57 protein-coding genes (2 of these 57 running past the window's edge) are annotated in these 56,781 nt (G+C 68.0%); 10 read left to right on the forward strand and 47 right to left on the reverse strand.

From position 1 onward, the window contains the following. The 4 genes in view from BLW81_RS24620 to BLW81_RS24635 are tightly spaced (at most 45 nt apart) and all read right to left on the reverse strand, a layout consistent with a single transcriptional unit that may run on beyond the window. Positions 1 to 110, reverse strand: the 5' portion of a protein-coding gene (locus BLW81_RS24620) for a hypothetical protein (protein WP_083409459.1). It extends 556 nt beyond the left edge of the window; only the first 110 of its 666 coding nucleotides appear in the window; its start codon is at positions 108 to 110; the stop codon falls past the left edge of the window. Continuing rightward, a complete protein-coding gene (locus tag BLW81_RS24625) occupies positions 107 to 847 on the reverse strand; it encodes an HAD-IIA family hydrolase (protein WP_407662357.1) in 741 nt (246 codons plus the stop codon). Before BLW81_RS24625 ends, BLW81_RS24620 begins: the two co-directional genes overlap by 4 nt. A 45-nt stretch (positions 848 to 892) precedes the next feature. Beyond that, a complete protein-coding gene (locus BLW81_RS24630) occupies positions 893 to 1,237 on the reverse strand; it encodes a heme-binding protein (RefSeq protein WP_083409461.1) in 345 nt (114 codons plus the stop codon). Between the two features lie 42 nt (positions 1,238 to 1,279). Continuing rightward, positions 1,280 to 1,588: a hypothetical protein gene (locus tag BLW81_RS24635; protein WP_083409462.1), complete on the reverse strand. Its 309-nt coding sequence runs from the start codon at positions 1,586 to 1,588 to the stop codon at positions 1,280 to 1,282. A 374-nt stretch (positions 1,589 to 1,962) separates the two neighbouring features. On the opposite strand from BLW81_RS24635, the gene BLW81_RS24640 reads away from it, so the two are divergent. Genes BLW81_RS24640 through BLW81_RS24655 form a run of 4 tightly spaced genes read left to right on the forward strand, consistent with a single transcriptional unit; the run spans position 1,963 to position 5,946 of the window. Further along, positions 1,963 to 2,520, forward strand: coding sequence for a hypothetical protein (locus BLW81_RS24640; protein WP_173839673.1), 558 nt, complete (start codon positions 1,963 to 1,965; stop codon positions 2,518 to 2,520). 16 nt (positions 2,521 to 2,536) lie between these two features. After that, on the forward strand, positions 2,537 to 3,853 hold the full coding sequence (locus BLW81_RS24645; RefSeq protein ID WP_083410792.1) for a Dyp-type peroxidase: 1,317 nt from the start codon (positions 2,537 to 2,539) through the stop codon (positions 3,851 to 3,853). After that, on the forward strand, positions 3,850 to 4,854 hold the full coding sequence (locus BLW81_RS24650) for a hypothetical protein (protein ID WP_083409464.1): 1,005 nt from the start codon (positions 3,850 to 3,852) through the stop codon (positions 4,852 to 4,854). The genes BLW81_RS24645 and BLW81_RS24650 overlap by 4 nt, the downstream gene beginning before the upstream one ends. Before the next feature lie 9 nt (positions 4,855 to 4,863). Beyond that, positions 4,864 to 5,946 carry a hypothetical protein gene (locus BLW81_RS24655; RefSeq protein WP_157897826.1) on the forward strand — a complete coding sequence of 361 codons (1,083 nt, stop codon included), beginning with the start codon at positions 4,864 to 4,866 and terminating at the stop codon, positions 5,944 to 5,946. Here BLW81_RS24655 and BLW81_RS24660 read toward each other — a convergent pair whose 3' ends face one another. The 10 genes from BLW81_RS24660 to BLW81_RS24705 form a co-directional block, all read right to left on the reverse strand. After that, a complete protein-coding gene (locus BLW81_RS24660) occupies positions 5,947 to 6,825 on the reverse strand; it encodes a mycofactocin-coupled SDR family oxidoreductase (RefSeq protein ID WP_083409466.1) in 879 nt (292 codons plus the stop codon). A 62-nt stretch (positions 6,826 to 6,887) separates the two neighbouring features. Beyond that, a complete protein-coding gene (locus BLW81_RS24665) occupies positions 6,888 to 8,162 on the reverse strand; it encodes a cytochrome P450 (protein ID WP_083409467.1) in 1,275 nt (424 codons plus the stop codon). Further along, entirely contained in the window at positions 8,159 to 9,376 is a 1,218-nt protein-coding gene (locus tag BLW81_RS24670) for a cytochrome P450 (protein WP_083409468.1), read from the reverse strand. Before BLW81_RS24670 ends, BLW81_RS24665 begins: the two co-directional genes overlap by 4 nt. A gap of 10 nt (positions 9,377 to 9,386) precedes the next feature. Then, a complete protein-coding gene (locus tag BLW81_RS24675) occupies positions 9,387 to 10,871 on the reverse strand; it encodes an aldehyde dehydrogenase family protein (protein WP_083409469.1) in 1,485 nt (494 codons plus the stop codon). Continuing rightward, positions 10,864 to 11,748: an SDR family oxidoreductase gene (locus BLW81_RS24680; protein WP_083410793.1), complete on the reverse strand. Its 885-nt coding sequence runs from the start codon at positions 11,746 to 11,748 to the stop codon at positions 10,864 to 10,866. The genes BLW81_RS24675 and BLW81_RS24680 overlap by 8 nt, the downstream gene beginning before the upstream one ends. Beyond that, positions 11,741 to 12,871, reverse strand: a complete 1,131-nt coding sequence (locus tag BLW81_RS24685) for a spirocyclase AveC family protein (protein ID WP_083409470.1) — start codon at positions 12,869 to 12,871, stop codon at positions 11,741 to 11,743. Before BLW81_RS24685 ends, BLW81_RS24680 begins: the two co-directional genes overlap by 8 nt. A gap of 4 nt (positions 12,872 to 12,875) precedes the next feature. Continuing rightward, on the reverse strand, positions 12,876 to 13,988 hold the full coding sequence (locus tag BLW81_RS24690; RefSeq protein ID WP_083409471.1) for an ABC transporter substrate-binding protein: 1,113 nt from the start codon (positions 13,986 to 13,988) through the stop codon (positions 12,876 to 12,878). 102 nt (positions 13,989 to 14,090) lie between these two features. Beyond that, positions 14,091 to 14,885, reverse strand: coding sequence for a CbbQ/NirQ/NorQ/GpvN family protein (locus BLW81_RS24695; protein WP_083409472.1), 795 nt, complete (start codon positions 14,883 to 14,885; stop codon positions 14,091 to 14,093). Between the two features lie 73 nt (positions 14,886 to 14,958). Beyond that, complete coding sequence (locus BLW81_RS24700) at positions 14,959 to 16,566, reverse strand: nitric oxide reductase activation protein NorD (RefSeq protein WP_235632087.1); 1,608 nt, start codon at positions 16,564 to 16,566, stop codon at positions 14,959 to 14,961. 113 nt (positions 16,567 to 16,679) lie between these two features. Then, a complete protein-coding gene (locus BLW81_RS24705; RefSeq protein ID WP_083409474.1) occupies positions 16,680 to 17,903 on the reverse strand; it encodes a cytochrome P450 in 1,224 nt (407 codons plus the stop codon). A gap of 263 nt (positions 17,904 to 18,166) precedes the next feature. Here BLW81_RS24705 and BLW81_RS24710 point away from each other — a divergent pair, with 263 nt between their 5' ends. Then, positions 18,167 to 19,441, forward strand: coding sequence for a TetR/AcrR family transcriptional regulator (locus tag BLW81_RS24710; RefSeq protein ID WP_083409475.1), 1,275 nt, complete (start codon positions 18,167 to 18,169; stop codon positions 19,439 to 19,441). Positions 19,442 to 19,449: 8 nt separating this feature from the next. Here BLW81_RS24710 and BLW81_RS24715 read toward each other — a convergent pair whose 3' ends face one another. The 14 genes from BLW81_RS24715 to rplS form a co-directional block, all read right to left on the reverse strand. Continuing rightward, positions 19,450 to 20,646 carry a cytochrome P450 gene (locus BLW81_RS24715; RefSeq protein ID WP_083409476.1) on the reverse strand — a complete coding sequence of 399 codons (1,197 nt, stop codon included), beginning with the start codon at positions 20,644 to 20,646 and terminating at the stop codon, positions 19,450 to 19,452. A 15-nt stretch (positions 20,647 to 20,661) separates the two neighbouring features. Beyond that, positions 20,662 to 21,735 (reverse strand): NAD(P)H-dependent amine dehydrogenase family protein, encoded by a 1,074-nt coding sequence (locus BLW81_RS24720; RefSeq protein ID WP_083409477.1) that lies wholly within the window; start codon positions 21,733 to 21,735, stop codon positions 20,662 to 20,664. Next, on the reverse strand, positions 21,732 to 21,872 hold the full coding sequence (locus BLW81_RS29505; protein ID WP_157897827.1) for a hypothetical protein: 141 nt from the start codon (positions 21,870 to 21,872) through the stop codon (positions 21,732 to 21,734). The genes BLW81_RS24720 and BLW81_RS29505 overlap by 4 nt, the downstream gene beginning before the upstream one ends. A gap of 153 nt (positions 21,873 to 22,025) precedes the next feature. Beyond that, complete coding sequence (locus BLW81_RS24725; protein ID WP_235632088.1) at positions 22,026 to 22,508, reverse strand: Rv2253/PknI dimerization domain-containing protein; 483 nt, start codon at positions 22,506 to 22,508, stop codon at positions 22,026 to 22,028. Then, positions 22,505 to 23,977, reverse strand: a complete 1,473-nt coding sequence (locus tag BLW81_RS24730; RefSeq protein WP_083410794.1) for an MCE family protein — start codon at positions 23,975 to 23,977, stop codon at positions 22,505 to 22,507. The genes BLW81_RS24725 and BLW81_RS24730 overlap by 4 nt, the downstream gene beginning before the upstream one ends. Beyond that, positions 23,977 to 25,137: an MCE family protein gene (locus BLW81_RS24735; protein WP_157897828.1), complete on the reverse strand. Its 1,161-nt coding sequence runs from the start codon at positions 25,135 to 25,137 to the stop codon at positions 23,977 to 23,979. Before BLW81_RS24735 ends, BLW81_RS24730 begins: the two co-directional genes overlap by 1 nt. Continuing rightward, a complete protein-coding gene (locus BLW81_RS24740) occupies positions 25,134 to 26,447 on the reverse strand; it encodes an MCE family protein (RefSeq protein ID WP_083410795.1) in 1,314 nt (437 codons plus the stop codon). Before BLW81_RS24740 ends, BLW81_RS24735 begins: the two co-directional genes overlap by 4 nt. Further along, positions 26,444 to 27,544, reverse strand: coding sequence for an MCE family protein (locus BLW81_RS24745; protein WP_083409480.1), 1,101 nt, complete (start codon positions 27,542 to 27,544; stop codon positions 26,444 to 26,446). The genes BLW81_RS24740 and BLW81_RS24745 overlap by 4 nt, the downstream gene beginning before the upstream one ends. Further along, positions 27,544 to 28,569 (reverse strand): MCE family protein, encoded by a 1,026-nt coding sequence (locus tag BLW81_RS24750; protein ID WP_083409481.1) that lies wholly within the window; start codon positions 28,567 to 28,569, stop codon positions 27,544 to 27,546. The genes BLW81_RS24745 and BLW81_RS24750 overlap by 1 nt, the downstream gene beginning before the upstream one ends. Then, positions 28,566 to 29,759, reverse strand: coding sequence for an MCE family protein (locus tag BLW81_RS24755; RefSeq protein ID WP_083409482.1), 1,194 nt, complete (start codon positions 29,757 to 29,759; stop codon positions 28,566 to 28,568). The genes BLW81_RS24750 and BLW81_RS24755 overlap by 4 nt, the downstream gene beginning before the upstream one ends. Positions 29,760 to 30,264: 505 nt before the next feature. Further along, entirely contained in the window at positions 30,265 to 30,570 is a 306-nt protein-coding gene (locus BLW81_RS24760; RefSeq protein ID WP_069411668.1) for a DUF2469 domain-containing protein, read from the reverse strand. A gap of 53 nt (positions 30,571 to 30,623) precedes the next feature. Beyond that, positions 30,624 to 31,346, reverse strand: a complete 723-nt coding sequence (locus BLW81_RS24765) for a ribonuclease HII (RefSeq protein WP_083410796.1) — start codon at positions 31,344 to 31,346, stop codon at positions 30,624 to 30,626. A 24-nt stretch (positions 31,347 to 31,370) separates the two neighbouring features. Further along, on the reverse strand, positions 31,371 to 32,183 hold the full coding sequence (gene lepB / locus BLW81_RS24770) for a signal peptidase I (protein ID WP_083410797.1): 813 nt from the start codon (positions 32,181 to 32,183) through the stop codon (positions 31,371 to 31,373). A gap of 86 nt (positions 32,184 to 32,269) precedes the next feature. Further along, complete coding sequence (gene rplS, locus BLW81_RS24775) at positions 32,270 to 32,611, reverse strand: 50S ribosomal protein L19 (RefSeq protein ID WP_083410798.1); 342 nt, start codon at positions 32,609 to 32,611, stop codon at positions 32,270 to 32,272. A 313-nt stretch (positions 32,612 to 32,924) separates the two neighbouring features. On the opposite strand from rplS, the gene BLW81_RS24780 reads away from it, so the two are divergent. Then, positions 32,925 to 33,854: a hypothetical protein gene (locus BLW81_RS24780; RefSeq protein ID WP_083409483.1), complete on the forward strand. Its 930-nt coding sequence runs from the start codon at positions 32,925 to 32,927 to the stop codon at positions 33,852 to 33,854. Here BLW81_RS24780 and trmD read toward each other — a convergent pair. From trmD to rpsP, 4 genes are read right to left on the reverse strand one after another with little or no spacing between them, the layout of a single operon-like run. Beyond that, positions 33,851 to 34,534 (reverse strand): tRNA (guanosine(37)-N1)-methyltransferase TrmD, encoded by a 684-nt coding sequence (trmD, locus tag BLW81_RS24785; RefSeq protein WP_083409484.1) that lies wholly within the window; start codon positions 34,532 to 34,534, stop codon positions 33,851 to 33,853. The genes BLW81_RS24780 and trmD overlap by 4 nt on opposite strands. Positions 34,535 to 34,546: 12 nt before the next feature. Beyond that, the gene (rimM, locus tag BLW81_RS24790; protein ID WP_083409485.1) at positions 34,547 to 35,068 is read right to left on the reverse strand and encodes a ribosome maturation factor RimM; all 522 of its coding nucleotides are present in this window, start codon (positions 35,066 to 35,068) and stop codon (positions 34,547 to 34,549) included. 19 nt (positions 35,069 to 35,087) lie between these two features. Next, a complete protein-coding gene (locus tag BLW81_RS24795) occupies positions 35,088 to 35,330 on the reverse strand; it encodes an RNA-binding protein (protein WP_003928628.1) in 243 nt (80 codons plus the stop codon). An 8-nt stretch (positions 35,331 to 35,338) separates the two neighbouring features. Then, positions 35,339 to 35,872: a 30S ribosomal protein S16 gene (gene rpsP, locus BLW81_RS24800; protein WP_083409486.1), complete on the reverse strand. Its 534-nt coding sequence runs from the start codon at positions 35,870 to 35,872 to the stop codon at positions 35,339 to 35,341. Positions 35,873 to 36,106: 234 nt separating this feature from the next. Here rpsP and BLW81_RS24805 point away from each other — a divergent pair, with 234 nt between their 5' ends. Then, positions 36,107 to 36,751: a class I SAM-dependent methyltransferase gene (locus BLW81_RS24805; protein ID WP_083410799.1), complete on the forward strand. Its 645-nt coding sequence runs from the start codon at positions 36,107 to 36,109 to the stop codon at positions 36,749 to 36,751. On the opposite strand, the gene BLW81_RS24810 is transcribed toward BLW81_RS24805, so the two are convergent. Further along, positions 36,744 to 37,172: a nuclear transport factor 2 family protein gene (locus BLW81_RS24810; protein WP_083409487.1), complete on the reverse strand. Its 429-nt coding sequence runs from the start codon at positions 37,170 to 37,172 to the stop codon at positions 36,744 to 36,746. The two genes, BLW81_RS24805 and BLW81_RS24810, sit on opposite strands and share 8 nt — an antisense overlap. 63 nt (positions 37,173 to 37,235) lie before the next feature. Here BLW81_RS24810 and BLW81_RS24815 point away from each other — a divergent pair, with 63 nt between their 5' ends. Beyond that, entirely contained in the window at positions 37,236 to 38,120 is an 885-nt protein-coding gene (locus tag BLW81_RS24815; RefSeq protein ID WP_083409488.1) for a D-alanyl-D-alanine carboxypeptidase family protein, read from the forward strand. Between the two features lie 72 nt (positions 38,121 to 38,192). Beyond that, positions 38,193 to 39,026, forward strand: coding sequence for a D-alanyl-D-alanine carboxypeptidase family protein (locus BLW81_RS24820; protein WP_083409489.1), 834 nt, complete (start codon positions 38,193 to 38,195; stop codon positions 39,024 to 39,026). Between the two features lie 32 nt (positions 39,027 to 39,058). Here the strand turns inward: BLW81_RS24820 and BLW81_RS24825 are convergent, their stop codons facing one another. The 3 genes from BLW81_RS24825 to atzF form a co-directional block, all read right to left on the reverse strand. Continuing rightward, positions 39,059 to 40,132, reverse strand: a complete 1,074-nt coding sequence (locus BLW81_RS24825) for a metal-dependent hydrolase family protein (RefSeq protein WP_083409490.1) — start codon at positions 40,130 to 40,132, stop codon at positions 39,059 to 39,061. 2 nt (positions 40,133 to 40,134) lie between these two features. Then, positions 40,135 to 41,694: a signal recognition particle protein gene (gene ffh, locus BLW81_RS24830; RefSeq protein WP_083409491.1), complete on the reverse strand. Its 1,560-nt coding sequence runs from the start codon at positions 41,692 to 41,694 to the stop codon at positions 40,135 to 40,137. Positions 41,695 to 41,766: 72 nt separating this feature from the next. Then, positions 41,767 to 43,386, reverse strand: coding sequence for an allophanate hydrolase (gene atzF / locus BLW81_RS24835; RefSeq protein WP_083409492.1), 1,620 nt, complete (start codon positions 43,384 to 43,386; stop codon positions 41,767 to 41,769). Positions 43,387 to 43,486: 100 nt separating this feature from the next. On the opposite strand from atzF, the gene BLW81_RS24840 reads away from it, so the two are divergent. Beyond that, positions 43,487 to 44,176, forward strand: coding sequence for a GntR family transcriptional regulator (locus BLW81_RS24840; protein WP_083409493.1), 690 nt, complete (start codon positions 43,487 to 43,489; stop codon positions 44,174 to 44,176). Positions 44,177 to 44,193: 17 nt separating this feature from the next. Here the strand turns inward: BLW81_RS24840 and BLW81_RS24845 are convergent, their stop codons facing one another. The 11 genes from BLW81_RS24845 to sepIVA all read right to left on the reverse strand — a co-directional run. Beyond that, entirely contained in the window at positions 44,194 to 46,662 is a 2,469-nt protein-coding gene (locus tag BLW81_RS24845; protein WP_083409494.1) for a [protein-PII] uridylyltransferase, read from the reverse strand. Between the two features lie 78 nt (positions 46,663 to 46,740). Then, positions 46,741 to 47,079: a P-II family nitrogen regulator gene (locus BLW81_RS24850; RefSeq protein WP_069411682.1), complete on the reverse strand. Its 339-nt coding sequence runs from the start codon at positions 47,077 to 47,079 to the stop codon at positions 46,741 to 46,743. A 33-nt stretch (positions 47,080 to 47,112) separates the two neighbouring features. Then, complete coding sequence (locus BLW81_RS24855; RefSeq protein WP_083409495.1) at positions 47,113 to 48,477, reverse strand: ammonium transporter; 1,365 nt, start codon at positions 48,475 to 48,477, stop codon at positions 47,113 to 47,115. Positions 48,478 to 48,671: 194 nt separating this feature from the next. Further along, positions 48,672 to 50,021 carry a signal recognition particle-docking protein FtsY gene (ftsY, locus tag BLW81_RS24860; RefSeq protein ID WP_083409496.1) on the reverse strand — a complete coding sequence of 450 codons (1,350 nt, stop codon included), beginning with the start codon at positions 50,019 to 50,021 and terminating at the stop codon, positions 48,672 to 48,674. A 54-nt stretch (positions 50,022 to 50,075) separates the two neighbouring features. After that, entirely contained in the window at positions 50,076 to 53,663 is a 3,588-nt protein-coding gene (gene smc / locus BLW81_RS24865; RefSeq protein WP_173839674.1) for a chromosome segregation protein SMC, read from the reverse strand. A 26-nt stretch (positions 53,664 to 53,689) separates the two neighbouring features. After that, on the reverse strand, positions 53,690 to 53,974 hold the full coding sequence (locus BLW81_RS24870) for an acylphosphatase (protein WP_083409498.1): 285 nt from the start codon (positions 53,972 to 53,974) through the stop codon (positions 53,690 to 53,692). Then, the gene (locus BLW81_RS24875; RefSeq protein ID WP_083409499.1) at positions 53,958 to 54,374 is read right to left on the reverse strand and encodes an OsmC family protein; all 417 of its coding nucleotides are present in this window, start codon (positions 54,372 to 54,374) and stop codon (positions 53,958 to 53,960) included. Before BLW81_RS24875 ends, BLW81_RS24870 begins: the two co-directional genes overlap by 17 nt. A 57-nt stretch (positions 54,375 to 54,431) precedes the next feature. Beyond that, complete coding sequence (mutM, locus tag BLW81_RS24880; RefSeq protein ID WP_083409500.1) at positions 54,432 to 55,304, reverse strand: bifunctional DNA-formamidopyrimidine glycosylase/DNA-(apurinic or apyrimidinic site) lyase; 873 nt, start codon at positions 55,302 to 55,304, stop codon at positions 54,432 to 54,434. After that, entirely contained in the window at positions 55,297 to 55,998 is a 702-nt protein-coding gene (gene rnc, locus BLW81_RS24885; RefSeq protein ID WP_083409501.1) for a ribonuclease III, read from the reverse strand. Before rnc ends, mutM begins: the two co-directional genes overlap by 8 nt. Then, on the reverse strand, positions 55,991 to 56,623 hold the full coding sequence (locus BLW81_RS24890; protein ID WP_083409502.1) for a YceD family protein: 633 nt from the start codon (positions 56,621 to 56,623) through the stop codon (positions 55,991 to 55,993). Before BLW81_RS24890 ends, rnc begins: the two co-directional genes overlap by 8 nt. Positions 56,624 to 56,665: 42 nt before the next feature. Beyond that, a protein-coding gene (gene sepIVA / locus BLW81_RS24895; protein ID WP_083409503.1) for a cell division protein SepIVA crosses the window boundary here: on the reverse strand, positions 56,666 to 56,781 show its 3' end. 622 nt of this gene lie beyond the right edge of the window; only the last 116 of its 738 coding nucleotides appear in the window; its start codon lies off the right edge, out of view; it ends in the stop codon at positions 56,666 to 56,668.

Raw genomic sequence — 56,781 nt, forward strand, 5'->3', positions numbered from 1 at the left:
CTGATCGCCGCGCGGAGCACGCCCTTGCGGCAGCGGGGCGGCGGGTCACCGTGGTCGGCCATGGCGCGCAGCGCGTCGAGCACCTCGGGCGCCAGGTCGACGGTTGTCACACCAGTTCGATGGCCTCGGCGATGGACGGCAGCACCCGGCTGGGCCGGAACGGGTAGCGCTCTACGTCCTCGACGGTGGTCGATCCGGTCAGCACGAGGATCGTCTCGAGGCCGGCCTCGATGCCGGCCACGACGTCGGTGTCCATCCGGTCACCGACCATGACCGTGCTCTCGGAGTGGGCTTCGATGCGGTTGAGCGCGCTGCGGAACATCATCGGATTGGGCTTGCCGACGAAGTAGGGCTCGCGGCCGGTGGCCTTGGTGATCATCGCGGCCACCGATCCGGTCGCGGGCAGCGGCCCTTCCGCCGACGGCCCGGTCACATCGGGATTCGTCGCGATAAACCGCGCGCCGCCGAGGATGAGGCGGATCGCCTTGGTGATCGCCTCGAACGAGTACGTGCGGGTCTCGCCGAGCACGACGAAATCGGGGTCGATGTCGGTCATCGTGTAACCCGCCTCGTGCAGCGCGGTGGTCAGGCCGGCCTCGCCGATCACATAGGCCGATCCGCCGGGCAGCTGATCGCCCAGGAACGCCGCGGTCGCCAGCGCCGACGTCCAGATCGCCTCCTCGGGCACCGACAGGCCGGAGCGGCGCAGCCGAGCCGACAGGTCACGCGGCGTGAAGATCGAGTTGTTGGTCAGGACGAGGAAAGGGCGTTCACGCTCGACGAGGCGCTGCAGGAAGTCAGCGGCGCCAGGCAGTGCGTGTTCCTCGCGGACGAGCACGCCGTCCATGTCGGTGAGCCAGCACTTCGGTGTGTCGCGCACCGGACCAGTCTGTCAGTTCATCGGCATGTCCGGCATCTCGACGTTGCAACGCGCCCGGAAATCGGCGGCGGCCTGCCGAACCGCGCGCAGCTCGTCGCGGACCCGGGGGTTCGCGTCCATGTAGGCCTGAATCTCGGCGGTCATCTGATCACGCGGCTTGCCCTTCAGACCCGTGAAGAACGCGTTCACGTCCGGGTGCGTGAACAGATACGACGACGTGCCCGCCGACACGCCGGCCATCACACCGGCCAGATCGGCGGCCGTGCAGTTCGGCGGATCGGCCGCTGCGGTGCCCGCGGCGCCGAACAAGGCCGCGCCGGCCACTACTATCGCTCCAATTACTCTGCGCGAGAACATATCTGGACTCCTTGCTTCGATGTGACAGGGGACGCCGAAGAATCACCGGGGACCGATACCGCCACCGCCGGGACGGCCGGGCCTGCCGATGTCGATGCCGGGTGGCCCGGGGTCGATGATGATGTCGAGTCCCCAGTCGTCGCTGCAGTACCAAGGGTCGGGACAGTAGCCGGGATACGCGGGGCCCGCCTGAGGGGCGTCTGGCCCACCGCCGCGAACGGTGCCCTGCGCGCACACAGTCGCTGCGCCGGCGCCGGTGCAGTCCGCCGACGCGACGGGGGCGCCCACCGCGCCGACCGGCACCAGGATGATGGACAGGCCCGCCAACACGCAGCGATGTGACGTTCTCATCGCCGCCTCCCTCCTCGACAATGAGTGGCGTACGGCGGATCATCGATCGCCATTCGCCGGCCGATACTCGGTCAGCGTAAGCCCGCGAGCGAGAGGCCGTCGTGGATTCGCGGTTTCCGAGAAAAGCGCGTTCGCTGATATTCGCAGATTGGATAGCAGAACTACGTACCGCCGAGTTTGTTGAGTGCACAAATTGCGTGCGAAGAAATTGCGAAAAAGCTGGACAAGCGTCCGATTTCAGACCGGCCGGCCACGCGACAATTGCCGCCCGATCATTTGACGACGATCGATCGATATTCCGAAAACGAAATGGTGTTCGCGTCGCAGAAGGCGGTGTTACTGTCCGGATACAGCGGCCGAACGGGGGTTGTCCAATGGCGCCGAACGATCAGTGGACGAGCCCAGCGGCGATGGCCATTCCGAAGGAGGGCTATCTCGAATTCGAGCGGGGCCGTTACGGCCCAGTCTTTCCGAGGACGCCGGCGTGTTACGGATTCTCGATCATCGCCAAGGTGAAGGACGGTCGCGAGGAAGCGGTGCGGGCCTACGGCAAGCAAATCGAGGAGGCCATCGCCGGCAGTCCCGACGTGCTCGCCCCGCTTCGCCTGCACTACCTGCGCTGGGTGCTGTTCGACGTCGGCTCTGGATTGCACTTCCAGTACCAAGGCATCTTCGACACCGACTTCGACAAGTACACCGAGGACGCCGTGCGGCTCTTCAGCCAGACCGGTATCACCACGGTGTTCACCAACCTCGAGGGCTTCCCTGAGGACTGGCGGGAAAACCCGGAGGCGTTCGTGAAATTCGTTCGTGAACATCATGTCCCGAGTTTCCTGGAGTACGGCGAGTACCCGTACGTCACGGCGGACGAGATCAAGAAGGCGCTGCGGTTGAAGGCAGCCTTCTCGGACATGCTCGATCAGATGCAGTAGCTGTCGGCGGCGCGTGATGCTTGAACTCGATGACATTCAGCACATCCTGCTGACCCCCACACCCGCCATCACCGGTCGCTACGAATTCCTGTCATTCGACACGCCCGAGGGTGGGCGTGCCTGGCTGACCGCACTGCTGGACAAAGTGCAGTCGGCCGCCGAGGTCCGCGCGACGATGGACGAATCGGATCGCTGGGTGACTGTCGCATTCACCTGGCGGGGCCTGCGGGCTCTCGGCGTGCCCGACGAGTCATTGGCGACGTTCCCCGCTGAGTTCCGCGAAGGCATGGCGGCGCGCGCCGACATACTGGGCGACACCGGCGACTGCGCCCCCGAACGCTGGGTCGGCGGACTCGCCGGCGACGACCTGCACGCGATCGCCATCCTGTTCGCGCGAACCGACGAGCAATGCAGGCGTTCGATCGAGGAGCACGACAAGCTGCTCGGCCGCACCCACGGCGTGCGGAGCCTGTCACACCTCGACCTCAATGCGACGCCGCCGTTCAACTATGCCCACGACCACTTCGGGTTCCGCGACCGGCTGTCGCAACCGGTGATGGAAGGCTCCGGCGAGGAGCCCACCCCGGGATCGGGTGCGCCCCTGAAGCCGGGCGAGTTCATCCTGGGCTACCCGGACGAGGACGGTCCCGTACTCAACACACCGCAGCCGGCAACCCTGTCCCGCAACGGAAGCTACCTGGCCTATCGCCGGCTGCAGGAACACGTGGCGCGGTTCCGTGAGTTCCTGCGCGACAACTCCGACAGTCCCGACGACGAGGAACTGCTGGCCGCGAAGTTCATGGGCCGCTGGCGCAGCGGTGCCCCGCTGGTTCTGGCGCCGGACCGAGACGACCCGGAGCTCGGCGCAGACCCCCTGCGCAACAACGACTTCAACTACAAGGACATGGATCCGTTCGGCTACGCCTGCCCGCTCGGCTCCCATGCCCGGCGGCTCAACCCCCGGGATACCGCCCACAACATGAACCGACGCCGGATGATCCGCCGCGGCGCCACTTACGGCCCCGCACTCCCCGACGGCGCGCCTGACGATGGCATCGACCGGGGTATAGCGGCATTCATCATCTGTGCCAGCCTGGTCCGGCAGTTCGAGTTCGCACAGAACGTCTGGATCAACGACAAGACCTTCCACGAACTCGACAACGAGCACGACCCGATCTGCGGAATCCAGGACGGCACGCTGGAATTCACCATTCCCCGCCGCCCGATCCGAAAAGTGTTCACCGGGCTTCCCGCCTTCACGACGCTGAAAGGCGGTGCCTATTTCTTCCTGCCCGGCATCGCCGCGCTGCGCTACCTCGCGGACCCGCGATGACCGGTGCCAGGACCTACAACCAGGAGCACGCCGCGCGCCGCCACGACGGGCGCCGACGGATCAGCATCTACTGGACATGGAGTTATCCGTGGGAGGCGCAGCGCGATCCCGCCGAGATGTACAACCGGTTCTCCACGATGACCGAGGTGCGCAACGCGTTGTGGCCCGGGTATGAGCAGCCCGAGTACGACGCCGCTCACTTCCTGCAAGGCATCGCCGGGACGCTCGAACTCTTCCACCGTTCCACGCTGGCGTTTCAGCAACTGGCCGGAGAGACGACGGGGCATCCCGTCGCAGTGTTCCAGCGGATCGATCAAGCCGGTTATCGGCAACCCGTCGACGAACGGATACTGGCCGACACCGACACGCTGATGGTCTTCGGGCTCGACCACCTGCTGTCCGAACAGGAGGCCGAAGGCTCGGAGATAGAAGCGATCCGGCGGTGGCTCGACCGCGAGCACACCTGCCTGGTGTTGGCCCCCCATCACGACGTCGGCTTCAGCGACGACTTCGCACAACGACAGATGGAGTTCGAACACCACGGTGACCCGTTGGTGCCTCGCCAGCAGCGCTTCGGCCAGTACACCCGGTCGCTGATGAAAGCCCTCGATGTGCCTGTGCACAACATCTGGGGGCTTCGACCCGCCGTCGTCCCCCGCACCCGGGACATCGCTCCGCTGAACGGTATTCGCGACCTGGACGGAGCACGCTTGCTCGACGACGTCACCACCTTCAATTTTCACCCGCATCTTCCGCACTATGAACTGACCGGCCCGGAAAGCGACGCGGTCCGCGTCCTCGGCCGTCAACGGGTCGACCCGGACCGTCCGCATCCGTTCACCGCCGCAGGCAACACCGAGTTCAACGCGTTGATCTGGATGCCCCCGGCAGGTCGGCGGGCCGGTGACATCGTGCTGATCGATTCCACACACTTCACCACGCTTTTCGGCGGCACCGACAGCCTGCGCAGTCTCTGGCGCAACCTCGCAACCATGAAATAGGAGCCCACGATGCCCACGACCGCACGCCCGCTGTTTTCCACCGGTATGGCGCTGCTCAGTGCCAGTGCCATCGTCATCGCGCCGATCGCCCCCGTGCCGGAGACGGCCGTCGCAGCGCCGGTCCACGCTGCGGCACCGCTGGCTCCACCACTGCAGCTGACGGCGTCCATCGCCGACATCCTCACTTTTCCGGTGCTGCGCGAGTACATCATCAATCAGATCACCGACCTCGCGACCTGGGGCGTCGGCTTTGCCGAGGCCGGCGTGAACCTGACTCAGGCGATCGGGTTACTTCCCGAGACGTTGCGACTGCTGACGCAGCAACTGGTGTCGCTGGATCTTCAGGGTGCGCTCACGACCATCGAAACCGCCCTGGTGGGCACCGTGGCGGCCGTCGGACTGCCGGTCCTCGACGCGCTCATCACCGTCCGCGAACGCAATCTGGCCGTGCAACTGGCGCTGCAGTCGGCCGTACCGGAAGCGGTCATCGGTTTCGGCGCAGCGCTTTTCGGCGCCGTGGACGGCGTGCTGCGGGCCTCGATTTCCGGCGGTCAAGAAGTCGTCGATGCGATCCTGACATTCGATCTGGGCAACATCGTCACCGCGTTCGTGGACGCCACCCGCGACTTCCTCGGGTCGTTCGCCGAGGGCGGGCAGGACATCGTCGACGGAATTGTCTTCGTGCAGCAGACGATCGCCACCGCGCTCGCGACCCCTGCGCCGACGACGGGCATTGCCGAGACCGAGGAGCTGAGCTTCGCGCAGCGGTCCCCGGCAGAGTTCGACGACGGCGGGACGTTCACCGCGCTGTCGACCGGCGAGTCGATCGACGACTCCGAATCCGCTGACACCGACCGCATCGAGAAGCAGGATGTCGCGGAAGACGACGACGTCGACCCCATGGCCGACGAGTCCCTCGATCTCGGAAGTCCCGCAGAAGAAACCGAACTCGAAGAGGCGACTGAACTCGGAGAGCAGACCGACCCCGATACGCAGGGCATTCAGCCCACTGACGACGACGACTCGGACGAAGAGCCGGCCGAAGCCGACACCCAAACTCCCTCGCCGCAGGACGACGACGAGGCAGCCTGACTATCCGCCCGGCCCGTTCGGCCACTTGAGCAGCGACCCGGCGTCGACGCGGATGTGCTGGCCGGTGATGTAGCGGCTCTCGTCGCTGGCCAGAAAAACCCCGAGGTTGGCGATGTCCTCGGGTTCGACGTACGGGATGGGCATGGCCTGGAAGATCGTGAACAGCGGTTCGGCGTCCTCGCGCGCCGGCGTCTTTCCTTCGGCGGTCATGTCCGGCCGGAAGACGCTGTACATCCCGTCGTTCTGCAGCAGATGGGTGTTGCAGTTGGTCGGATGGATCGCGTTGACCCGGATCATCCGTGGGGCCAGGTGTAGACACATTTCGTCGACGTACTCGATCACGACGCGCTTGCTCCAGCCGTAACCGGCACCGCCCGGGCCCATCATCGGATTGTCCGTGGTGCCGCGCATCATTCCCGCGGTCGACCCGGTCACGATGATCGACGCGCCGTCCGGCAGATGCGGTATCGCGACCGCGACGGTGTTCATCACGCCGACAAGATCCACGTCGCTGGCGTCGACGAACTGCATCGGATCGGGCTTGCCCATCGCCATCGGCAGGATCCCGGCGTTGGCGACGACGATGTCGATCTTGCCGAGATCGGCGACGCCCGCCTCGACCGCGTCGCGCAGTTCGTGGCGCTCGCGGACGTCGGCGATCCGCGCGACCACGCGTCGGCCGACCTCTTTGACCGCACGTTCGGTTTCGGACAGATCATCCGGCGTGGCAAGCGGATACGGGTTGGACTCGATCTGTCGGCAGATGTCGACCGCGATGATGTCGGCGCCCTCTTTGGCCATCGCGATCGCATGCGCGCGACCCTGTCCACGCGCTGCGCCGGTGATGAACGCGACCTTGCCTTCGAGCCGTCCGGTCATTGGCTACCTCCTGTGATGTTGACTCTGCGGTGAGGGCGCACACCCCTCGCGAATATGCGCCCTCACCGCACCGTCGATGGGGTGAAGGTGAGGTGCAGTTCGTTGAGCCCGCGCATGATGAACGTCGGCTCGTAGGCGTACCGCCGGTCACCGGGCGGTCCGTGATGCTCCTCGGACACCGCGATGTCGGTCATCCGGTCGAGGATCCTATTCAGCGAGATCCGCCCTTCGGCCCGCGCCAACGGTGCACCGGGGCACGAGTGCACGCCGCGGATGAACGCGATCTGTTCGCGCACATTGGGCCGATCGGGGCGGAAGGTGTTCGGGTCGTCGAACTTTCGTCCGTCACGGTTGCAGGCGCCGGGGAGCAGCATCACCGTCGTGCCCGCCGCGACCTTGACGTCGCCGACGCTGGTGGTGGTGCGCGCCATCCGGAAGTGCGCCTTGACCGGGCTCTCCATCCGCAGCGTCTCCTCCAGAAACGCCGGGATCTTGCTGCGATCGTCGCGCAACGCGGTTTCGAACTCGGCATGCTCGGCGATGACGCGCATCGCGGAACTGACCAGCTTCGTGGTGGTCTCGGTGCCCGCGGCGAACAGGAACGTCGACAGGTTCATTACGTCCTCGATCTCGGGCGTGGAACCGTCCTCGTACTTGGCCTGGGCGAGTTCGGTCAGCACGTCCTGACGCGGCGCGCGCCGCCGGTCCTCGATGTAGCTGTAGAACTTGTCGTTGAGCCACTGCAGCGGGTTGTGTGACGTCGGGGTCTCCTTGCCCAACTCTCCGACCGTCTCCAGCGCGAACGCCGCCTTGAACTCGTCGTGGTCCTCGCCCGGTACGCCCAGCAGGTCGGCGATCACCAACAGCGAGAACGGTTTCGCGTAGTCGGCGAGGAATTCGCAGCTGCCGCGGTCGATGAAGGTGTCCAGTTGCTGATCGGCCAGGCGCCACATGAACTCCTCATTCTCCTTGAGGCGCTTGGGCGTGATCAGTTTGTTCATCAGACCGCGGGTGCGGGTGTGCAACGGCGGGTCCTGCGAGGTGATGTGCTCGGCCATCGGCACCGCGTGGCGGTGCTGCTCGATCAGTTCGCCGACGTCGTCGCGCCCGTCGGGGCCGAACGGCATCCCCGAGAACGGCCCGGCCACCGACACACACGACGAGAACGCGGGGTCCCGGTAGACCGCGAGCGCCTCGTCGTATCCGGTGACGGCCAGCACGTTAAACGGCGTCGCCTCGGCCACCGGGCATTTCGACCGCAGGAAGTCGAAGTACGGGTACGGGTCGGGTACCAACGACTCGTCGGTGAAGAAGTCGACGGTGTCGAAGTCGGTCATGACGCACTCCCGTCGAAGAAGACCGGCAGCGCGGTCGGCGACCGGAACACCTGCCCCCGGATGTAGGGATCCCCGGAGGTGTCCAGCCGCAGGTTCGGCAGCCGGTCGAGCAGCAGGTTGACCGCCACCCGCATCTCGAGGCGCGCCAGGTGCATGCCCAGGCACACGTGCACGCCGTGACCCCAGCCGATATTGGGTTTCGCGACGCGAAAGATGTCGAAGCGGTCGGGATCCAGGTATCGCTCGTCCTGATGGTTGGCCGCGCCCAGCACCGGCATCACTGAACAGCCCGCCGGGATGTGGACGCCGCCCAGTTCGGTGTCGCAGGTGGTGACCCGAGTGATCATGATCAACGGGGGTTCCCAGCGCACCGCTTCCTCGATGGCCTGCGGCAGCAACGACCGGTCCGCGCGCACCGCGTCGAGTTGATCGGGATTGGACAGCAACCCGAACAGCAGATTGCCCAGCGACCGGTAGGTGGTCTCCACCCCGGCGGGCAGCAGCAGCCGCAGGAACGAGAAGATCTCCTCGTCGGAGAGCTTCTCGCCGTCGATCTCGGCCGCGGCCAGGCCGCTGATCAGGTCGTCGCGCGGGTCCTGCCTGCGGGCCTCGAGGATCGGCCCGAGATACTCGGCCAGCGCCTGCGACGCCTGCCTGCCGCGTTCGGGGTTGACGGTGAACGACAGCAGCGAGATCGACCACTTCTGGAACTGCGCGTAGTCCTCCTGCGGCAACCCGAGCAGCCCGGCGATGATCAGCGTGGGGTACGGGAAGTTGAATTCCTTGACCAGGTCGGCGCTGCCGCGGTCGGCGAACCGGTCGATCAGCGCGGTGCCGATCGTGGTGACCAGATCGCCCTCCCACCGCGCCAACGCCTTCTGGGAGAACGCCTTCGAGATCAGCGCCCGGTGGCGCCCGTGCTGGGGCTCGTCCATTCCGAGGATGACGTACTTGCCGAACACGTCGCCGAAGGCCTGGATGATGATCGACGACGAGAACGTCTCGTTGTCGCGCAACATCTGCTGGGCCTCTTCATAGCGGTACACCATGAAGATCGGCTTGCCCTCTTCACCGGGGATGCCCGGAATCTCGATCTTCTGGACGGGCTCTTCGCGACGCAACCGGGCGAGTTCGGTGTACGGGTCCCGGACGTCACCGGAGACGAAGTCGTCGAACTCGCCGAAGTCCTCGAGGTCCTCAAACAGGTGCTGCATGGCGTCCTCTTCAGCCGGCCGGGTAGGCGACGGACTTGATCTCGGTGTACTGGTCGAAGCCGGCGGTGCCGTTCTGGCGTCCGATGCCGCTGGCCTTGTATCCGCCGAAGGGGGTGTCGGCGCCGTATCCGGCGGCGCCGTTGATGCCGAGGAAGCCGGCGCGCAGCCGACGGGCAACCGCCAGGCCGTGCTCGATCGAACCGGCCATCACGTTGCCCGCCAATCCATATGGGCTGTCGTTGGCGATGCGCACCGCGTCGTCCTCGTCGGTGTACGGGATGACCGCCAGCACGGGACCGAAGATCTCCTCCTGCGCGATCGTCATCTTGTTGTCGACGTCGGCGAACAGCGTCGGCTTGACGAAGAAGCCCCTGTCGAGCCCGGCGGGCTGCTCGGATCCGCCGACCACCAGCCGCGCGCCCTCCTCGACGCCCTTATCGATGTAGCCGCGGATCCGGCTGCGCTGTTTGTCCGAGATCACCGGACCGCACAGGGTCGCCGGGTCCTGCGGATCCCCTGGTGCGACGCCTTCGTAGATGCCCTTGAGCATCTCGATGCCTTCGTCGTAGCGCGACCGCGGCAGCAGCAGCCGGGTGGGGTTCGCACAGCCCTGCCCGGCGTGCATGCACGGCGCGATGCCCATCATGCAGCCCAGTGCGAAGTCGGCGTCCTCAAGCACGATCGTCGCGGACTTGCCACCGAGTTCGAGGAACAGCCGTTTCATGGTGGCCGCACCCTTCTCCATGATCCGCTGCCCGACAACGGTGGACCCGGTGAACGAGATGAGGTCGACCTTCGGGGACAGCGTCAGCTCTTCCCCGACGAAGTGGTCGGATGCGGTGACCACGTTCACCACTCCCGGTGGTATGTCGGTCTTCTCGGCGATCAGCCGGCCGAGGCGGGTGGCGTTGTAGGGCGTGTTGGGCGCCGGCTTCAACACGACCGTGCAACCGGTGCCCAGCGCCTGCCCGATCTTCTGGATGGTGACCTCGAACGGGAAGTTCCACGGCACGATCGCGCCGACGACACCGGCAGGTTCACGCCAGACTCTGCGGGTGGTGTTCATGCCGGTGACCGACACGAACGCGTCCCCCAGCGAGTTCTCCCAGGGGTATTCGTCGATCAGCTTGGCGGGATAGCGCAGACCGTCGGCGAGCGGCGCGTCGAGCTGCGGCCCGTGCGTGATGGCCCGCGGGCACCCGACCTCCAGTATGAGTTCCTCGCGCAGCTCCTCCTGCTCGGATTCCAGCGCTTCCTGCAGCTGGAGCAGACAGCGTTGCCGCAGTGCGTGATTCGTCGACCAGTCGGTCTCGTCGAAGGCGCGACGGGCGGCGTCGATCGCCCGGTGCATGTCGGCTTTCGACGCGTCGGCGACCTCGCCGAGGGTCTCCTCGGTGGCCGGATTGATGTTGGTGAAGGTGCCCGCCTGGCCGTCGACGAGTTTCCCGTCGATCAGCATCCTGGTCTCGAACCGGACCTGGACAGTGTCAGCCATTCCTGCGTCCTCCCAACGCGCCGAAGCGCGGAATGCCCATCATCAGCCGCGTCATCTGGTGCAGCCCCGCGGATGGCAGTAATCGGTTGGCGATCATCAGCATTCGTGCGTCCGGGCCGACCGGCTGCTTGACGAACGGTTTCGTGCTGTCGAGCGCCTTGGCCAAACCGGCGGCGAACTTTTCCGGCGAACGCGCCGCCATCCGCATCGCGGCTCTGCCCCGCTTGTCCATGGTGGCGTGATGAGGCGCGTACACCCCGGCCAGATCACGACAGTCGGTGGTCCCGGCGTCGGTGATGATCTCGGTGTCGTAGGTGCCGGTGACCAGAACCGTGACACCGATTCCGAACGGCGCGACCTCGCCGGCCATCGCCTCCCCCCAGCGTTCCAGCGCACCCTTGGCCGCCGAATACGGTGCGGTGGACGGCATCCCGCGCACTCCGCCTTGGCTGGACACCAGGACGATGCGTCCGCGGCCTGCCTCGCGCATCCCCGGCAGCAGCGCCTTGGTCAGCGCCACCGGTCCGAACACCGTCGTGGCGAACATCCGCTCCCACAGGCTGTCCGGTGTCTCCTCGACCATGCCGGCAGCCGAGATGCCTGCGTTGTGCACCAGCGCGTACGGTGCGCCGGATGCCGCTTCGATCGACTTCGCGGCGGCCTCGATCGATGCGGTGTCGGTGAGGTCGAGGGCCACGCCGGTCAACCGCGGGTCGTCGTCACCGGCCCCGGTGGCCGCTCGGAGCGCCTCGAGTCCGGTGTCGACCGAGCGCATCGCGGCCAGCACATGCCAGCCGCGGCGGTACAGGTGGCAGGCCGCCGCGAAGCCCAGTCCCCGTGAAGTGCCGGTGATCACGACGCTGCGTCGATCAGTCATAGTCACCCGCCGGCGCGCACCGGTCACTCTTGGCGCCGAGTTCGACGTCGGGTCGCCCGTCGGGCTGCATGCTCATCCACGTCGACCAGATCCCCGAGGAATACGGTCCGGGGTGACCATTCTCCTCGTAGAACCCCTGCGGGTCATACACTTTGGCCTCGGGATAGGGCCACGGGCAGGCCACCGAGGTGGAGATCCGCGTCCACTTGAGGATCGCGAAACCGGTGCCGTAGGCGAAGTAGGCGACGTTGATGATCACGAACATCACCACGAACATGCCCAGCGCCGGCTTGCGCGCGAACAGCCGCGCGCGCTGCGCGAGCTTCTCGGCCACCGTCCGGCCCGTGTCGTCGCGGTACAGCAGCACACCGGCCGGGATCATCACGAACGTGACCATCACCGTCTCCCAGATGAACGGGAACTGATAGGTCTCGCCAACGAACACCGAGCCGAACGGCACCACCTGCGCGTAGATGTAGAAACCGGTGCGCACCAATGTGATTTCGAGCATCGCGTCGATGAGAATGCCCAGCGGCAGGATCAGCAGCGCCAGGCTGATCAGCGGGTGGCGCCAGACGAATGAGTCGGGCGGCCGTTTGGCCTGCAGCTTGCGCAGGATCCAGATGGCGGGGAAGAACGGGCCCAGATAGAACATGATGTAGCCGATCACCAGGAACGGCTCCACCGTCGGCGAGATCGACACCAGCGGCCAGTCCTCGGGCCAGTGCCAGAGTTCGGGGTTGTAGACCGCGAACGGCGACCAGTTCATGATCGGGTCCTGCCACACGATCAGCGTGGTGACGATGCCCATCAGCAGCACCGGGTGCGCCCCCAACCGGCGCCAGGCGATCACGTACACGATCACGATGATCGACATCGAGATGATCGTGAAGATCTGGAACAGGGTCAGCCAGTGGTCGAAGCCGAACAGCGGCTCCACCGGACGCGGCGCACCGGTCACCTCGGGATTGCGGATGCGCGGCGAGACAGCGCCTTTCCGGGCGTTGACCGCGATCAGGACGAGCAGGACGATGGCGACGGCGATCCACACCGCGGCCCGCCATGATCCCTTCTTCGGTTCGGCGGCATGTTCGGCGGGTGGGGTCGCTTCTTGGGTCGCCATCGGCTCACTCCTCGCCGAACCGGTCGACGAGGTGCGAGTTGACCCCGTCCGCGTCGAGCTGCCTGGCCACCAGATAACCGGCGCCCATCCACGCGCGACGGGTCCAGTTGCCGAACGACACCCGCGTGCCGGGCGCCCCGGATGCGGCGGGCATCATCTTCACCCGCTCCAGGGCCTCCTTGATCCCGCGTGGGCTCAGCGGATGCGCGTCGGTACACGCCCTCAGCAGCGCCGACGCCACGTCGCAGTTGACGACCGGAACGCAGTACTGCGGGCGGCGACCGAACTTCGCCTCGTATTTGTCGAGGAACTGTTGTCCGACGGGGTTTCCCTCGTCGTACTGGTCGACACCGGTCCAGCCCATGAACGCGTTCCACATGACCGGATTCATCCACGCGTTCTGGAAGGCGGTGCTGGTGAACCGCGGCGGATCCCAGCCCAGTGACTCCAGCGCGGTGTTGAGGAAGACGATGCCGAACCCGAACCCGCAGTGCACCAGGGCATCCGGCTTCGCCTCGTGCATGGTGCGCACGGCCTCGGTGACGTCCTGCGCGGTCTGCGCCAACGACGCCTCGGCGACGATGCGAATGTTCTTGCGCCGGCACGCGCTGCGGAAGTTCCTCAGGTAGGTCTCGCCGACCAGCGACTGTTCGATCAGCACCCCCACCTGGGTGTGTCCACCTTTGGCGAGCAGGTCCGCCCAGAAGATCGGCTCGTCGGTCAGTGAGCCCTGCGGGAACGAAAACGTCCACTCACCGAGCCAGTCGTCGCTGCCCGAGACGCTGAGCGCCGGCACCTTGAAGCGTTCTTCGATCGCCTCCCGGGTGGGGATGCAGTTGTCGCTGATATGCGGTCCGAAGACCGCGAGACACCCCTCGTCGACCAACTCGCCGTATGCGTCGATGACCGCTTTGACCGATCCTTTGGGCAGGCCCTCGACCTCGCGGTAGGTGATCTCGATCGGCCGGTCGATCACCCCCTGCTGCATCGCTTCTTCGAAGATCAGCTCGAACGGGTTGGAGAGGTCTTCCTTCATCTCCTGCGGGTAGAACTCGGGCAGTTTGAAGTCCATCAGGTAGCCCAGTTTGATCGGCTCTGCAGTGCTCTCGTACGACATGCAACCTCCGTTGGCACACGCGGTTGGGCGAGATGGACGTGAAACCTAATATTTGTTCAGACACTAGCGAGGCGGTCCGCGAGCGTCAATCATCTGCTGCGCTCACTGGTCGGCCAGGTAGACCTCGATCATCTCCATCAGTCCGCGGGTGACCGATGGATCGTCGGTGAGGGGGCCGGCGATCGCGGCGCGCGCGGCATCGCGGGTGTCGAGGCCCTCGGCGATCAATCGCCCCGCCGCGATCAGCACGCGGGTGGAGGCGACCTCACGCAATCCCCCGGTCTCCAGCCGTCGGATCGCCTGACCGAGCCGCACCAGGTCGGCTGCGCGGTCGGGTGCCAGACCGGCTTCGGTGGCGACGATCTTCTCCTCGACGTCAGGCGTGGGGAAGGTGAACTCGATGGCGACCATGCGCTGGCGCGTCGAGTCCTTCAGGTCCTTCAGCACACTCTGATAACCCGGGTTGTAGGACATCACCAGGCCGAATCCCGGCGCGGCGTCGAGCGTGATGCCGAGCCGCTCGATCGGCAGCTGCCGGCGGTGGTCGGCCAACGGGTGCAGCACCACAGTGGTGTCCTGCCGCGCCTCGACCACTTCGTCGAGGTAGCAGATCGCGCCGTCACGCACGGCGCGTGTCAGCGGCCCGTCGACCCATTCGGTCTCGCCGCCCCGCAGCAGGAAGCGGCCCACCAGATCCGCCGTCGTCAGGTCGTCGTGGCACGCCACCGTGATCAAGGGACGGCCCAGGTCATGCGCCATCGCCTCGACGAAGCGCGTCTTCCCGCATCCGGTCGGACCCTTGAGCACGACCGAGAGGCCCTGGTGATAGGCGGCTTTGAAGACCTGCTCCTCGTTGCCGACAGGTACGTAGTACGGGCGGGCCGAAGTCACCGGTATCGGTTCCCCTCTGTGCGAAACGCTTTCGCTGCAGCGTACGCGGAACAGATATTTGGTTCAAGGACATCGGTCGTCAAGACACCCTCCGTCGCAGATCGGCCCCGCGCAGCGCCGCGCGGAACAGCGGCCCCACGACATCGGCGAGCTGGGTCGGTTTGGGGATCGATGCATGCGCGGTACTGCCGAAGACCTTGGCCAGCTCCCCGGCGTCGGTCGCCGCGCCGATCGTCAGACACAGACAGCCGATCCCCTGCCTGCGCGCCTCGGCCAGCGCGCGCCGCGCATCGGCGGCACCGTAGGCGCGTTCGTAGCCGTGGTCGTAGGCGAGGCCGTCGGACAGCACCACCAACAGCCGCCGCGTGGTGCCCCCCTTCTCATCGATCACTGCGGCGCCATGCCGGATCGCCGCGCCGAGCCGCGAGTAGGCGCCGGGAACCAGCCCGCCGAGTCGCCGCATGATCACCGCATCCATCCCGTCGTCGAACCGCTTGACCGGGATGAGATTCACCGTCGCGCGCCCTTGTGACCGGAACGCGTACAGCGCCACCCGGTCCCCGAGTTCGTGCAGCGCGATCGTCAACGCGGCGGCCGTTGCGCGCTGCTGCTCGTGGATGTTCTGCCCGAGACTGCCTGCCTCTGCGGCCGATCCCGACACATCGAGCAGCACGAGCACCGAAAGATCGCGGCGCCGGCGCAGGTTGTCCAGATAGACCGACTCGTCGGGTGCCGATCCCGCCAGCAGCTCGACGCGGGCCTCGACCGCGGCGTCGACGTCGATGTCGTCACCCTGCGACTGGCGGTGGCACCGGTCCAAGCCGATACCCAGGCGCGTGAGCGGGCGACGCAGCGCGTGGATGTCGGGCCGGTCCATCGGGTGCGCGCCGAGCTCCGGTTCGATCTCGTGCACCGTGCACCAATCGGGTCGGTAGCGCCTGCGGTGGACGTCCCACTCCGGATATCTGCGCCCTCCCGAGCCGTCGGGGTCGTCGTGCACCTCACCGGCGCCGGCCGCCACCGAGGTCACCGCGCCCGCCCCCGCGGTTCCCCGGCCGGACCGGTGCGTCGGGCTGTCCGCGCCCGGTGTGCCGCCCTCCCGCAGCTGGCGTACCGCACTGAGCATGCGCTGCAACAGTTTTCCGAGTGCACCTCCACCGCCGACCGGGCTCGAGAACAGGTCGACGACATCGGCGCCCTCGTCGGCGTCATCGTCGAGTTCTTCCAGTTCCCCGGTGCTGCCGTTGCGGGGCACGTGGGTGTCCCGGTGCGCTGCCGCGGCATGTGCGGCGAGGAGCTGGCGCGCCCTGATGACGCCGAAGCTGGCAGGCGGGTCGGCGGGCCGGTCCCTGGCGGCCAGTGCGAGGGAGTCGGCGGGTGAGTCGACCCGTGCGGCGATGTCGAGGTCGATGAGTGAGCGCACGCGCAACGGCAGCAGGTCCTCGTTGACCGCCAGCGCGCGATGCCCCTCGACGGCGAGGTATCTACGGGCCAGCGCGGGGCGGCGCCGCACCCTGCGGATCTGAGCGGGCTCGAGACCGCCCGCCGCCAACATCGACGCCTGCACCGCCACCGATTCGACTTGCGCGGCGGGACTCGCGGCGTCGTCGATGAACACCGTGACGCCGTCGGTCCACGCCGGGGACCCCGCCTCCCCCGGCGCCACCGCGACCGTGCGGCCGGCCAACGCCGATGCCAGCAGCGCCAGCGGGTGTGCCTCGCGACGGCCCTCACCGGTGGACTCCAGAACTCACCTCACCCGTCGACCAAACATCTGTTTCCCAGGGTCGCTGACTGCCCTCAGTCCCACACCACCGCCAGGTGCTGCGGGGACCGGAAGAACGTTCCTGCGACGTAGGGTGCGGGCGCGTCAGGGTCCAACCGCAGGCCCGGCAACCGGTCGAACAACGTATTGAAGATCTGCGTGCTCTCCAGCCGCGCGAGATGCATACCCAGGCACACGTGTGCGCCGTGCCCGAAGCCGATGTGGGGCTTGCGTTCCCGGATGATGTCGAACTCGTCGGGGCGGTCCCAGCGTGACTCGTCATGGTTGGCGCTGCCGAGGTTCACCGACATCGTCGAACCCGCCGGGATCGCGTGCCCGTAGAACTCGACGTCACGGGTGGTCTCGCGCATGAAGTTCAACAGCGGTGTCTCCCAGCGGATCCCCTCCTCGATCGCCTGTGGCAGCAAGCTGCGGTCGGCGATGACGGCGGCCAGCTGGTCCGGATGGGTCAGCAGACCCAGCGCCAGGCTGGCGGTGGATCGCGAGGTGGTCTCCGCGCCGGCGGGCAGCAGGTTGCGCATGAACCCGTAGATCTGCTCATCGGACATCTTGACGCCGTCGATGTCGGCTGCGGCCAAAACACTGACCATGTCGTCGCGCGGGCTGCGCCTGCGCTCGGCGAGGATCCCGACGAAGTACTCCTTGAGTTCGGCCGACGCGCGCAGCGCGCTGTCCATGTCGGAGTGGAAACCGAGCAGGTCGATCGCCAGCCGGTGAAATTCCGGCACATCGGCCTCGGGCAGACCGAGCAGCGCAGCGATCACCCGCACCGGGATCGGCATGAACACGCTCTCGACGAGGTCGGCGCGCTTGAGGTCGCGGACACGGTCGACGGTCCGTTCCACCAGCGGGCGAACCAGCTCTGCCTCCCACCGGCGCATCGACGCACGGGCGAACGCGAATTCGTGTAGGCGCCGGTACACGTGGTGTTCCGGTGCTTGCATCTCAAGGATGGTCGGGCCCTGCAACGGTCGCACGATGGCCTCGTAGCACCGCGTGCTGAAGGTGGCGTTGTCGGTGAACACCGCCTTCACGGCATCGAACGAATACGCCGTGAAGATCTGCTGGCCCGCAGCGGGATTCCCGACGATGCCCATCTCCGGCCACCCCGGATGCACGGGCGCCTCGCGCCGCAGCCGGTTGAGCATCGGGTATGGACTGGCGTCGCCGTCCGCGCCCATCCCCGCGTCGAATCTGGCCTGTGCGTCCTTGACGCCCTGCGAGAGATCTTCGGTCATCGGCTCGTTCCTCGGCGGCCCGATGCGGCCTCGCACCGACGACGTTTGCAATGCATGCATCTCCCGCGGGACAGGCGAACTCCAGCCGACCTAACTTTTGTTCAGACCCTAGCGACGGCGCGCCTGAGCGTCAATGATCGTGCCCGCGAACCAGGAGCAGCGGCGAAAACACGCGCTTCTGATACCTTTGAACAAACGTTGGGTCAGTCCGGCGAACCCATACAGGACGTGTGAGCGGTGGAGGTGTCGTGGGGCGCCCTCGGATGACCCCTAAGCGGTCCGATCGGTCCTCGGACGACGGCACGCGTCGCACCGAGATCTTACAGACGGCCGCGCTGCTCATCGCGACGTCGGGGTTGCGCACCTCGCTGCAGGAGATCGCGGATGCCGCAGGCATCCTGCCCGGCAGCCTGTATCACCACTTCGAATCCAAGGAAGCCATCCTCGTCGAGCTGCTCCGGCGTTATCACGACGACCTCGACCGCATCGCCGAGCAGGCGATGGACCGGCTCGACGACGCGAGCCCGGGGTCGGCATTCGACCGCATCGTCGACCTGGGCTCGGAAATCGCGCAGTGCGCGGTCACCCATCGCGCGGCGCTGCAGATGACGTTCTACGAGGCGCCCACCTCGAACCCGGAGCTGGCTGCGCTGGCCCAGAAGCGGCCGTCGTCGGTCCTGGAAGCGATGGTGCAGACGCTGCGGGCGGCGCGCTGGAGCGGTTACCTGCGTGCGGACGTGGACCTTCCGGTTCTGGCGGACCGCATCGTGCAGGCGATGCGCCAGGTCGGGCTCGACGTCATCCGGCACACCGCGGGCGCCGACAAGGTGGCCACGCTGATGTGCAGAATCCTGCTCGAGGGCCTGGCCACCGTTCCCCCGACCGACGCCGCGCTCGACCGCTCGGCGGCGTTCCTCGCGGCCGACGAGGTGGTGCGGTCGTGGAGCGAGGAGGCCGAGTCTGCGCCCGACGACAAGGGTGCCCACGTGCGCGCCGTGGCCCGCGCCGAATTCGGCCGCAAGGGCTATGAGGTCACCACGATCCGAGACATCGCGTCGGCGTCGGGCCTGGGCACCGGGACGGTGTACCGGCTGATCGGTTCGAAGGAAGAACTGCTCGCCTCGATCATGCAGTCGTTCAGCGAGAAGATCGCCGGCATCGGGTGGACCACCGTGTTGCGTTCGGATTCGACGCCCGTGGAGAAGCTCGATGCGCTGAGCTGGGTGCACACCAACGCGCTCGCCCAGTTCGGCGACGAGTTCCGCATCCAGCTGGCCTGGATGCGGCAGTCCCCGCCCGACACCCCGAACATCGCTTGGCTGTTCACCAAGCGGCTGCGCCAGATGAAGTCTGTTCTCGTGGAGGGCATCCGGGCCGGGGAGATCGCCATCGACAGCCCGTCGAACGAGGTCCTCGCACGCTGCGTGCTCGGGGTGTCGTGGATACCGGAGAACATCCTGCATGACATCGGCATCCGGCCGTCGCTGCTGCACGTACGGGACACGATGCTGCGCGGCGTGATTAACCGCGAGCAGTGAGCGCCGTGCTAGCCGACCCTGATCGGTAACTTTCCCCAGCCGCGCACACTGGCGGTGTGCGCCATCGCCGCACCGTCGTAGTCGACGTCCCATTCGGGCCAACGGCTGAGGATCTCCTCCAGCGCAACCCGGGCCTGCATCCGCGCCAGCGCCGAGCCCAGGCAGAAGTGCACGCCCTGGCCGAAAGACAGATGCGCGGCGTTGCGGTGGATGTCGAACCGCTCACCGTCGGGGTAGTGCCGCTCGTCGCGGTTGGCGGATCCGTTGAGCAGCAACATGGTCGAGCCTTCCGGGATGGTCCGGCCGCGACAATCGGAGTCGTGTGCGACGTAGCGTGCCTGCACCGGCGACGGCGCCTGGTACCTGAGCACCTCCTCGATCGCGCCTGGGATCAGCGAGAAGTCGGCGACCAGTTCATTGCGCTGGTCGGGATGTTCGGCCAGCACTTGCCCGATGAACCCGATCAGCCGCGTGGTGGTCTCGTTGCCCGCTCCGGCGATCATGCTGGTGTAGGTGAGCACCTCGGTCCGGGTCAGCGGACGTGTCGTACCGTTCTCCTCGATCCGCGCGTTGAGCAGTTGGGTCATCAGGTCGTCGGAGGGGTGGTCCGCGCGCCACTCGATGTAGTCGGCGAACAACTGATAACTGTTCTCGAACGTCTCGGCGGTGACCGCCTTGAACGTGCCTTCTACGAGCCCGATCGCCCCGCCGGTCGTGTCGCGGATCTGGGCCTGGTCCGTCTCGGGTATGCCGAGCAGATAACCGATGGTGCGCATGGGGATCTGGGCACCGAGATCCCCGATGAGGTCGAAGCTGTCGGCGCTCGCGAGCGGGTCGAGCACTCGCGCACAGAACTGCCGTGTCAGTGGTTCGATCGCGGCCATCCGCCGCGGGGTGAACACCTTCGACAACAGTCGCCGGTGCAGTTCGTGCAGCGGCGGATCCTCGAACAGGATGACCCCCGGGGGTACCTCGATACCGCTCTTGATGACGTCCATCGTGGTGCCGCGGCCCGATCGGTAGGTGTGCCAGTTGGGCAGTTCGCGCGCGACATCCTCGTAGCGGCTCAGCGCGTAGAAGTCGTATTTCTCGTTGTAGTAGAGCGGCGCTTCGTCGCGCATCCGCTTCCAGACCGGGTACGGGTCGTCGTCGATCGCGAAGTCGAACGGGTCATAGTACAGGTCAACGGTCTTCGTGCTCGCCACGCTGCTCCCCTTTCATCAGTCGAAGGCGTACCGCGGCAGCGTGTTCGGCATGTCCAGCGAGCTCAGCAGACCGGCCGGGGCCTCGACGACGTACGGGATGGCGTTGACCACGCGCATCGCGGTCGCCGCCATCGCCGCGTGCCCGGCGCCGTGGCCTTCGGCCTCACCGAGGTTCATCGCGCAGTGGATGTCGGGATCGCCCTCGATGTCGACGCGGTAGGTCGCGTCGAACTCCGACGCCAGCCAGTCGGGTGCCACGTCGCGCGCCATCCGGATGATGTGTTCGATCACGATGGCCTCGCGCCCGTTGACCACGCCGGCGGCCCGGGTGCACACCGCCCCGCAGGTGCCTGCCTTGATGGTGCCGAATGCGACCTCGATGTCGCGATCGGTGAGGCGCCGGTCGAGCGAACCGCGGACCTCGGACACCTCGACTCCCAGGCCCGCCGCCATCAGGTGAATCGGTGCCTTCCAGGCCATTTCGATGAAGCCAGGCGTCTTCAGCAGCGGTTCGAAGTCGAGCGGGTGACCGAAACCCATCCCGTTCATCATCACGTCGGCGACCGGGTAGTGGTCATTGAGCGCAACTTCGGTGACCTTGATGCAGTCGATCTTCTTCGATTGCGTCGCGAGCAGGAGCGCGAGTTGGTCGGAGCCGAACCCGGGGAAGATGCCCGACGCGTAGAACGACGCGTCGCCCGACTTGGCCGCCTGTGCCATCTGGTCGCGCCAGTCAGGCGAGTAGTACGCCGGCGGGTAGACCAAGGAGGTCGACGTGGTGGAAACGACGTTGATGCCCGCTTCGAGCAGGCGGAGATAATCCGGCACAGCACCCGCATCGCGTTCCGGGCCGCTCGCCGCATACACGACGCAGTCGGGTTGCAGTGCGATCAGCGCATCGGCGTCATTGGTGGCGGCGATCCCGAGCCGGTCCCCGCCGGCCAGTTCCCCGGCGTCCTTGCCGACCTTCTCCTCGGAGTGCACCCAGACGCCGACGAGTACCATGTCGGGCCTACGCCGGATCGCGTCGATGGCGATCGATCCGACGCCCCCCGTCGACCAAACCACTGTTCGCAGTGGTGATGTCACATCGCCTCCTGAGTTGTGTCGTGTGCTCGCTCGACCGCCATGGCCGCGCGTTCGAGGTAGGGCCAGGCGATGTCCGACGCCGAAGGCGCAGCAGACGCGCCCGCGGCGACGATGGCGAGCTGCCGGGGTGCGCGCATGTCGACCGCAGCGCGAACATCAGCGCGCCGCCAAGGGTCGTCACACCGACGACCTTAACCTAAATTTTGTTCAGCACGTGCCGGTTCCTGTCGCGGTTTCAGCCTACGGAGCAAACGTTAGGTTTTGAGGGGGCTGACATCCATACGACGCCTTCAGTTGATCCGGGTCACCGTCAGCGGCATCTCGACGTCGAGCACCTTGTTGAATCCGCATGCGCCACTCGGGCCTTCGGTCTTGTCCCATCCGACGTAGCGGCCTGGTTCGGGTGGGTAGACGGCCCAGAACATGAACGACTGCTTGCCCGGGTGGGCGGTGCCGTCGATACAGGGCTCCCAGTCCGGGACGGTGCGGGTGACCTTCCAGCGACCGCTCATGTAGACGAGGTCGCCGCTCCAGCCCTGGTCGCTGACCACGCGTCCGGCGCAGTCCTGATACGTGGTGCACGTCGAGGTGACCGTCCACGTCTGGGTGACGCTGTACTCGTCGTGGCGCGAGTCGTTGGTCTCGGCGAACCGACCGTCCGAGAACACCGTGAACGTGCCGTTGATCGCCACCTCGTCCTGCGCCCGCGCGGGCGTCGCGACGCCGACCGCGCATACCAGCGCCACCGCGGCCGTCGCCAGCGCGCGGATCACGGTGCGCCTCCGGGGAATAAGAGATCCTGCCATGTCCGCGGCGGCTCGACGAGGTCGGTTTGTCTGCCGACGTTCCCGTCCGGCGTCGCGTACTGGCCGCTCTGCGGGTCGTAGTGCGCGATGGCAACCGACGGATCGGGTGCTGCCCCCTCCGCCGGCGGAGGAAGCGCGGTTCCCTCCACGGGTGCGAACAGGTTCTCGTCGGCGGTGACTCGGCCGTCCGGCGGCACGCCCTGTGCGATCAGGTTGGGGTCGATCGGGTACGCGCCCAACGAATGCTGACGCATCGCCAGAGGCTTATAGGGCTGATCGCTGTAGCACTGTTCGACGGTCGGGGCGCGCTTGCCGGGAACCCCCATGCACGGCGCGTTGCGCGCGCCGCGCACCACGATCGGTGAGTCCTGCGGAAGTTTGCAGTAGACGCCGTCCGGGGTGTCGATGGTGGTGAGGTCTGCGGGACTGCGCCACGCCGAGGGCGGGAGGAAGCCGACCGTGCACGGGTTCGGATCGGTCATCTGAACTCTGAAGTCGCCGAGCGGAATTCCGGTCGGATTGTTCTCAGGCGCGTTGGACTGCACGTTGGCCACAAACGACGGCAGCAGCACGAGCACCTGTTCGAGCGACGGCCGGTAGGTCACCGCCACTTGACCGAAGGTGGTCATGTTCGCCAGCAGCACCGGCAGCGTCGGTTTGACCTGCTCGAACAGCGCAGCAGCCTCGTCAGCGGCCGGCGGCCCCTGGGTCAGCAGAGTGCGGATCTGCGGGTCGTCGGCCACCACCTGTCCGGTGATACCGGTGAGGCTGCGCGCCCACTGGCGCAGAGCATCGGTGGTCTGCGCCTGCGCATCGAGAAGGGGCACGGAGTCCTCGGCCAGCGTGGCGGAGCGGGCGGCATCACGGTTGAGGTCGCCCAAAAGCGTTGACGACGAGTCAATCAGGGATCCCATGTCATAACCGGCGCCGCCGAACGCCGTGTACGAGTCGTCGATCAGCGCGTTCAGCTGACCCGTGGGGATGCTCCCGATCAGTGTGTTCATCTGTTCGAGCATCGGGCTGACCGGTTGCGGGATCGTGGTGTCGGCCATCGGGATCACCGACCCGTCCTGAAGGTAAGGCGGCTGGTCGGTGCGCGGGAGCAGTTCGACGTATTGTTCGCCGACCGCCGAGACGCTACGCACCTCCGCAACCAGGTCGGCGGGGATCTTCGGTGAGGTGTCGAGCCGCAGCGTCGCGGTGGCCTTCGTGCGTGACACGTCCATGCCGGTCACCTTGCCGACCTGCACACCGCGGTAGGTGACGTTCGCGAACCGGTAGAGGCCGCCGGAGGCGGGCAGCTCGAGGGTCACGGTGATCTTTCCGACGCCCAGCAGTGTGGGCACCTGCATATAGGCGAACACCATCGCCAGCACACCGACGATCGACGCGATCGTGAAGATCACCAACTGGATCCGGATCAGCCTTGGCAACATCAGCCCCCACCCCCCGGCTCCCACGGCGCGGGCGCCGCGTTGGGAATCGGCCCGAACGGAGGCGAGGTACCCACGCCCAGCGGAAATTTCGTGTAGTACGCGTCGTATCCCGGGTCGCCCGGCGCGGGTACCAGCGACGCCCGGTCCTGGCCGAGCGCCGTGCCCAGCAGCAGTCCCCGTTTGATCCGGGCATTGGTCAGGTCGACCGTCACCCACAGATTCATGTAGTCGCCGCGGATGCCCCGGTCGATCAGGTTCTGCGACATCGGGAAGGTCGGCAACCAGGCCAGTGCGGTGTCGATCTCGGGTCCGACGTCGCCCAACGCACGCAGCGTCGGCGCCAGGTTCTGCAGGTTGGTCACCAGATCGGCCTGGGTGTCGTTGATGAGGCCGGTCAGCGTTCCGCTGAACTCCCCCAGCCGCTGCAGCGCGGTGCTGAACCTGGGCCGCTCCCTGACCAGCACGTCGAGCGCCGGCGGTATCTTGCGCAACGCCCGGGTCAGCACCTGTTGCTCGTCACCCAATCGCTGTGCGAACCGGTTGAGTTCGCCGATGGTGGCGATGATGTTGTCGCGCTGTTGATACAAGGTTCCCACAAAGGTGTCGAGGCGTGTGATCAGGTCGCGGACGTTGCCCTGCCGCCCCGACAGCGCGGCGTTGAAATTGGCGATGATGTCGCCGATCTGGCCCAGCCCCCCGCCGTTGACGACGGCCGCCAGTGAGGCCAGCGTCTGTTCGGTCGACGGATAGGTCGAGGTCCCCTCCAGCCCGACCGTCGCGCCCGGGCGCAACCGCCCGCGCGGCGCCTCCCCCGGCGGTGGGTCCAGCGCGACGTGCATGGATCCCAACAGGCTGGTCTGACCGACGGTCGCGACGGCGTTGGCGGGCACCGCGACGTCCGGTTCGACCGATACCTCGAGGTCGATGTGCCAGCCGTGCAACGTCATCGCACCGACACTGCCGACCACGACGTCGTCGATCATCACCGGCGAGTTCGACTCGAGTGTGCCGATGTTTGCGAGTTCGAGGTGGTAGACGGCCGCGTCGGAGCCGCGCCCGACCGCTCCGGGCAGCGGCAGCGAGTTCACACCCTGAAGCGAACACCCGGTGACCGTCAGCACCGCACTGAGGCTCATCGCCGCCATCCGTCTGCCGATCATGATGGTGTCCCTTCACCATGCGGTTGTTCGGCGGGCAACAGCATCCCGGGCAGCGTCGGCGGCGCCCACCCCGGCGGCGGCGGCACGTCACCCGCACCGGTGTAGGCCGAAACCGCGGGGGGCGGCTCCGGTTCCCGCGTGGGCCCGACCGCTCCCGGCATCAGTTCCGGTTCGGTGTAGCGCAGCATGTACGACGGCGGGTTCGACGACAGGAACAGGCTGAACGGGAACGGCAGATTGTTGAAGTTCGCCGTGCGCAGGCCCGGGCCGAGGTACTGCGCGCACAACTTGCCGGTGGTCGGGGCGGTGACGTTCTCCAGGGCCCCGATCATGCCGCAGATGAACCACACCGGATTCGACATGTTGTTGAGCACGAACACGCCACTGGCGGCACCGGTGCGGGGGTCGAACATGTTGACCGCGTTGGCAATCGAGTGCGGCGCGATGTGCAGCACGTTCTCCAGCGCCATGCGGTTCTCGGCGAGGGTCTGCGTGACATTGGTCAGCCGCTGGATCTGTTCGGCGGTCTTGTCGCGGGTGCCGCGGATGAACCGGGTGGTCTCGCCGACGACCTCGGACAGGTTCGTCAGCGCGGCGTCGAGGTCGGATCGGCTGTCGTCGACCACGCTGGTCAGGGTCGCAAACCGGTCCTGGAACTGGACGATCTGCGTGTTGCTGTCCCGCAGGGCGGTGACGAAGGTCTGCAGGTGGGCGATCGTATCGACGATGTTGCCGCTGCCGTCGGCGAGAATCCTGCCGACGCCGGACAATTGCGCCATCGTTTCGCGCAGCTTGCCACCGTTCCCGTCCAACGCGGTCGCCGCGCTGTCGATGAATCGGCCGACCGATCCGGTGGACATCCCGCCGGCCGGCCCGAGGTCGGTCGCCAGGCGCATCAACTGTTCCTTGACCTCGTTCCACTCGACCGGGATCGCGGTGCGGTCCAGCGGGATCACCGCCCCGTCGGCCATCACCGGACCCGACTCGTACGCGGGAGTGAGTTGCACATACCGGGCGGACACCAGGTTCTGCGCGACGATCACCGCCTTGGCGTCGGCGGGCACGCGGATGCCGCGCTGGACGGCCAACCTCATTTCCGCCTGTGTACCGACCGGACGGATCGACTCGATGGTGCCGACCTTGACCCCGGCGATGCGCACCTCGTCCCCGGGATATATCGCGGTGGCGGTGGCGAACTGCGCGGTGATCACGGTCGGCCGCAGCACCGTCTGCCGGACGAGCACCACGGCACCGCCGAGCAGGATGGCGACCAATGCGACGGCGAGAACCCGCTTTCCGATCGTGCTCATCGCGGCGGCCCCCACTGTTCGTGCGGCATCGGGATCCCGTTGTACGGGAACGGGAGTTCGGCGCGTGGCCCGGCATTGTCGGGCGGCTGTCCGGCGTTGACCCCGCGGCGGAACCCGAACGCGTAATCCAGCCACGGCTGCAGCAACTGTCCGAATGCGATGTTCGGGATGTAGGCCTGGTAATACGGGCCGTTGCCGATCGTCTCGCCGAGCGTGATCTGAAACTTCGCGAGCCCGGGAAGGGCCTTGGCGATGTTGTCGCGGTTCTTCTCCAGCACGGCGGTGACCGCGTTGAGTTTGTCCAGCGTGGGAGCCAGTTCCCGTTCGTTGTCTGCGATCAGACCCTTCAATTGCTGTGACAGCGCCGAGGTGTGGGCCAGCATCTCGACGATGGCGTAGCGCCGGGCGTTCAACACCGAGACGAGGTCGTTGGCGTTGAGGAGCAGAGTGTTCACCTGCTCGCTGCGGTCGGACAGGATGCGGGTGACATCGGCGCCGCCGGCGAGCAGGTCGCCCAGGGTGTCGTCGCGGTCGTTGATCGCGCGGGACAGGTTCGTCAGCCCGTCGAAGGTGGGGCCGAGCTGCGGGGCCACCTCGTCGAGGGTGGCCGACAGGGTGTCCAGGGATTGGTTCAGCGAGGCGGTGTCGGTGCCCGCGGTGTTGGTCGTGAGGTCACTGACCGCCTCGGTCAACGAGTACGGAGACGCCGTGCGCGACACCGGGATCACATCCATGGGCCGGAGCGCACCCTCGCCCTTGGACTCCAGGGTCACGACGCGCTCCCCGAGAAGGGTGCCGGTCCGCACGTGGGCGGTGGTGTCCGAGCCGAGCGTGACCGTTCCGTCGACGGTCAGCGTCACCACGGCATTGCGGCCTTCCAACGCGACGGCGGACACGCTGCCGACCTTGATGCCGGAGATCGTCACGTCGTTGCCGGGCGCGAGTCCCCCGGCGTCGGCGAACTGCGCCTGGTACCGCACCGCCGTCGCCCAGGAGATCAGACGTTCGGGGGCGAGCCCGACGGCGATCACCAGCACGACCAGCACCACGCCGATGATCCCGGCCCGGATGAGGTGTCTGCCACGGTATTTCAGCATCAGGGCTCGCTGCACCTGCCGTTCTCTTGCCGGACCCAGGGGAAGACCGCGGTGCGGCCCTGAAGGTCGGTGACCCGCCACTTGAGTTCGCAGATGTAGTAGTTGAAGAAGCTGCCGTAGGCTCCGGTGCGGATCAACTTGCGGTAGTTCTCCGGCGCCTTCTGCAGGCCGGTGTCGATCCGGTCCTTCTGCAGGTCGAGGTTGGGCGCCAGCCGGTTCAGCTCGTCCACGGTGTCCGCCAGCGGTGAGCGCGCGTCGCTGAGCAGGTCGGCGACCGAGGCGGTGCCGTCGTTGAGCGCGTCGATCGCCGTGCCGATCGGATCCCGTTCGGCCGCAAGCTCGGTGACGAGCGTCTCGAGCTTGTCGATGGTGCCGGAGAACTTCTCCCCTTCGCGGTTGAGTGTCGCCAGCAGGGTGCGCAGATTGTCGATCAGTGCCTGGATCGTCTGGTTGTGCTCGGCGAGCGCGGAGGTGAATCCGGAGGTGTTCGTCAGCAGTGAGCGCAGCGTTCCCCCTTGCCCTTGGAAGATCTGGATCAGCGACGCCGACAGCGCGTTGACGTCCTCCGGATTGAGGCCTCGGATAACGGGTTTGAGCCCGCCGAGCAGCAGATCCAGGTCGAGTGCCGACTGGGTGCGGTCGCGTGGGATCTGGCCGCCGGCCGGCATCGGCGTACCGCCGGGGCCTTCCATCAGTTCCAGGTAGCGGTCGCCCACCAGATTGAGATAGCGCACCGCGGCCCTGGTGCCCGTCGTCATCTGCACGGTGGGATCGGCATCGAAGTGCACGACCACGGTCTTGTCGGGCTGCAGTTTGACGCTGTCGACGGTGCCCACCCGCATACCGCCCACCCGTACCGACTGCCCCGCCTCGAGCCGGGACACGTCGGCGAACACCGCTGAGTAGCCCTTCGTGCTGCCGGTCTGATACTGCCCGAAGATGAAGAACAGCGATGCCGTCAACATGGTCATCACCGCGGCGAAGACACCGAATTTCACCAGCGTCGGGCGCAGCGAGCGCCTCATCCGGGTTGTCCGATCTGCGCGGTGTTGCGGGGCGGCCCGGCAGTTTCGGTGTCGGGGAACATGATCTGCTTGATGATGTCGGCGTTGAGGATGATGCCCGGATAGGTGCGCCGCCACGGGTTGGTGCCGGTGTCGGCGACGACGTAGGGCGCGACGCCTTCGAAGGGCATCTTCGGCAGACCGGTGCACTGGGGGCCGCCTGTCGCACCGGCTTTCGGCAGATCCAGCGGATAGCGGTACCGCTCCTGTGCCCACAGGAAGCCGGCCAGCACCGTGACGCCGGGTTCCTTCAACGGCGGTCGGTGCGACAGTTCCACCATGCCCGAGAGCGCGCACCAGAGCGCCTGGTTGTACTGGTCGGTCAACTCGGTGGTGGGCACCAGCAGATGGAGAACGTCAGTGAGCGGTTGACGATTCGTGCCGATGACGTCGTTGCCCACGTCGGCCAGGCCGATGACACTGACCAGTGCGGCGTCGAGGTTCTGCTCCTGATCGACCACGGTGTCGCTGATACGTGCTGCATTGTCGGCGACAGCCACGAAATCAGTTGCCGCATCGGCATATCCCCGCAGCACGTCCGGTGCGGCGTGCAGATCTGCCGACAGCGCGGGCAGGCTCGGTTCCAACGTCGCCAGGTAGGCGTCGAGATCGGTGAGCATCTGACCGAACTTGTGACCGCGCCCCGACATCGCCGACGCGATGGCACCGAGCGTGGCGTTGAGCTTCGCCGGCTCGACGCTGGAGAGCACCGACGTCAATTGTTCGAAGACCGTGTTCACCTCGACCATGACGTGCTGGGCTTCGATCACCTGGCCGGCACGCAGCGATTCCGTCGCGGGGTCGTCGGGGAACACGAATTGCACTTGTTTGGCACCGAATACCGTCGGCGACGCGATGTCGACCAGCGCGTTGGCGGGGACGGCGTCGAGCATGGCGGGATCGATGGCCAAGTGGATGGCCGCCTCGCCGGTGGGCAGCGCCTCGATGTCCGAGACACGCCCGACCTGGACTCCGCGGATCTGGACCTTCGCGTCGGCGTTCATCACCAACCCCGCGCGCTGCGAGATGACGGTGACCGGGACGGTTTTCGCGAAGCCGCCGCGGAACAGGTTCGCGGACAACACAAACAACGCCACGACCGACACGATGGCGAACAAGCCGACGAGCGGGCGCAGCAGATGCCGTGTCACAGACGGACCCCCACGGTGCACCGAAGGTGTTCAGCTGCGCACACCGCCGATCGGTATGACAAGGCCGATTCACCCCCAGCACGCGTCGGGAACCGATGCAGGACTTTACGCCGGAACATATCTTTGGGTCAATCACTTCGGGTATGGCCTGGCAGGCAACTGGCAGTCCGTCGCTCCTCTCCATCGATCAGGCCGTGGACCGGGCCCGAAGCGTTTGCTGAATAAGCCTGACACACAAGTCTGCGCTGTTCAAGGCTAAAAATGAGACACTGAAGACTTATCTGTCTCGGCCGGTGGTGCGCTGGCAGTTCACAAGACGAGTTAGAAGGCCAGCCGGACCAACGGAACAATTATTTGGCCCGCAAACCAACGGGGAGCCCAGTGAGGGTCCCGACTTCGGCGAAAGGTGATCCTGCCGCGTGGCCCGTGGCCGCGCAGCCTAAATGACAATTTTTATGAGAATAGAGACTGAGAGTCTCGTGGGCTCGCACCCGCGCGGGCCGAATTACTCGGGCAGGCGCAGTTCGGGCTTTTCGACCTCTTCGATGTTCACGTCCTTGAACGTGATCACGCGCACCTGCTTGACGAAGCGAGCGGGCCGGTACATGTCCCACACCCAGGCGTCGCCCAGTCGCAGTTCGAAGTAGACCTCGCCATCGGAGTTGCGCGGCACCACCTCGACGCTGTTGGCGAGATAGAACCGTCGTTCGGTCTCCACCACGTAGCTGAACTGCCCGACGATGTCCTTGTATTCGCGGTAGAGCGAGAGCTCCATCTCGGTTTCGTACTTCTCGAGATCTTCGGCACTCATCGCTCAGCTGTCCTTCATCTTGGTCGCCGCCCCCTCATGGGCTTCATTGTCTCCTACCCCACTTCACCGCGCTGCTCCGGTACACCGTCGTCGACCAGTTCGGTCACCACCTTGATGCCGCCGGCGGTCGCGACCCGTCGCACGTTGATGAACGAGTAGCGGTGCTGGGCGCAGGGCCCCAACTCGGCCAGCGCCGCGCTGTGCGCGGGCGTGCTGTAACCCTTGTGATCAGCAAATCCGTAACCCGGATGTTCGGCCTCCATCTTGACCATCAGCCGGTCGCGGCTCACCTTGGCCAGCACGCTCGCCGCCGCAATGCACGCCGCAGCGGCGTCGCCGCCCACCACTGGGAGCGAGGGTACCGCCAATCCGGGTACCCGAAATCCATCGGAGAGCACATAGCCGGGCCGCACCGACAGCCCGGCCACCGCGCGGCGCATGCCCTCGATGTTGGCGACGTGCACCCCGCGCCGGTCGACCTCAGTCGACGGGATGAACACCACGTGGTAGGCCAGGGCATACCGCCGGATCAGCGGGAACAGCCGCTCGCGTTCCTTCTCGTTGAGCCGTTTGGAGTCGTCGAGGGCGCTCAGGCTCTCGAGCCGGTTGGGGCCCAGCACGCACGCGGCCACGACGAGCGGTCCCGCGCACGCGCCGCGACCCACCTCGTCGACTCCGGCGACCGGTCCGAGTCCGCTGCGGTACAGCGCAGACTCCAGCGTGCGTAGCCCCGAGGATTTTCGGATCACCGTGCGTGGCGGCCATGTCGCCGGCAACACCAACTCCTACTGATCAGCGAGTCACGTCTGCGGGTTCACGCTGCCGACTCCGCCCCAGCGCGCCGGCGGCCAGGCGATGAACCGCGCCTTTCCGATCACATTGTCCACCGGCACCGTGCCCGCCATCGGGTCCCCCGTACAGATCAACCCCTTCTGGGCATCGGCGGGCGTGTTCGTGCAGTGTGCGCGCGAGTCGGCCGAGTGTGTCCGGTTGTCACCCATCACCCAGACCCTGCCCTCGGGGACCTTCACCGGCCCGAATTCATTACCCAGGCACGGGTAGATCGCGGGGTCGGCGCGCATGGTGTTCGGGTCGAGGTAGGGCTCGTCGAGGCGTTTCCCGTCCACGGTGAGTCCGGTGGTCGCGCGGCACTCCACGGTCTGGCCGCCGACGGCGATGATGCGTTTGACGAGATCGTTCTCGTCGGGCGGGATGAAACCGACGAACGACAGCGCGTTCTGCACCCATCGGATGGCGGTGTTGTCCGAGCGGATCGACCGGTAGTTGAGGTTCCAGTTGGGCGGGCCCTTGAACACGACGACGTCGCCGGGTTCCGGCGAGGTGAACCGGTAGGTGAGCTTGTCGACCATGATGCGGTCGCCCGTGCAGCCCGCGCAGCCGTGCAGCGTGGGCTCCATCGACTCCGACGGAATGAGATAGGGCCGCGCGACGAACGTCAGCATGACGTAGTACAGGACCAACGCGATCGAGATGAGGATCGCGAACTCCCGCAGTGCACCACCCTTTTTCTCGGGTTTGTCGGCGGGACTCGCGTCGCCGTCCTCGACTGCGGGTTGGGCTGATGACTCGTCGGGCTCGCTGGGACCGGTCACCGCATCAGGGTAGCCAGCGCGGTTGTCGTCGCCGCGCTGCTCGCGCTCCAAGGATCAGACTCCGGTGCGGATGTGCCGACGGAACGTCAGCGCTTCTCCTTGATCTTGGCCTTCTTGCCGCGCAGCTCGCGCAGGTAGTAAAGCTTGGCGCGACGGACGTCACCGCGGGTGACGACGTCGATATGGTCGATGTTCGGCGAGTGCACCGGGAAGGTGCGCTCGACACCGACGCCGTAGCTCTCCTTGCGCACGGTGAAGGTCTCGCGGACGCCGCCGCCCTGGCGACGCAGCACGACACCCTTGAAGACCTGGATGCGCTCCTTGGAGCCTTCGATGACCTTCACGTGCACGTTGATCGTGTCGCCGGGGCCGAATTCGGGAATGTCGTCGCGCAGCGACGTCTGATCGACGAAGTCCAGCGTGTTCATCGGTGACACTTCCTTGCGGTTGGCGGCTGCGGGCGCTGCTGTCACGGTGGACGCGTGCCGAGCCGATCTGATCGGGCGTATCGGGGTGTATCTCGCAGCGGGCGGAGCTAGCCGTTCCCGGGTCCTGCACAGACAACTGCTCAATTGTGCCAGATGGGGCATGGTGGAGTGAAATCGCTCCCGTCCGTGCTCGGTGAGCGCGACCCCGCTGCGCGCCGCGCGCCTGACCCCGCAACACTCTGCCATACCGTCTAGGCTGAAAATCGGGCCGGATCCGCGCCCGCTACGCGAACTTCCGCACGTAGGGAGGGCCATGCGACGTCAGCCGTCGAGGCTGGTGAGGGCGACCGCAGTGCTCGCCGTCGTGATACCTATCGTCGCTGGTTGCGAAGCCAAAGTGAACGGGATGGCGCCGGACGTCGCGCCGCCGCACCTGACCGTCGTGGTCCCTCAAGGCAGCATGGCGCCGCTGCCCGAGGCCGCCCTCGACGAGCCGCCCGCCTCGTTCGCCGGCCTGCAGGAGCGCACCCAACAAGCCACCGCCGACGCCCAGGCCGTCGGCGCGGACATCACGGCGACGGTGCTGGACCGCTCGACGGGGCAGTTGGTGTCCAACGGCAACAATCGCGGCGTCGCCATCGCCTCGGTGGTGAAACTGTTCATCGCCGACGACCTGCTGTTCCGCGACGAACCGCTGAGCCCCGAGGACCGCGAATCGTTCGACACGATGCTGCGCGTCTCCGACGACAGCCCCGCCGAGGTGTTCTGGAACCGGGGCGGCGGCAGCGCGATCATCACCCGCGTCGCGGCGCGCTACGGGTTGTCCGGCACCCGTCCGCCGAGCAACGGACGCTGGTTCAACACGATCAGCACCACGGCCGACCTGGTCCGCTACTACGACATGCTGCTGTCCGGCGCCGGCGGGCTGCCCGCGGCGAAAGCCGAGATCATCCTGCGCGACCTCGCGGCGTCCGCGCCCGTCGGCATCGACGGGATGATGCCGGGCGGGGTGTACCCGCAGCGGTTCGGGATTCCCGACGGCCTCTACGCCGAACCGGTGGCGGTCAAGCAGGGCTGGATGTGCTGTGTCGGAGCCGACTGGATGCACCTGTCGACCGGCGTCATCGGGCACGACCGACGCTTCGTGATGGCGATCGCGTCCGATCAGCCCGCCGATGCCGCGGAGGCGCGCGACACGATCACCGAGGCGGTCAAGACGATGTTCCCGGACGGGAAGATCTAACCCTCGTCGAGCAGATCGGGTCGACGTTCACGGGTGCGCTGCAGACCCTGTTCGTGTCGCCAGGCCGCCACTTTCGCATGGTTGCCCGACAGCAGCACCTCGGGCACGTCGAGGCCGCGCCAGCTCGGCGGGCGGGTGTAGCTCGGCGCTTCCAGGATCCCGTGCGAGTGCGAATCATCCTGATGCGACGCGGGATTGCCGAGCACCCCGGGTATGAGCCGGACGATCGCCTCGATCATCACCAGCGCAGCCGACTCGCCGCCGGGCAGCACATAGTCACCGATCGACACCTCGGCGACCCGCATCCGACGGGCGGCGTCCTCGGCGACCCGCTGATCGATGCCTTCGTAGCGGCCGCAGGCGAACACGAGGTGCTGCTCGGCCGCCCACGCCTGCGCGTCGGCCTGGGTGAAGAGCCGGCCCGCGGGCGTCGGCACCACGAGAAGTGTTTCAGGTGAACAGATCTCGTCGAGCGCCTCACCCCAGACGGGCGCTTTCATCACCATGCCGGGACCACCCCCGTACGGCGCGTCGTCGACGGAGCGATGTACGTCGTGCGTCCATCGGCGCAGATCGTGCACGGCGAGTTCGACGATACCGGCCTCGATCGCCTTGCCCGGCAACGACTGTCGCAGCGGATCCAGGTAGTCCGGGAAGATCGTCACCACGTCAATGAGCACCGGCGCGCATCCTCACTGGGTCTCCAGCAGGCCCTCGGGCGGGTCGATCTCGACGGTCTGGTCCGCCAGTGAGACCGAGGTGACGATCGCGGAGACGAACGGCACCAGCACCTCGGCGCCGGTCTCGGTGGTCACCGACAGCAACTCCCCCGCCGGCGTATGCAGCACCTCGGCCACAGTGCCGACGAACCCGCCGTCCGTCGTGACGACGCGCAGCCCCTCGAGCTGGTGGTCGTAGAACTCGTCCGGGTCGTCGATCGGGGGCAGCTCGCCGGAGTCGACGAGGAACAACGTGCCGCGCAGCGCGTCGGCGGCGTTGCGGTCGGCCACCCCGTCGAGACGAACCAGCAGCCGACCGCCGTGGGCCCGCGCGGATTCGATGACGAACTCGCGCTCGACGCCACCCCTACCGGGCCGGCCGCGCAGCACGGCGCCCGGCGCGAACCGGGCGTCCGGGTCGTCGGTGCGGACGTCGACGACCACCTCACCGGTGACGCCGTGCGCCTTGATGACCCGCCCGACCACCAGGTCCATGGCTGACTGACCGTCCGGTCTACTGGTCGGTGTCCACCACGTCGACGCGGATGCCGCGGCCGCCGATACCGGCGACCAGGGTGCGCAGCGCGGTCGCGGTGCGGCCGCCGCGGCCGATCACCTTGCCGAGGTCATCGGGATGCACGTGCACCTCGACGGTGCGCCCGCGCCGGTTGGTCACCATGTCGACGCGGACGTCGTCGGGGTTGTCGACGATTCCGCGCACCAGGTGTTCCACCGCGTCAACGACGACAGAACTCACGGCCGCGCTCAGCTCTCGGCCGGCGCGGAGTCGTCCGCTGCGCCTTCGGTGGCACCGGCGACGGTGGCGTCCGCGCCCTCAGCGGGCGGCTCGGACTGGTCCTTGCTCGGCGCCGGGTCGGCGGAGGCTTCGGTTTCGGCGGCCTTCTTGGCCGGCGCCTTCTTCTTCTTGGGCTGGGTGGCCTCGGTGCTCGGGCCGCCCTCGGCCTCGGCCAGCGCGGCGTTGAACAGGTCCAGCTTGCTGGGCTTGGGCTCCTTGACCTTCAGCGTGCCCTCGGCACCGGGCAGGCCCTTGAACTTCTGCCAGTCACCGGTGATCTTCAGCAGCTGCAGGACGGGCTCGGTGGGCTGCGCGCCGACGCCGAGCCAGTACTGCGCGCGCTCCGAGTCGAGCTCGATCAGGCTCGGCTCTTCCTTCGGGTGATAGCGGCCGATGACCTCGATGGCACGCCCGTCGCGGCGGGTGCGCGCGTCGGCGACGATGATGCGGTACTGGGGATTGCGGATCTTGCCAAGCCGGGTGAGCTTGATCTTGACAGCCATAGTGAAGCACTTCTCCTGTGATTGCCACGCTGCAATTCGGCGGTCGAGGCGGGATGCCTGGACCCGGTTTTGCCTTACGTGTGTGACCGCCGCGGGAGCGCCCAGCGAGAAGCCGGAGGCGGGATCGCTCAGAACGGGTCCCGGGGCAGACAGCCGCCTATTGTGCCAGAACAGCGTCGACCGGCAAAAATCCGTCTTGCGAACCGGATGCCACGGTGCGACGTTGAACGCGACATGAACCCACTACGACAGCGCCTGCTGGCCGCCACGGCCGCGCAGCTGGGCCGCCCGCACGGCCCCCTCGGACTCCTGGTGGCCAGGAAACTCAACCAGTCCAACGAGCGGGCGATCGCCGCGGCGGTCGACGCGACCGGCGCCGGGCCGGGTTCGGTGGTCGCCGACGTCGGGTTCGGTGGCGGAGCCGGGTTGCGCATGCTGCTCGACCGGGTCGGCGACGCGGGCACCGTGCACGGTGTCGAGATCGCCGACACGATGCTGCGCCGCGCCCGCCGACGGTTCGCTCGCGACATCGCCGCGGGCCGATTGGTGGTGCACCGCGGATCGTTGACGTCGCTGCCGTTCGGCGATGCCGAGCTCGACGCCGTCGCGACCGTGAACACCGTCTACTTCGTCGCCGACCTCGAGGCCGCCTGCGCCGAGCTGGCCCGGGTCGTGCGTCCCGGCGGCCGGGTGGTGATCGGTATCGGCGATCCGGACGTGATGCGTCACGCGCCGTTCACCGACCACGGGTTCACCCTGCGCCCGGTCGACGAGATCCGCGCGGCGCTGGCCGGCACCGGGCTGACCGTCGAGCACCGGCCGCTGGACGACACACCGATCCCCCGGCACACGCTGGTCGGGCACTCACCGGTCAAATGAGCTTGTCGAAGCACTTCTCCTCGACGCGCTTGCTCATCCGCCAGCCCCGCGCAGTGCGGACGAACTCGTCGACATACCAGATGCCGACGAAATAGATTGCGCTGCTTTCCTTGTCGGCCCCACCCATCACCATCGGGTTGAAGCAGATGGCTCGCGACGTGGCGGTGTCGCCGGAGATGCGGATGTCGACGTTGCCGAGCATGTGGTAGTACGCCGGGAAGTTCGGCAACACATCCTTGAGCCAGGCCTTGACGTCGGGGAAGCGGCCGTCGATGCCTCCGGTGACGCGGTAGTCGATGTAGGCGTCGTCGGTGAAGACCCGGTCGAGGTCGTCGAATCGCTTCTGGTCGATCGCCGTCGAATAGTCGATCAGCAGCTGCTGGATCTCCAACCGGTCCGAGATCTCCTCCAGGCTCAACATGGGTCGATTCAACACGGTCGACCCGCGCCGCGGCGGTGATGGGCGGGGTTAGGCTCGTGACCCATGCGAAAGTCTGTGGCCGCGGTGACCGTGTTGGTCGTCGGCATCCTCCTGGCCGCGCTGTCCCCTGTCGCGGCCGCCGCGCCGGTGGGCGTGGTGCAGCCGGTCGGTTCGGTGCCCGTTCCCGACGGACCCGCGCAGGCGTGGATCGTCGCCGACATGGACAGCGGCGCCGTGCTCGCCGCGCGCGACGAGTTCGGCCAGTACGCGCCGGCGAGCACCATCAAGGTGCTGTTGGCGCTGACGGTGCTCGACGAACTCCCGCTGGACGTGACGGTCGTCGCCAACGAGGCCGACACCAAGGTCGAGTGCAACTGCGCGGGCGTCACCCCCGGCATGGTGTACACCACGCGTCAGCTGCTCGAGGCGCTGCTGCTGGTGTCGGGCAACGACGCCGCGAACACGTTGGCGACCATGCTCGGCGGGCACGACGTCGCGGTCACGAAGATGAACGCCAAGGCCGCGCTGCTCGGCGCGTACGGCACCAATGTCGGGTCGCCGTCGGGTCTGGACGGCCCGGGCATCGACATGTGGTCGTCGCCGCACGATCTGGCGGTCATCTTCCGCGCCGCGATGGCCAATCCAGTGTTCGCCGCGATCACCGCCCAACCGACCGCGGTCTTTCCCACCAAGACCGGCGACCGGGTGCTGGTCAACCAGGACGAGCTGCTCAAGCGGTACCCCGGCACGCTGGGCGGTAAGACCGGTTTCACCGATCGGGCGCAGAAGACGTTCGTCGGCGCTGCCCAGCGTGACGGCCGCCGACTGGTGATCGCGCTGATGTTCGGGATGGACAAGCCGGGCCAGCCGACCTACTGGGATCAGGCGGCCAGCCTGCTCGACTGGGGCTTCGCGCTGCCGCCGTCGACCGGTATCGGCGCGTTGTAGCTTCGGCGAAGTTGCTGATTCGCAACGCTTCCGAGACCGGACCGGCCTGCGGGGCGGATACGCTCGGCGGCCATGCGAGGCTTGCTGGCTGCGTTGGCCATCGCGCTGTCAGCGGCTATCGGCGTCGCAGCGCCCACCTCCGCCCAGCCGGGCGGTGAACCGTCGGGCGCGCTCGCGTTACCCGAAGGGCCGGCGCAGTCGTGGCTGCTCGCCGATCTGGATTCCGGCCGGATCCTGGCCTCCCGCAACCCGCATGAACCGCACGCCCCGGCGAGCACGATCAAGGCGCTACTGGCGATCGTCGTACTGGACCAGCTGCCGCTCAACGGGGTGATCGCGGCCCGGCCGGCCGCAGCCGACGTCGAATGTTCCTGTGCCGGAGTCAAAGCCGGCCGCGCGTACACGGTGCGTCAGTTGCTCGACGGGCTGATGCTGGTATCCGGCAACGACGCGGCGAACGTCCTCGCCGACGGTCTCGGCGGCTACCGGGTGGCCGTCGCCAAGATGAACGCGAAGGCGGCCGCGCTCGGTGCCCGCAGTACGCGGGTGTCGTCGCCGTCGGGGCTCGACGGTCCGGGGATGGAATCGGTCACCACCGCCAACGATCTCGCGGTGATCTATCGACATGCGTTGCGCTATCCCGCGTTCGCGGCGATCGTGCGCCAGCCGTCGTCGCTGTTCCCCACCGACAGCGGACCCAAGACGATCACGAACCAGAACCAGCTGCTGAAGCGGTATCCGGGCACGCTCGTCGGCAAGACCGGTTACACGAACCTCGCCCGCGACACTTATGTAGCTGCCGCGCAACGCAATGGGCGACGGCTGGTGGTCGCGCAGCTGTACGGCAACGGGGACCTCTACGGCCAGGCGATCAAGCTGTTCGACTGGGGCTTCGGCCAACCCTGAAAAAGACGTCTCGTGCGAGCGGGAAGAGGAGCTCAGGCGAAGACGCGGCCGCGCAGGATCACCACGTCGGGGCGGGTGAGCACGGCCGCGCCCTTGCGCGGATCCTCCGAGTAGCACACCAGATCGGCGGGCGCACCGTGCTCGATGCCGGGGCGGCCCAACCACTCGCGGGCACTCCAACAGGCCGCGCCCAGCGCCTCGGTGGGCGTCATCCCGATTCCGGTCAGCGCGTCGATCTCGTCGGCGATGCGGCCGTGGGCGACCATGCTGCCCGCGTCGGTGCCCGCGTAGATCGGCACACCCGCCTCGCGCGCGGCGGCGATGCGCGGATAGCACTTCTCGTGCAGGTCGCGCATGTGCCGCGCGTACGCCGGATACTTCGCCGCCCCGTCCGCGATGCCCGGGAAGTTCGCGATGTTGATCAGCGTCGGCACCAGCGCGGTGCCGTGCGCGACCATCAGGTCGATCGTGTCGTCGGTCAGGCCGGTGCCGTGTTCGATGCAGTCGATGCCGGCCTTGATCAACCCCGGCAGCGCGTCCTCGCTGAACACGTGGGCGGTGACGCGGGCGCCGTTGTCGTGGGCGGCGTCGATCGCCGCTTTGAGCACGTCGTCGGACCACAGCGGCGCCAGGTCGCCGACCTCGCGGTCGATCCAGTCGCCGACGAGCTTGACCCATCCGTCGCCGAAGCGCGCCTGCTCGGCGACGGCGGCCGGCAGCGCGGACTCGTCGGCGAGTTCGATCGCGAAGTCGCGCTGGTATCGCTTCGGCCGCGCGAGATGGCGCCCGGCGCGGATGATCTCGGGCAGGTCGTCGCGGTCGGCGAGGCTGCGCGTGTCGATCGGCGAACCGGCGTCGCGCAGCAGCAACGCCCCGGCGTCCCGCTCCACCTCGGCCTGCGCGACGCAGTCGTCGAGGTTGTCGAGCGGCCCGTGTTCGCCGAGCCCGACATGACAATGCGCATCGACCAGGCCGGGCAGGATCCACCCGCCGTCGAAGACGGTCTCCGCGCCGCTGACCGGTTCGGCGCTGAGCACACCGCGGTCGACCCACCACTCCACCGGCTCCTCGTCGGGCAGACCCCGACCGCGAACGTGGAGTTTCACGCCTACTTCTGACCCGGGAACTTCAGCTTCGACAGGTCGATGTCGGCCAGCCCGGGCGGCAGTTCGTCGAGGCCCTTGGGCATGTCGGACAGGTCGGGGAAACCGGCGGGCAGGCCGGGCATCCCGGCGCCGAGCGGATTGCGCACCTTCGGCGGCGTCGGGCCCTTGCCGCCCTTCTTGCCCTTCTTCTTGTTCTTGGCGTTCTTGCGGTTGTTCTTGCGGCCGAACGGCATTCCCATCTGACCGGCCATGCTCGACATCATCTTGCGGGCCTCGAAGAACCGCTCGACAAGCTGATTGACCTCGCCGACCGTGACGCCGGAGCCGTTGGCGATGCGCAGCCGCCGCGAGCCGTTGATGATCTTGGGGTCGGCGCGCTCCTCCGGGGTCATCCCGCGGATGATCGCCTGCAGCCGGTCGAGCTGTTTGTCGTCGACGGCGGCCAGCGCGTCCTTCATCTGGCCTGCGCCGGGCAGCATGCCGAGCAGGTTGCCGATCGGGCCCATCTTGCGGATCGCCAGCATCTGCTCGAGGAAGTCCTCCAGCGTCAGCTCGCCGCTGCCGATCTTGGCCGCCGCCTCCTCGGCCTTCTGCGCGTCGAAGACCTGTTCGGCCTGCTCGATGAGCGTCAGCACATCGCCCATGCCCAGGATGCGGCTGGCCATGCGGTCGGGGTGGAAGACGTCGAAGTCCTCGAGCTTCTCGCCCGCCGACGCGAACAGGATCGGCACGCCGGTGATCTCGCGCACCGACAGCGCGGCGCCGCCGCGGGCGTCGCCGTCGAGCTTGGTCAGCACGACGCCGGTGAAACCGACGCCTTCGCGGAACGCCTCGGCGGTGGTCACCGCGTCCTGGCCGATCATCGCGTCGAGCACGAAGATCACTTCGTCGGGGTTGACCGCCTGGCGGATCGCGGCGGCCTGGCTCATCAACTCGTCGTCGATGCCGAGCCGGCCGGCGGTGTCGACGATGACGACGTCGTAGTGCTTGGCCCTGGCCTCGGCCAGACCTGCCGACGCGACCGCGACGGGGTCACCGGGCGCCGCGTCCGCGGCCCCGTCCGCCGAGACCCCCGGATGTGGGGCGAACACCGCGACGTCGGCGCGCTGGCCGACGATCTGCAGCTGGTTCACCGCGCCGGGACGCTGCAGGTCGCACGCCACCAGAAGCGGGGTGTGTCCTTGTCCGCGAAGCCATTTCGCGAGCTTGCCGGCCAGGGTGGTCTTACCGGAGCCTTGTAGGCCCGCCAGCATGATGACCGTCGGCGGGTTCTTGGCGAACGCCAGCGTGCGGGTCTCGCCGCCGAGGATCCCGATGAGTTCCTCGTTGACGATCTTGACGACCTGCTGGGCGGGGTTGAGCGCACCGGACACCTCGGCGCCGCGGGCCCGCTCCTTGATGCGGTTGACGAACGCGCGCACGACGGGCAGCGACACGTCGGCTTCCAGCAACGCCAGCCGGATCTCCCGGGTGGTCGCGTCGATGTCGGCGTCGGTCAGCCGCCCCTTACCGCGCAGCCCCTGCAGGGCGCCGGTCAACCGATCGGACAGGGATTCAAACACGCCGTCCAGCCTAAACGTCGTGGGGCGGCGACCGCCCGTGCAGGGCGGTCACCGGCACGGCCCGGGCCCGGGTCAGCCCGCGGCGCCCGCCGCGACCGCCGAGGTCCAGCTGCCGTAGCCGCTGATGTCCGCACCCGCTGCGGCGGCCTGGCCGTCGCAGCCGAAGCCGGTGCGCCAGGTGCCGTCGGCCAACTCCACCTTGCCGAGCTGCATCGGCGCCGGCAGCGCCGCCAGGAAGGACCCGAGCGCACCGGGCGACAGCCGCCAGCGGTGTCCCACCAGGGCGGAGCCGGCCGCGCCGTCGGCCACCCGGGTGATGGCCGGCTTGGCCGGCGAGCTGTCGAGCATCGTCATCCGGTACCGCGGCGCGGTGGTGATCTCCCCCGCGAACCGTGCGCCGCGGTCGGTGAGCTGGTGCGCCAGCGGACCACCGCGCAGGTGCGCGCCGAACACCAGCAGCTCCGCTGAGTCTGCGGCCGCCATCGGCCAGGCGTCGTGCGGGGTGTCTTGTCCGGTCAGCAGTGTCGCGACGTCGAGCGCCACCGCGTCCTCGAACGCCCGCGCCAGGACCGTCACCCCGAACTGGGCGTCGCCTGCGGTGCCCGCGGGCACGGCCACCCCGCACATGTCGAACAGGTTGCAGAAGTGCGTGTAGGTACCCATCCGGGCGTTCGTCCCGAGCGGGTCGGCGGCGACGTCGACGATCCGCGGGTGCATCGGCGCGGTCGGCACGACGAGCGCGTCGATGCCCTCGAGCGCCGCCAGCGCGCTGCGCTTCAGCGCCTCGACTGCGACGCGGTCGCTGACCAGCCGGTGCGCGGGGATGTCGCGGCCGCGGGTGATGATCCCGGCCACGGCGGGGTCCACGGCGGCTTCGGGGTGCGCATCGATGAATTCGCCGACGGCGGAGTACCTTTCGCTGACCAGGGCGCCGTCGTAGAGGAACGCGCCCGCGGCCAGGAACGCGGTGAAGTCGATCGTGACGACGGTCGCGCCGGCTTGCGACAGCGCCGCGACGGCACGGTCGAACGCCGCGCGCCAGGTGGCGTCGAGCAGCGGCAGCCGGTCGGGCACCGCGACGACGGGGTTCGGCGGCGCGGCCAGCCGGGTGTCGGCGGGCCACGGCCGGTCGGCGGCGCCGGCGGCCATCGCCGTCATCGCCCGGTTGGCCAGCCCGACGTCGGCGGCGAAGATCGTCACGCAGTCGTAGGACACGCAGGCGGGCACGACGCCGTCGGTGCTGATCACCCCGACGGTCGGTTTGATCCCGACGACACCCTGCAACGCTGCCGGGACGCGGCCGGAGCCGGCGGTGTCGGTGCCGATCGCGATGTCGGCCTCACCGGTGGCGACCGCCACTGCCGACCCGGAACTCGAACCGCCGCTGATGAATTCGGGGCGACGCGCGTCGCGCACCACCCCGTACGGCGAGCGGGTGCCCACCAGGCCGGTGGCGAACTGGTCCAGGTTGGTCTTGCCGACGACGACGGCTCCCGCCGCGCGCAGTGCGGCCACCGCTGCGGCGTCGCGGTCGGGAACGCGGGCGAACTGCGGGCACGCCGCGGTGGTCGGCACGCCGGCGACGTCGACGTTGTCCTTGACCGCCAACCGCAGACCGGCCAGCGCGCCGCGCCCGGTGGCCAGTTCGTCGGCCACCTCGCGGTCGGGGCGTCGGCTGATCCACACCGTCATGTCGAACCTCTCTGTGTCACGTCCGGCCGCGTGACGGGCCGGTGGATACAGCTTCGTATACGATCCCGGATACCGATACCCGAGCGCGCGAGAGGCGGGCATGAGCGACGCATCTTCCCTGGCGGACCGCGTCTTCGTCGCGTTGCGCGACGACCTGATGTCCGGGCAGCTCGCGCCGACCGAGCGGCTGGCGGAAAGCTCGCTCGCCGAGCGCTACGAGGTGTCGCGCACCCCGGTGCGCGAGGCGCTGGCGCGGTTGCTCGCCGACGGGCTGATCGAACGCCGCGAACGCGGCCTGTATCCGTATCGCCCGAGCATCGAGGACCTCGACCATCTCTACGAGTTGCGCACCACGGTCGAGCTGCGCGGCATCGCGCGCATCGAGGAGGACGACTCGCGCCGCCACGATCGCGACATCCTCGGCCCGGAACTCGATCACTGGAAGCGGTTGCGGCGCAACGTCCCCCGCCCCGACGCGGGTTTCGTCAGCGAGGACGAACGGTTTCACGTCGCCTTGCTGTCCGCGGCCGGCAACCAGGCGTTGGTGGCCGCGCTGGAACTGGTGAACGTCCGCATCCGGCCGGTGCGGATGTTCGACTACCTCACCGAGGACCGGATGTTGGCGACGATCGACGAGCACATCGCGGTCGCCGAACGGGTGGTCGACGGGGATCTGGCGGCCGCCCGCGACGCGTTGTCGACGCACATCGAGGCGTCGCGGCGGGTCGCCATCCGCCGGGCCACCGAGGCGTTGTCGATGGCGGGCATGATCAGGGCGCTGCGCTCGTGACACGCCGGGCGGTTGCGCTAACTGGCTTCCGACACCGGCTTGGCGGGCGGCGGTGTCGGCAGCACCGCGTAGAGGTCGCGTTCGAGTTCCTCGCGCAGCGCGGCACCGGCGGTGATGCCGAACAGGTCGACCACCGAGGACCCCAGCGTGGTGACCTTGGCCCAGGCGATGTCGACGCCGTCGCGCTCGAAGACGGCGGTCAGCTTGGCCAACAGCCCGGCGCGGTCCGTGCTGCGGATCTGCGCGACCAGCTCACCCGGTTTGGCGCCGTCGGACCACAGGATGCGCGGCGGCGCGGTGACATGGTTGATCGGGACCGCGGCGGGCACCTCCCCGGCCCGGCCGGACCCGTGCTGGGCGGACTCCCGCTCGCGGCGGTCCAACGCCTCGAGCACGTCCAGCTCGCCGTCGAGCGCGAGGATCAGCTGCTGGCGTAGCAGTTCTGCCGCGGGCGGCGAGCCGAAATGCGGTGACACCACGAAGGTGTTGATCGCCGAACCCTGATGGCCGTTGACCGACGCCGAGTGCACCCGAAGCGAGTTCAGCGCGAGCACCCCCGCCGCCTTGGACAGCAGCCCACGCCGGTCCGGCGCGATCATCGTGACGTGGTGGATGTGCGGGCTGTCCCCCGCGGTCATCTCGACGTGCACCCCGACATCGGCGGCCATCGAAAGGTGCCGCGGGTCAATGGGATCCGGCTGCGGCAGCGGCTCACCGGCCATCACCATCTTGCACCGGTTCACCAGATCGCCGAGCAGCGAGGCCTTCCAGTCCCCCCACACACCCGGCCCGGTGGCCAGCGAGTCGGCTTCGGCCAGCACATGCAGCAGCTCCAGCAACACCAGGTCACCGTCGAGCGCCTCGGCGACCGCCGCGATCGTGTTGGGGTCCTGCAGATCCCGCCGCGTCGCGGTGTGCGGCAGCAGCAGGTGATGGCGCACCAGCTTGGACAGCACCTCGACGTCCGACGGCCACAGGCCCAACCGGGTGCCGATCTGCGTGGCCAGCTCCGCGCCGATGACGCTGTGGTCGCCGCCGCGGCCCTTGCCGATGTCATGGCACAGCGCGCCCAGCATCAGCAGGTCCGGGCGCGATACCCGGGTGGTGAAAGCGCTTGCCCTGGAGACAGTTTCGACGAGGTGACGGTCCACGGTCCAGATGTGCACGACGTCGCGCGGCGGCAGGTCGCGCACCGCACCCCACTCCGGGAACAGCCGGCCCCACAGGCCGGTGCGGTCCAGCGCCTCGATGGTGGCGACCGCCGACGGCCCGGCGGCGAGCATCACCAGCAGATCCTTGAGCGCCTGCGCCGGCCACGGGGTGCGCAGTTCGGGTGCCGCCGCGGCCAATCGGGCCAGGGTGGAGGCGGCCATCGGCAGCCCGGTGGTCGCCGAGGCGGCCGCCACCCGCAGGATGAGCCCGGGGTCGCGTTCGGGGCGCGCGTCGCGGGCCAGGATGACTTCACCGGCGAACTCGATGACCCCTTCGTCGAGGGGCCGTCGTGCGGGGCGGCGCAGCGCGGCGAAACCGCGGCGCGGCAGCGCGTTGCCCGCGGTGCGGATTCCCGCGTCGACGTAGAAGCTGATGGTGCGCGCGGCGTCGGAGAGCATCCGCGCGAGGTCGAACCGGTCACCGATGTGCAGCGCCGCGCCGATCTCGTCGGCGTGCTGCGCCAGCAGCAGGTCACGACCGCGACCGGCGACGCGGTGTAATTCGGTGCGCACGTTGAGCAGCGCCAGATGCGCCTCACCGAGTGTGCCGATCGGCGAGGCCAGCGACCGGTTCGGATACACATCGGTCAGCTGCGCGATCGCCAGCGCGTTGAGCAGTTGCACATCACGCAGGCCGCCGCGGCCGCATTTGAGATCCGGTTCGGCGCGGTGCGCGATCTCGCCGCTGCGCTCCCAGCGCGCCCGGGTGTGCTCGACGAGTTCGTCGAAACGCGAGGCGATCCCGGTACGCCACTGCCGGCGGGCGCCGCCGATCAGCAGCGACGACAGGTCCGAATCACCGGTGATGTGCCGGGCTTCGAGCATCGCCAGCCCCGCCGAGATGTCCTCACCGGCCACCTGCAGCGCCTCGGGAACGGTGCGCACGCTGTGGTCGATGCGAATGTTGGCGTCCCACAACGGATACCACAGCAACTCGGCGACCTGGCTGACGATCTCGGTGGGCATGTTGTCGTGCAGAAGCGTCAGGTCGAGGTCGGAATGCGGGACGAACTCGCCGCGGCCCAGGCCGCCGGTCGCGACGATGGCGAACCCGCTGGTCGGGGTGATGCCGATCTCGGTGGCCTTGGTGGTGAGCCAGAATTCGTGCAGATCCTGCAACGCCTGACGCAGCGCAGCCGAATCGAGTTGACGCGCACCGCCGGACAGCAACTGCTTGGTGGCGGCGGACAGGTCGGTGGCCGGACGCGACGAGCCCGCCGCCGGCGCGACCCAACGTGAGGGTGCACCGGCGGCGGGTTCGTGTTTCTCGGTCATCTCGCCATCTCCCAACCTGTCGGAATCATTACTCGGTTCATTAAGGTCGGGAGACGACCTCTCAGTTGGTCAAGCGGCTCAAAGGGCGTCGGCTCCACGCTCTCCGGTGCGCACCCGGACCACGGTGTCGACGGGGCTGACCCACACCTTGCCGTCACCGATCTTGCCGGTGCGTGCAGCCTGGACGATGACGTCGACGACCTTGTCGACCGACGCGTCGTCGACCACGACCTCGACACGCACCTTCGGCACGAAATCGACGGAGTACTCAGCGCCGCGGTACACCTCGGTGTGACCCTTCTGGCGGCCGTAACCCTGAACCTCGCTGACGGTCATTCCGAGGATACCCGTCTGCTCGAGTCCGGTCTTGACATCTTCGAGCGTGAACGGCTTGACGATCGCAGTAATCAGCTTCATGTAGTCGATCCCTTCCGAGGAAATTGTTGCCGATCAGACGAGCTCGTAAGCGGTTTCGGCGTGTTCGGTCTCATCGATGCCGGTGTCCTCGTCCTCTCGACTGACGCGCCAGCCCAACGGCTTGACGATAAAGGCAATGATCGCCGTCATGATGCCAGTGAAGATGACGGCCACCAAGGCGATCACCACCTGCACCACCAACTGCTGCACACCGCCGCCGTAGAACAGGCCGGTCTCGACGGCCAGGAAGCCGATGCCGACGGTGCCCCACAGGCCGGCCACGAGGTGGACGCCGACCACGTCGAGCGAGTCGTCATAGCCGAACTTGTACTTCAACCCGACAGCGAGCGCCGACAGCACACCGGCGATGACGCCCAGGATCAGCGAGCCGATCGGCGAGAGCGCACCACAGGCCGGGGTGATCGCGACCAGGCCGGCCACGATGCCCGACGCCGCGCCGACGCTGGTGGCGTGGCCGTCGCGGATCCGCTCCACGAGCAACCAGCCGAGCATGGCCGCCGCCGTGGCCGCGGTCGTGTTGACCCAGACCGCACCCGCGATCATGTCCGCCGCACCTTCGGAACCGACGTTGAAGCCGTACCACCCGAACCACAGGATCGACGCGCCCAGCATCACGAACGGAATGTTGTGCGGCCGGTAGGCCATCTTGCCGAAGCCGGAGCGCTTACCGAGCAGCAGTGCGAGCACCAGCGCGGCCATACCGGCGTTGATGTGAACCACGGTGCCACCGGCGAAGTCGATCGGAGCGACGTTGGCCGCGCCTTCGTCGTCGACGCCGAACAGTTTGGCCGCGATGCCGCTCTCCGAAGCCGACAGCAGGCCACCGCCCCAAACCATGTGCGAGAGCGGGAAATACACCAGGGTGACCCAGATGCCGCCGAACAGCAGCCAGGTGCCGAACTTCATCCGCTCGGCCACCGCGCCGCTGATGAGGGCGACGGTGATCACCGCGAAGGTCAACTGGAATCCGACCCAGACGATCGCGGGGACGGTGCCGAAGCCGCCGAGCACGTAGAGCGTGTCCTCGCCGACCTCCTTGGACTCCAGCAGCGGGCTCAGCCCGAACAACGCGAACGGGTTGTCGAAGATGCCGGCGATGTCGCTGTCACCGGTGTGCGCGGAGGCGAAGGACATCGAGTAGCCCCACAGCACGTAGATGACGCTCACCACGCCGAGGGAGCCGAACGACATCATCATCATGTTCAGCACGGACTTCTGGCGGGACAGCCCACCGTAGAAGAACGCCAGGCCCGGTGTCATGAACAAGACGAGCGCCGCGGCGGTGAGTACCCATGCGGTGTCGCCCGCGCTCAGCCCGTCTGGGCCGAACGGCGCGAACGCATCATCGGGTAGAGCTAGGGGTAAGGCTGAAACCACTTTGTGTGAACCTCCTTGGGAAGTGCGCCGAATCGGATCGGCCTCCCGAAGAGACTCTTTTGCCGGGGTTTCACCTGTGATTCCGTTCCGTTTCCGTTAAGTGAACGGACACGCCAGAAGCGTTACGCTCGTGTTTCACGGCACGTCGTCCAGCAAAAACGGCATCAGGTGCGGCGCGACGGTGTCTCGATGCGCTAACCGAGTAGCGCGTCGACGAACGCCGCCGGCTCGAACGGGGCCAGATCGTCCGCGCCCTCCCCGAGGCCAACGAGTTTGACCGGCACACCGAGTTCTTGTTGCACCCGGAACACGATCCCGCCCTTCGCCGTGCCGTCGAGTTTGGTCAGCACCACACCGGTGATGTCGACGACCTCAGCGAACACCCGGGCCTGCGGGAGTCCGTTCTGCCCGATCGTCGCGTCGAGCACCAGCAGCACCTCGTCGACCTCGGCCCGTTTGCTGACGACGCGCTTGACCTTGCCCAGCTCGTCCATCAGACCGGTCTTGGTGTGCAACCGGCCCGCGGTGTCGACGACGACGACGTCGGCGCCGTCGGCGACGCCCTTGTCGACCGCGTCGAACGCCACCGACGCGGGGTCGGCACCCTCGGGCCCGCGGACCACCTCCGCGCCGACCCGCGACGCCCAGGACTGCAACTGGTCGGCTGCCGCGGCGCGGAACGTGTCGGCGGCGCCGAGCACCACCCGGCGACCGTCGGCGACGAGTACGCGCGCCAGCTTGCCGACCGTCGTCGTCTTGCCGGTGCCGTTCACGCCGACCACCAGCAGCACCGACGGTTTGTCGGCGTGCGGCAGCGCCTTGATCGAGCGGTCCAGATCGGGCCGCAGTTCCTCGATGAGGACCTCGCGCAGGACCGCGCGGGCGTCGGCCTCGGTGCGCACCCCGCTCGACGCCATCCGCGCGCGCAGGGACGTCACCACCGATTCGGTGACGACGGGGCCGAGGTCGGCGATCAGCAGGGTGTCCTCGACCTCCTCCCAGGAGGCCTCGTCGAGGTCGCCCGCACCGAGCAGCCCGAGCATGCTCTTGCCGAGCGTGTTCTGCGAGCGGGCCAACCGGCCGCGCAACCGCTCCAGGCGGCCCTCGGTCGGCGCGATCTCGTCGAGCGCGGGTGTGGCGGGCTCCGGCGCGTCCGGTTCCTCGACAGGTTCGGGCTCCGGCTCCGGCTCCGGCTCGGGCTTCGGCACGGGCTTTTCGACCGGCTCCACCACCGGCGCGTCGGGCAGCTGCACATCGGCGATCGGGCGCTTCGGCGCGTCCCGGGGGACGGTGGCGTCGTCACCGACCGCGGGCAGCCCGCTGGTGTCGATTCGCTCGGCGGGCTGAACGGGTTTCGTCGGCGCCGACTGCGAGAACGTGATCCCCGATGAGGCGGTGTAGCCGCCCGAGCGGTCGACCGCGGCGGGCGTCTCGCTCGACTTGAGGCTGATCCGGCGGCGCCGGTAGCGCACCAGGCCGACGACGAGAGCGGCTACCAGCAGAACGGCGATGACCGCGACTGCGATCCACAAACCTTCAGTCACCGAGCCATTGTCTCAAGATGGCTCGGCGCCTCCCCCGCGCCCCGAGGGTCGCCGTCAGTTGGTCGCCGCGACCAGTTCCTGTCCCCGCATCCGCTGGCTGATCACCGTGGTGATGCCGTCGTCGCGCATGGTGACGCCGTAGAGCGCGTCTGCGACCTCCATCGTCGGCTTCTGGTGGGTGATGACGATGAGCTGGGACCGTTCCCGCAGCTGCTCGAACAAACTGATCAACCGGCGCAGGTTGACGTCGTCGAGCGCGGCCTCCACCTCGTCCATCACGTAGAACGGCGATGGCCGCGCGCGGAAGATCGCGACCAGCATCGCCACCGCGGTCAGCGACTTCTCGCCGCCGGACAGCAGCGACAGCCGCTTGATCTTCTTGCCCGGCGGGCGCGCCTCGACCTCGATGCCGGTGGTGAGCATGTCGTCGGGGTTGGTCAGCAGCAGCCGGCCCTCGCCGCCGGGGAACAGCGTCGAAAAGACCTGCGTGAACTCGCGTTCCACGTCGGCGTACGCCTCAGTGAACACCTGCAGGATGCGGGCGTCCACGTCGTCGATCACGTCGAGCAGGTCCTTGCGGGCGCCCTTGACGTCCTCGAGCTGGGTGGACAGGAAGTTGTAGCGCTCCTCGAGCGCGGCGAACTCCTCGAGCGCCAGCGGATTCACCCGGCCCAGCTCGTTGAGCTCGCGCTCGGCCTTCTTGGCGCGGCGCTCCTGGGTGGGCCGGTCGAACGGCATCGGCGCGGGGGCGGTGACCTGCTCACCGCGCTCGCGGGCCTGCTCGTACTCGGCCATCTCCAGTTCGGTCGGCGGCAGCGGCACGTCGGGGCCGTACTCGGCGATCAGGTCGGCGGTGGCCATGCCGAACTGCTCGAGGACCTGCTCCTCGAGTTGTTCGATGCGCAGCGCGGCCTGGGCCTTGGCGACCTCGTCCTTGTGCAGCGCGTCGGTCAGTCCGTTGATCTTCGCGGTGAGCTCGTTGACTTCCTCACGGGCTTTCGCCAGTGCCGTGGACCGGTGCTGCCGTTCGGCGGCGACCTCGTCGCGGGACCGTGACGCCACCGCCACCACCGCGCTCAGCCGTTGCGCGACAAGGCGACCCGATTCGGCGACGGCGGCGGCCACCGCGGCGGCGTGTTCGCGCGCTTCGCGTGCCCGCTGGGCACGCAGCCGGGCCTCGCGCTCGGCCGTCGCCGCCCTGCGCAACGAATCAGCGCGTCCGCGAACGGCATTCGCGCGTTCTTCGGCGGTACGCACCGCCAGCCGCGCCTCCACCTCAGCGGCGCGCGCCACCTCGGCGGCGGCCATCGTCTCCTGCCGATCGACCGGTTCGGCCTCGAACATCGGCGCCTGCTGCGCGTTGTGCAGCCGCTGCTCGAGCTCGCTGAGTTCCTCGACAGTGCGGGCGCGGTTGGTCTCCAGTTCGGCGCGCTGCTGCATCAGGCGCTGCCATTCGTCGTCGGCGGCCCTGGCGTCCTGCCCCAGCCTGCCCAGCTGCTCGTAGATCGCCGAAATCGCCGCATCGGACTCGTTGAGCGCCGCGAGCGCCTGCTCGGCGGCGTCCTGCCGGCTGGACTGTTCGGCCAGCGCGCCCGCCAGCGCGGCCGACAACTCGCCGACCTGGGTCTCGGCGGCCTCGAGTTCGGCGCGGGCCTTGTCGACCTCCGAGGCGATCTCGAGTGTGCTGGGTTTGCGGTCCGACCCGCCGCTGAGCACACCGGCGCCCACGAGGTCACCGTCGGTGGTGACCGCGCGCAGCGTCGGCCGGGCGGTGACCAGATCGAGTGCGGCCGGCAGGTCGGATACCACCGCGACGTCGCCCAGCATCGCCTGCACCGCACCCTGCAGCCGAGCCGGTGCCTCGACCAGCTCGACCGCCCACTGGGCGCCGTGCGGCAGCGGATCACGCTGCGCGGCAAACTGATTGGGCCAGTCGCTCAGCACGATCGCGGCGCGTCCGCCGTCGGACTCCTTGAGCGCGGCGACGGCGGCGCGGGCCGCACCGGCGTTCTCGGCGGCGACGGCGTCGGCGGCGGAGCCCAGCACCGCGGCGACCGCCACCTCGTAGCCGCCGCGCACCTTCAGCAGGTTCGCGACCGAGCCGAGAAGCCCTGCGTCGCTGCGGTTCTCCTGCAGCCACGCCGCACCGTCCTTGCGGTCCAGGCCGACCGACAGCGCCTCGATGCGGGCCCGCAGCGATGCCACCTGCCGTTCGGCGCCGCGTTCGGCGGCCTGCAGTTCGGCGACTCGCTCGTCGGCCAGCCGCAGCGCGGTCACGGTGCGGTCGTGGTGTTCGTCGAGGCCGACTTCACCGGCGTCGAGTTCACCGACGCGGCCCTGCACGGTCTCGAATTCGGCCTGGGTCTGCTGCGCCTTGGCGGCGGCCTCTTCGATCGCGCCGCTGAGCCGGCTCACGGTCTCGTCGATGGACTCGACGCGGGTCCGCATGGTGTCGACCTGACCGGCCAACCGCGCCAAGCCTTCTCGGCGGTCAGCCTCGGCGCGGGCGGCGGCCATGTGCGCGCGCTCGGCCTCAGCGGCCATCCGTTCGCACTCGCTGAGCTCGGCGCGCGCGGCCTCGAGGGTGGCCCGCGACTCGGTCAGCTCGTCGAGCAGTTGGCGTTCCCGGGCGGCGACCTCGTCGGCCTGCGCGTCGAGCTCGTCGGGGTCCGGCCCGGTGGACGCCTCGGGCTCGGCCTCCAGGTGCTGCGCGCGTTCGGTCGCGATGCGGACCGTCGCCCCCACCCGTTCGGCGAGCGCGGACAACGAGAACCACGTCTGCTGCGCGGCATCGGCTCGCGCACTGAGGGTTTCGACCGCCGACTCATGGGCGGCCAGCTCGACGGTCTTGGTCTCCAGCCGGGCCGCGATCTCGTCGTGCTCACGGCGCAGCGTCGTCTCGGCCTGGTTGGTGTTGTCGAACTCGGCGCGGCGGGTGACCAGATCGTCGGCGGCCAGCCGCAATCGGGCGTCGCGCAGATCGGCCTGGATGGTCTGGGCGCGCCGCGCCATCTCGGCCTGCCGCCCGAGCGGCTTGAGCTGGCGGCGCAGTTCGGTGGTCAGGTCGGTGAGCCGGTTGAGGTTGGCCGACATCGCGTCGAGCTTGCGGACCGCTTTTTCCTTGCGCTTGCGGTGCTTGAGGACGCCGGCGGCCTCTTCGATGAACGCACGACGGTCCTCGGGGCGCGACTCGAGGATCTCGCTCAACTTGCCCTGCCCGACGATCACGTGCATCTCGCGGCCGATGCCGGAGTCGGACAGCAGTTCCTGCACATCCATCAACCGGCAACTGCTGCCGTTGATCTCGTACTCGCTGCCGCCGTCGCGGAACATCCGGCGGGTGATCGACACTTCGGAGTACTCGATCGGCAGCGAGTTGTCGGAGTTGTCGATGGTGACGGTGACCTCGGCGCGGCCCAACGGCGGGCGCGAGGACGTGCCCGCGAAGATGACGTCTTCCATCTTGCCGCCGCGCAGCGTCTTGGCACCCTGCTCGCCCATCACCCAGGTGAGCGCGTCGACGACGTTGGACTTGCCGGACCCGTTGGGGCCGACCACGCACGTGATGCCTGGCTCGAAGCGCAGAGTCGTCGGCGAAGCAAACGACTTGAAGCCCTTCAGGGTCAGACTCTTGAGGTGCACGACGTGCCACACTACCGCCGGAACGGCTATCGCTCGGTGAAGCCTTCTAGCGAGTCGCGCGGTTCGGTGAAGTCGGCGACGACGTGGTCGACGTGTCCTGGTGTTTCACCGCTTCGCAGCAGGTCAAGGAGTCGATCGCAGGCGTCGCGCGGCCCCTGCGCCACCACCTGGACGCGACCGTCGGGCTTGTTGGCGGCATAGCCGGTCAGGCCGAGTTCCAGTGCCCGCGACCGGGTCCACCAACGGAACCCGACGCCCTGCACCCGGCCGTGCACCCATGCCGTCAGCCGTACCTTAGCTAACTCCTGCATCACTAACCTCAAACGTCACTTTGGTCCCGGCCTTCAGCGTGCGACCGACCGTGCAGACCTGGTCGATGGCGCGCTCGATGACCGTGAGCACCCGCGCGCGCTCCTGCTCGGAGAGCGCGGACAGGTCGAGCTCCATGCGCTCCTCCAACAGCGGGTAGCGCTCCTGTTCGCGGTCCGCCGCGCCCGAGACCCGGATCGTGGTGTCGTAGTCCTCGCCGAGGCGGCGCTGCAGCGGCACGTCGCTGGCCATGCCGCTGCAGGCCGCGAGCGCGATCTTCAACAACTCCCCCGGCGTGAAGACGCCCTCGACGTCCTCGCTGCCGACGAGCACCTCCGCGCCGCGCGAGCTGCGCCCGGTATAGCGGCGCGGCCCCGTTCGCTCAACCCACAGTTCGGTCATGGCCCCATCTTCGCCGAAACCGACGTTTTGGCGGGAAACCGCGCGCGCAATCGACCATTACGTCGGTCTCGGCGCGGTTCGGCGTACCCGCGGGCGCGGTTGGCACCGCGGGCAGTAGAACGACGAGCGGTTCATGAACTTCTCCCGCCGCATGATCGCCCCGCAGCGCCGGCACGGTTCGCCCTCGCGGCCGTAGGCGTCCAGCGAGCGGTCGAAGTAGCCGGACTCGCCGTTGACGTTGACATACAGCGAGTCGAACGACGTCCCGCCCTGTGCCAGCGCCTCGCGCATCACCTCGGCGGCCGCGTCGAGCAGCGCGGCGAGCTTCGGCCGGGTCAGCGACGACGCCAGTCGCGCTCCGTTGATCTTCGCGCGCCACAGCGCCTCGTCGGCGTAGATGTTGCCGATCCCGGACACCACGGTCTGGTCGAGCAGTTGCCGCTTGATCTCAGAGTGCTTGCCGCGCAACACCGTAACGACACCGTCGCGATTGAAGTGCGGGTCGAGCGGGTCGCGCGCCAGATGGGCGACGGGCATCGGGACGTCCTCACCGTCGATGGTGACCATGTCGGTGAGCATCCACCCGCCGAACGTGCGCTGGTCGACGAAACTCAACGCCAATCCGTCGTCGAGCAGCGCCGCGATCCGCAGATGGTTCTCGTTCGGCACCGCGCCCAGCAGCATCTGTCCGCTCATCCCGAGGTGCACCACCAGCGCGGCCCCGTCGTCGAGCGTCAGCCACAGATACTTGCCGCGCCGCCCGGTCCCGACGATGCGCGAACCGAGCAGCCGCGCGGTCAGGTCGGCCGGGCCGGCCTCGTGCCTGCGCACCGCGCGGGGATGGTGAACACGCACCGCGGTGATGGTCTTGTCGACGACGTGCGCGGCCAACCCGCGACGGACGACCTCGACTTCGGGAAGCTCAGGCATCTACCTCGGAGGCGGTCAGCGCCGTCCACGCCGCCGCGGCCGCCTTGAGTTCGGCCTCCTTCTTGGTGCGCCCGACTCCCCTGCCGTACTCGGTGTCGGCGACGACGACGGTCGCGGTGAACTCCTTGTCATGGTCCGGACCCGTCGAGCTCACGACGTACGACGGCGCGCCAAGGCCCCGGCCGGCGGTCAACTCCTGCAGGCTGCTCTTCCAGTCCAGTCCCGCACCGAGCGTCGGCGCGGTGTCGAGCAGCGTGGCGAACAGCCGCAGGATCACCTCCCGCGCGACCGTGATGCCGTGCTCGAGATAGATTGCGCCGAGCAGAGATTCGACACCGTCGGCCAGGATGGATGCCTTACCCGCGCCGCCGGAGTTCTCCTCGCCCTTGCCCAACAGCAGGTGCGCGCCCAGCCCGTCGTCGGACAGCTGGCGGCCGACCTCCGCGAGCGCCTGGGTGTTGACGATGCTGGCGCGCAGCTTGGCCAGATCGCCCTCGGAGCGCTCCGGATGGCGGTGGTAGAGCTCTTCGGTGATCGTCAGCCCCAGCACCGCGTCGCCCAGGAACTCCAGCCGTTCGTTGGTCGGCAGCCCGCCGTTCTCGTAGGAGTAGCTGCGATGGGTGAGCGCGATGGTCAGCAGCTCGTCGGGCAGCTCCACACCCAGCGCCGCCAGCAGCGCCGCCCGGTCACTCACGCGTGTCCTCGTCGATCCCCGGGTCGCTTCGCTCCTGCCCGCCGGCGTCGGTCCCCGGGTCGCTGTCGTCGAACATGCCCGCCAGTTTCGCCCAGCGCGGATCGAGCTGCTCGTGATGGTGTCCGGGTTCGGCGGTGGCCAGCGCGATGCCGCAGTCCGGGCACAGCCCGGCGCAGTCCGGCCCGCACAGCGGGGCGAACGGCAGCGCGAGCCCGACCGCGTCGATGATCGGCTGCTCCAGGTTGACGGTGTCGTCCACCACGCGCCCGACCTCGTCGGCCTCGGTGCTCTCGTCCGTGGCGCTGGCGGGGTAGGCGAACAGTTCAGTCAGATCGATCTCGACCTCGCCACTGACCGGTGTCAGACAGCGTGCGCACTCACCAGACGTGGGCGCCGACACCGTGCCGGAGACCAGCACGCCCTCCGACAGCGACTCGACCCGCACGTCGATGGTCAGCGGTGCGCCCTCGGCGATCGCGATGAGGTCGAGCCCGATCCTCGACGGACTGGGCACCGTCTCGTGGACAGTCATCATCGACCCGGGTCGTCGACCGAGCCGGGAGATGTTGATGACGAGCGGCGATTGTGACGCGCGATGCGTCGCCGCGTTGGCATGCGTCGCCATAAGTATCGATTTTACGGCGACGGTCGGGCGGCTACCGGGCGGCTACCGGGCCGCGTAGTCGTGGGTGCCCGCGGCGGTGCGCAGCTGGTGCCGTCCACGCCCGACCGAGCGCAGCGTGCCGTTGAGGAAGTCCTCGAACTCGGCGAGCTTGCTGTCGA

The sequence above is a fragment of the Mycolicibacterium rutilum genome, assembly GCF_900108565.1.
Lineage (GTDB): Bacteria > Actinomycetota > Actinomycetes > Mycobacteriales > Mycobacteriaceae > Mycobacterium > Mycobacterium rutilum.

Coding starts and splice junctions, on each gene's coding strand:
- BLW81_RS29505 (WP_157897827.1), bottom strand. CDS start 21,872: ATGCGCGCACCCCGGCAGCTCGCCATCGTCGCCGCGGGCGCGTCTGCT.
- BLW81_RS24815 (WP_083409488.1), top strand. CDS start 37,236: ATGCGAAAGTCTGTGGCCGCGGTGACCGTGTTGGTCGTCGGCATCCTC.
- rpsP (WP_083409486.1), bottom strand. CDS start 35,872: ATGGCTGTCAAGATCAAGCTCACCCGGCTTGGCAAGATCCGCAATCCC.
- BLW81_RS24745 (WP_083409480.1), bottom strand. CDS start 27,544: ATGCTGAAATACCGTGGCAGACACCTCATCCGGGCCGGGATCATCGGC.
- BLW81_RS24875 (WP_083409499.1), bottom strand. CDS start 54,374: ATGACCGAACTGTGGGTTGAGCGAACGGGGCCGCGCCGCTATACCGGG.
- BLW81_RS24635 (WP_083409462.1), bottom strand. CDS start 1,588: ATGAGAACGTCACATCGCTGCGTGTTGGCGGGCCTGTCCATCATCCTG.
- BLW81_RS24710 (WP_083409475.1), top strand. CDS start 18,167: ATGACCCCTAAGCGGTCCGATCGGTCCTCGGACGACGGCACGCGTCGC.
- BLW81_RS24780 (WP_083409483.1), top strand. CDS start 32,925: ATGCGACGTCAGCCGTCGAGGCTGGTGAGGGCGACCGCAGTGCTCGCC.
- BLW81_RS24655 (WP_157897826.1), top strand. CDS start 4,864: ATGCCCACGACCGCACGCCCGCTGTTTTCCACCGGTATGGCGCTGCTC.
- mutM (WP_083409500.1), bottom strand. CDS start 55,304: ATGCCTGAGCTTCCCGAAGTCGAGGTCGTCCGTCGCGGGTTGGCCGCG.
- BLW81_RS24650 (WP_083409464.1), top strand. CDS start 3,850: ATGACCGGTGCCAGGACCTACAACCAGGAGCACGCCGCGCGCCGCCAC.
- BLW81_RS24670 (WP_083409468.1), bottom strand. CDS start 9,376: ATGCAGCACCTGTTTGAGGACCTCGAGGACTTCGGCGAGTTCGACGAC.
- BLW81_RS24690 (WP_083409471.1), bottom strand. CDS start 13,988: ATGTCGTACGAGAGCACTGCAGAGCCGATCAAACTGGGCTACCTGATG.
- BLW81_RS24810 (WP_083409487.1), bottom strand. CDS start 37,172: ATGTTGAGCCTGGAGGAGATCTCGGACCGGTTGGAGATCCAGCAGCTG.
- BLW81_RS24685 (WP_083409470.1), bottom strand. CDS start 12,871: ATGGCGACCCAAGAAGCGACCCCACCCGCCGAACATGCCGCCGAACCG.
- BLW81_RS24805 (WP_083410799.1), top strand. CDS start 36,107: ATGAACCCACTACGACAGCGCCTGCTGGCCGCCACGGCCGCGCAGCTG.
- BLW81_RS24735 (WP_157897828.1), bottom strand. CDS start 25,137: ATGATCGGCAGACGGATGGCGGCGATGAGCCTCAGTGCGGTGCTGACG.
- BLW81_RS24740 (WP_083410795.1), bottom strand. CDS start 26,447: ATGAGCACGATCGGAAAGCGGGTTCTCGCCGTCGCATTGGTCGCCATC.
- BLW81_RS24890 (WP_083409502.1), bottom strand. CDS start 56,623: ATGGCGACGCATGCCAACGCGGCGACGCATCGCGCGTCACAATCGCCG.
- BLW81_RS24640 (WP_173839673.1), top strand. CDS start 1,963: ATGGCGCCGAACGATCAGTGGACGAGCCCAGCGGCGATGGCCATTCCG.
- BLW81_RS24730 (WP_083410794.1), bottom strand. CDS start 23,977: ATGTTGCCAAGGCTGATCCGGATCCAGTTGGTGATCTTCACGATCGCG.
- rimM (WP_083409485.1), bottom strand. CDS start 35,068: ATGGACCTGGTGGTCGGGCGGGTCATCAAGGCGCACGGCGTCACCGGT.
- BLW81_RS24840 (WP_083409493.1), top strand. CDS start 43,487: ATGAGCGACGCATCTTCCCTGGCGGACCGCGTCTTCGTCGCGTTGCGC.
- rplS (WP_083410798.1), bottom strand. CDS start 32,611: ATGAACACGCTGGACTTCGTCGATCAGACGTCGCTGCGCGACGACATT.
- BLW81_RS24845 (WP_083409494.1), bottom strand. CDS start 46,662: ATGACCGAGAAACACGAACCCGCCGCCGGTGCACCCTCACGTTGGGTC.
- BLW81_RS24665 (WP_083409467.1), bottom strand. CDS start 8,162: ATGACCGACTTCGACACCGTCGACTTCTTCACCGACGAGTCGTTGGTA.
- BLW81_RS24630 (WP_083409461.1), bottom strand. CDS start 1,237: ATGTTCTCGCGCAGAGTAATTGGAGCGATAGTAGTGGCCGGCGCGGCC.
- BLW81_RS24705 (WP_083409474.1), bottom strand. CDS start 17,903: ATGACCGAAGATCTCTCGCAGGGCGTCAAGGACGCACAGGCCAGATTC.
- atzF (WP_083409492.1), bottom strand. CDS start 43,386: ATGACGGTGTGGATCAGCCGACGCCCCGACCGCGAGGTGGCCGACGAA.
- BLW81_RS24645 (WP_083410792.1), top strand. CDS start 2,537: ATGCTTGAACTCGATGACATTCAGCACATCCTGCTGACCCCCACACCC.
- BLW81_RS24675 (WP_083409469.1), bottom strand. CDS start 10,871: ATGGCTGACACTGTCCAGGTCCGGTTCGAGACCAGGATGCTGATCGAC.
- BLW81_RS24850 (WP_069411682.1), bottom strand. CDS start 47,079: ATGAAGCTGATTACTGCGATCGTCAAGCCGTTCACGCTCGAAGATGTC.
- BLW81_RS24680 (WP_083410793.1), bottom strand. CDS start 11,748: ATGACTGATCGACGCAGCGTCGTGATCACCGGCACTTCACGGGGACTG.
- BLW81_RS24820 (WP_083409489.1), top strand. CDS start 38,193: ATGCGAGGCTTGCTGGCTGCGTTGGCCATCGCGCTGTCAGCGGCTATC.
- BLW81_RS24760 (WP_069411668.1), bottom strand. CDS start 30,570: ATGAGTGCCGAAGATCTCGAGAAGTACGAAACCGAGATGGAGCTCTCG.
- BLW81_RS24625 (WP_407662357.1), bottom strand. CDS start 847: ATGGACGGCGTGCTCGTCCGCGAGGAACACGCACTGCCTGGCGCCGCT.
- BLW81_RS24870 (WP_083409498.1), bottom strand. CDS start 53,974: ATGCAGGAGTTAGCTAAGGTACGGCTGACGGCATGGGTGCACGGCCGG.
- BLW81_RS24750 (WP_083409481.1), bottom strand. CDS start 28,569: ATGAGGCGCTCGCTGCGCCCGACGCTGGTGAAATTCGGTGTCTTCGCC.
- BLW81_RS24660 (WP_083409466.1), bottom strand. CDS start 6,825: ATGACCGGACGGCTCGAAGGCAAGGTCGCGTTCATCACCGGCGCAGCG.